The 56,014-nt window shown below is 61.3% G+C and carries 55 protein-coding genes and 7 pseudogenes; 32 read left to right on the top strand and 30 right to left on the bottom strand.

The genetic code is table 11. The features are described from left to right. Nucleotides 1–191: 191 nt before the first annotated feature. The 13 genes and pseudogenes from ACZ1HK_RS08125 to ACZ1HK_RS08185 all read left to right on the top strand — a co-directional run bounded on the left by ACZ1HK_RS08125 (nt 192) and on the right by ACZ1HK_RS08185 (nt 13,010). Nucleotides 192–1,010, top strand: a complete 819-nt coding sequence (locus ACZ1HK_RS08125; RefSeq protein WP_472628279.1) for an alpha/beta fold hydrolase — start codon at nt 192–194, stop codon at nt 1,008–1,010. A gap of 161 nt (nt 1,011–1,171) precedes the next feature. Next, nucleotides 1,172–2,038: an ABC transporter permease gene (locus ACZ1HK_RS08130; RefSeq protein WP_472628280.1), complete on the top strand. Its 867-nt coding sequence runs from the start codon at nt 1,172–1,174 to the stop codon at nt 2,036–2,038. A gap of 149 nt (nt 2,039–2,187) precedes the next feature. Further along, on the top strand, nt 2,188–3,027 hold the full coding sequence (locus ACZ1HK_RS08135) for an ABC transporter permease (protein ID WP_472628281.1): 840 nt from the start codon (nt 2,188–2,190) through the stop codon (nt 3,025–3,027). Then, on the top strand, nt 3,024–4,358 hold the full coding sequence (locus ACZ1HK_RS08140; protein WP_472628282.1) for a glutamine synthetase family protein: 1,335 nt from the start codon (nt 3,024–3,026) through the stop codon (nt 4,356–4,358). The genes ACZ1HK_RS08135 and ACZ1HK_RS08140 overlap by 4 nt, the downstream gene beginning before the upstream one ends. Before the next feature lie 112 nt (nt 4,359–4,470). Beyond that, nucleotides 4,471–5,169, top strand: a complete 699-nt coding sequence (locus ACZ1HK_RS08145) for a type 1 glutamine amidotransferase (RefSeq protein WP_472628283.1) — start codon at nt 4,471–4,473, stop codon at nt 5,167–5,169. Then, nucleotides 5,166–6,512, top strand: coding sequence for a glutamine synthetase family protein (locus ACZ1HK_RS08150; RefSeq protein WP_472628284.1), 1,347 nt, complete (start codon nt 5,166–5,168; stop codon nt 6,510–6,512). Before ACZ1HK_RS08145 ends, ACZ1HK_RS08150 begins: the two co-directional genes overlap by 4 nt. A 17-nt stretch (nt 6,513–6,529) precedes the next feature. After that, complete coding sequence (locus ACZ1HK_RS08155) at nt 6,530–7,693, top strand: hypothetical protein (protein WP_472628285.1); 1,164 nt, start codon at nt 6,530–6,532, stop codon at nt 7,691–7,693. 164 nt (nt 7,694–7,857) lie between these two features. Further along, a complete protein-coding gene (locus tag ACZ1HK_RS08160) occupies nt 7,858–7,995 on the top strand; it encodes a hypothetical protein (protein WP_472628286.1) in 138 nt (45 codons plus the stop codon). Further along, nucleotides 7,992–9,286: pseudogene (locus ACZ1HK_RS08165) on the top strand (NAD(P)/FAD-dependent oxidoreductase). The gene ACZ1HK_RS08160 and the pseudogene ACZ1HK_RS08165 overlap by 4 nt, the downstream one beginning before the upstream one ends. A 106-nt stretch (nt 9,287–9,392) precedes the next feature. Beyond that, nucleotides 9,393–10,601, top strand: a complete 1,209-nt coding sequence (locus tag ACZ1HK_RS08170; RefSeq protein ID WP_472628287.1) for a DegT/DnrJ/EryC1/StrS family aminotransferase — start codon at nt 9,393–9,395, stop codon at nt 10,599–10,601. A gap of 93 nt (nt 10,602–10,694) precedes the next feature. Then, complete coding sequence (locus tag ACZ1HK_RS08175; protein ID WP_472628288.1) at nt 10,695–11,219, top strand: aminotransferase class IV; 525 nt, start codon at nt 10,695–10,697, stop codon at nt 11,217–11,219. Next, nucleotides 11,200–11,595: an aminotransferase class IV gene (locus ACZ1HK_RS08180; protein ID WP_472628289.1), complete on the top strand. Its 396-nt coding sequence runs from the start codon at nt 11,200–11,202 to the stop codon at nt 11,593–11,595. Before ACZ1HK_RS08175 ends, ACZ1HK_RS08180 begins: the two co-directional genes overlap by 20 nt. A gap of 47 nt (nt 11,596–11,642) precedes the next feature. Then, nucleotides 11,643–13,010 (top strand): aminotransferase, encoded by a 1,368-nt coding sequence (locus ACZ1HK_RS08185; RefSeq protein ID WP_472628290.1) that lies wholly within the window; start codon nt 11,643–11,645, stop codon nt 13,008–13,010. 493 nt (nt 13,011–13,503) lie between these two features. Here the strand turns inward: ACZ1HK_RS08185 and phaR are convergent, their stop codons facing one another. Then, nucleotides 13,504–14,055: a polyhydroxyalkanoate synthesis repressor PhaR gene (gene phaR, locus ACZ1HK_RS08190; RefSeq protein ID WP_472628291.1), complete on the bottom strand. Its 552-nt coding sequence runs from the start codon at nt 14,053–14,055 to the stop codon at nt 13,504–13,506. Between the two features lie 121 nt (nt 14,056–14,176). Between phaR and ACZ1HK_RS08195 the strand changes: the two genes are divergently transcribed. Then, entirely contained in the window at nt 14,177–14,662 is a 486-nt protein-coding gene (locus ACZ1HK_RS08195; RefSeq protein WP_472628292.1) for a GNAT family N-acetyltransferase, read from the top strand. A gap of 97 nt (nt 14,663–14,759) precedes the next feature. Here the strand turns inward: ACZ1HK_RS08195 and ACZ1HK_RS08200 are convergent, their stop codons facing one another. Next, nucleotides 14,760–15,212, bottom strand: a complete 453-nt coding sequence (locus tag ACZ1HK_RS08200) for a Phasin (protein WP_472628293.1) — start codon at nt 15,210–15,212, stop codon at nt 14,760–14,762. Between the two features lie 128 nt (nt 15,213–15,340). Further along, nucleotides 15,341–17,194 (bottom strand): PHA/PHB synthase family protein, encoded by a 1,854-nt coding sequence (locus tag ACZ1HK_RS08205; RefSeq protein ID WP_472628294.1) that lies wholly within the window; start codon nt 17,192–17,194, stop codon nt 15,341–15,343. An 83-nt stretch (nt 17,195–17,277) separates the two neighbouring features. Here ACZ1HK_RS08205 and phaZ point away from each other — a divergent pair, with 83 nt between their 5' ends. Next, on the top strand, nt 17,278–18,543 hold the full coding sequence (gene phaZ, locus ACZ1HK_RS08210) for a polyhydroxyalkanoate depolymerase (RefSeq protein ID WP_472628295.1): 1,266 nt from the start codon (nt 17,278–17,280) through the stop codon (nt 18,541–18,543). Continuing rightward, complete coding sequence (locus ACZ1HK_RS08215; RefSeq protein WP_472628296.1) at nt 18,540–19,073, top strand: DUF6151 family protein; 534 nt, start codon at nt 18,540–18,542, stop codon at nt 19,071–19,073. The genes phaZ and ACZ1HK_RS08215 overlap by 4 nt, the downstream gene beginning before the upstream one ends. A gap of 100 nt (nt 19,074–19,173) precedes the next feature. Here the strand turns inward: ACZ1HK_RS08215 and ACZ1HK_RS08220 are convergent, their stop codons facing one another. From ACZ1HK_RS08220 to ACZ1HK_RS08290, 15 genes and pseudogenes are all read right to left on the bottom strand, one after another. Beyond that, a complete protein-coding gene (locus ACZ1HK_RS08220; RefSeq protein WP_472628297.1) occupies nt 19,174–20,301 on the bottom strand; it encodes a cobalamin-independent methionine synthase II family protein in 1,128 nt (375 codons plus the stop codon). Nucleotides 20,302–20,356: 55 nt separating this feature from the next. Continuing rightward, entirely contained in the window at nt 20,357–20,986 is a 630-nt protein-coding gene (locus ACZ1HK_RS08225; RefSeq protein WP_472628298.1) for a pyridoxamine 5'-phosphate oxidase family protein, read from the bottom strand. Then, nucleotides 20,986–21,968 (bottom strand): annotated as a pseudogene (locus ACZ1HK_RS08230) (nuclear transport factor 2 family protein). Before ACZ1HK_RS08230 ends, ACZ1HK_RS08225 begins: the two are co-directional and overlap by 1 nt. Nucleotides 21,969–21,974: 6 nt before the next feature. Then, nucleotides 21,975–22,988 (bottom strand): LacI family DNA-binding transcriptional regulator, encoded by a 1,014-nt coding sequence (locus tag ACZ1HK_RS08235; protein ID WP_472628299.1) that lies wholly within the window; start codon nt 22,986–22,988, stop codon nt 21,975–21,977. Continuing rightward, the gene (locus ACZ1HK_RS08240) at nt 22,988–23,743 is read right to left on the bottom strand and encodes an SDR family NAD(P)-dependent oxidoreductase (RefSeq protein WP_472628300.1); all 756 of its coding nucleotides are present in this window, start codon (nt 23,741–23,743) and stop codon (nt 22,988–22,990) included. Before ACZ1HK_RS08240 ends, ACZ1HK_RS08235 begins: the two co-directional genes overlap by 1 nt. Nucleotides 23,744–23,832: 89 nt before the next feature. After that, nucleotides 23,833–24,780 (bottom strand): ester cyclase, encoded by a 948-nt coding sequence (locus ACZ1HK_RS08245; RefSeq protein WP_472628301.1) that lies wholly within the window; start codon nt 24,778–24,780, stop codon nt 23,833–23,835. A gap of 125 nt (nt 24,781–24,905) precedes the next feature. Further along, entirely contained in the window at nt 24,906–26,231 is a 1,326-nt protein-coding gene (gene hisD / locus ACZ1HK_RS08250) for a histidinol dehydrogenase (RefSeq protein WP_472628302.1), read from the bottom strand. 105 nt (nt 26,232–26,336) lie between these two features. Beyond that, nucleotides 26,337–27,359: an ABC transporter ATP-binding protein gene (locus ACZ1HK_RS08255; protein ID WP_472628303.1), complete on the bottom strand. Its 1,023-nt coding sequence runs from the start codon at nt 27,357–27,359 to the stop codon at nt 26,337–26,339. Nucleotide 27,360: 1 nt separating this feature from the next. After that, on the bottom strand, nt 27,361–28,644 hold the full coding sequence (locus tag ACZ1HK_RS08260; RefSeq protein ID WP_472628304.1) for an MGH1-like glycoside hydrolase domain-containing protein: 1,284 nt from the start codon (nt 28,642–28,644) through the stop codon (nt 27,361–27,363). A 5-nt stretch (nt 28,645–28,649) separates the two neighbouring features. Then, complete coding sequence (locus ACZ1HK_RS08265; RefSeq protein WP_472628305.1) at nt 28,650–29,858, bottom strand: carbohydrate ABC transporter permease; 1,209 nt, start codon at nt 29,856–29,858, stop codon at nt 28,650–28,652. A gap of 1 nt (nt 29,859) precedes the next feature. Continuing rightward, complete coding sequence (locus ACZ1HK_RS08270; protein WP_472628306.1) at nt 29,860–30,993, bottom strand: ABC transporter permease subunit; 1,134 nt, start codon at nt 30,991–30,993, stop codon at nt 29,860–29,862. Nucleotides 30,994–31,198: 205 nt separating this feature from the next. Then, nucleotides 31,199–32,501: pseudogene (locus ACZ1HK_RS08275) on the bottom strand (ABC transporter substrate-binding protein). An 82-nt stretch (nt 32,502–32,583) separates the two neighbouring features. Continuing rightward, nucleotides 32,584–33,672, bottom strand: a complete 1,089-nt coding sequence (locus ACZ1HK_RS08280; protein ID WP_472628307.1) for a LacI family DNA-binding transcriptional regulator — start codon at nt 33,670–33,672, stop codon at nt 32,584–32,586. A gap of 105 nt (nt 33,673–33,777) precedes the next feature. Then, nucleotides 33,778–34,749 carry an alpha/beta hydrolase gene (locus ACZ1HK_RS08285; RefSeq protein WP_472628308.1) on the bottom strand — a complete coding sequence of 324 codons (972 nt, stop codon included), beginning with the start codon at nt 34,747–34,749 and terminating at the stop codon, nt 33,778–33,780. Continuing rightward, complete coding sequence (locus ACZ1HK_RS08290) at nt 34,742–35,491, bottom strand: alpha/beta hydrolase (RefSeq protein ID WP_472628309.1); 750 nt, start codon at nt 35,489–35,491, stop codon at nt 34,742–34,744. The genes ACZ1HK_RS08285 and ACZ1HK_RS08290 overlap by 8 nt, the downstream gene beginning before the upstream one ends. Nucleotides 35,492–35,648: 157 nt before the next feature. Here ACZ1HK_RS08290 and ACZ1HK_RS08295 point away from each other — a divergent pair, with 157 nt between their 5' ends. From ACZ1HK_RS08295 to ACZ1HK_RS08310, 4 genes are read left to right on the top strand one after another with little or no spacing between them, the layout of a single operon-like run. Next, a complete protein-coding gene (locus tag ACZ1HK_RS08295) occupies nt 35,649–36,416 on the top strand; it encodes an ArsR/SmtB family transcription factor (RefSeq protein ID WP_472628310.1) in 768 nt (255 codons plus the stop codon). Between the two features lie 3 nt (nt 36,417–36,419). Then, nucleotides 36,420–36,869, top strand: a complete 450-nt coding sequence (locus ACZ1HK_RS08300; RefSeq protein ID WP_472628311.1) for an SRPBCC domain-containing protein — start codon at nt 36,420–36,422, stop codon at nt 36,867–36,869. Continuing rightward, the gene (locus tag ACZ1HK_RS08305; protein ID WP_472628312.1) at nt 36,866–37,069 is read left to right on the top strand and encodes a hypothetical protein; all 204 of its coding nucleotides are present in this window, start codon (nt 36,866–36,868) and stop codon (nt 37,067–37,069) included. Before ACZ1HK_RS08300 ends, ACZ1HK_RS08305 begins: the two co-directional genes overlap by 4 nt. Next, complete coding sequence (locus tag ACZ1HK_RS08310) at nt 37,042–37,263, top strand: MAPEG family protein (RefSeq protein ID WP_472628313.1); 222 nt, start codon at nt 37,042–37,044, stop codon at nt 37,261–37,263. The genes ACZ1HK_RS08305 and ACZ1HK_RS08310 overlap by 28 nt, the downstream gene beginning before the upstream one ends. A 3-nt stretch (nt 37,264–37,266) precedes the next feature. Here ACZ1HK_RS08310 and ACZ1HK_RS08315 read toward each other — a convergent pair whose 3' ends face one another. Then, nucleotides 37,267–37,923 (bottom strand): DNA-3-methyladenine glycosylase I, encoded by a 657-nt coding sequence (locus ACZ1HK_RS08315; protein WP_472628315.1) that lies wholly within the window; start codon nt 37,921–37,923, stop codon nt 37,267–37,269. A 136-nt stretch (nt 37,924–38,059) separates the two neighbouring features. Between ACZ1HK_RS08315 and ACZ1HK_RS08320 the strand changes: the two genes are divergently transcribed. The 3 genes and pseudogenes from ACZ1HK_RS08320 to ACZ1HK_RS08330 all read left to right on the top strand — a co-directional run bounded on the left by ACZ1HK_RS08320 (nt 38,060) and on the right by ACZ1HK_RS08330 (nt 42,175). Beyond that, entirely contained in the window at nt 38,060–39,241 is a 1,182-nt protein-coding gene (locus ACZ1HK_RS08320; RefSeq protein WP_472628316.1) for an MFS transporter, read from the top strand. A 166-nt stretch (nt 39,242–39,407) separates the two neighbouring features. Further along, nucleotides 39,408–41,355, top strand: a pseudogene (gene thrS / locus ACZ1HK_RS08325) (threonine--tRNA ligase). A 184-nt stretch (nt 41,356–41,539) separates the two neighbouring features. Next, nucleotides 41,540–42,175 (top strand): Hint domain-containing protein, encoded by a 636-nt coding sequence (locus ACZ1HK_RS08330; protein WP_472628317.1) that lies wholly within the window; start codon nt 41,540–41,542, stop codon nt 42,173–42,175. On the opposite strand, the gene ACZ1HK_RS08335 is transcribed toward ACZ1HK_RS08330, so the two are convergent. Together ACZ1HK_RS08335 and ACZ1HK_RS08340 are read right to left on the bottom strand one after the other, a co-directional pair. Further along, nucleotides 42,087–42,455, bottom strand: coding sequence for a hypothetical protein (locus tag ACZ1HK_RS08335; RefSeq protein WP_472628318.1), 369 nt, complete (start codon nt 42,453–42,455; stop codon nt 42,087–42,089). The genes ACZ1HK_RS08330 and ACZ1HK_RS08335 overlap by 89 nt on opposite strands. Before the next feature lie 93 nt (nt 42,456–42,548). Then, nucleotides 42,549–42,866 carry an ArsC/Spx/MgsR family protein gene (locus ACZ1HK_RS08340; protein ID WP_472628319.1) on the bottom strand — a complete coding sequence of 106 codons (318 nt, stop codon included), beginning with the start codon at nt 42,864–42,866 and terminating at the stop codon, nt 42,549–42,551. Between the two features lie 215 nt (nt 42,867–43,081). Between ACZ1HK_RS08340 and ACZ1HK_RS08345 the strand changes: the two genes are divergently transcribed. The 5 genes from ACZ1HK_RS08345 (at nt 43,082) to ACZ1HK_RS08365 (ending at nt 46,537) form a co-directional block, all read left to right on the top strand. Continuing rightward, nucleotides 43,082–43,288: a cold-shock protein gene (locus tag ACZ1HK_RS08345; protein WP_368476055.1), complete on the top strand. Its 207-nt coding sequence runs from the start codon at nt 43,082–43,084 to the stop codon at nt 43,286–43,288. Between the two features lie 223 nt (nt 43,289–43,511). Next, nucleotides 43,512–43,805 carry a hypothetical protein gene (locus ACZ1HK_RS08350; protein WP_472628320.1) on the top strand — a complete coding sequence of 98 codons (294 nt, stop codon included), beginning with the start codon at nt 43,512–43,514 and terminating at the stop codon, nt 43,803–43,805. Nucleotides 43,806–44,058: 253 nt separating this feature from the next. Next, nucleotides 44,059–45,045: a glycosyltransferase family 2 protein gene (locus ACZ1HK_RS08355; RefSeq protein ID WP_472628321.1), complete on the top strand. Its 987-nt coding sequence runs from the start codon at nt 44,059–44,061 to the stop codon at nt 45,043–45,045. A gap of 85 nt (nt 45,046–45,130) precedes the next feature. Then, nucleotides 45,131–45,397, top strand: coding sequence for a hypothetical protein (locus ACZ1HK_RS08360; protein WP_472628322.1), 267 nt, complete (start codon nt 45,131–45,133; stop codon nt 45,395–45,397). 795 nt (nt 45,398–46,192) lie between these two features. Beyond that, entirely contained in the window at nt 46,193–46,537 is a 345-nt protein-coding gene (locus tag ACZ1HK_RS08365; RefSeq protein ID WP_472628323.1) for a hypothetical protein, read from the top strand. A gap of 490 nt (nt 46,538–47,027) precedes the next feature. Here ACZ1HK_RS08365 and thyX read toward each other — a convergent pair. Further along, nucleotides 47,028–47,934: pseudogene (gene thyX / locus ACZ1HK_RS08370) on the bottom strand (FAD-dependent thymidylate synthase). Between the two features lie 91 nt (nt 47,935–48,025). Here thyX and ACZ1HK_RS08375 point away from each other — a divergent pair. From ACZ1HK_RS08375 to ACZ1HK_RS08390, 4 genes and pseudogenes are all read left to right on the top strand, one after another. Then, a pseudogene (locus ACZ1HK_RS08375) lies at nt 48,026–48,867 on the top strand (DUF817 domain-containing protein). A gap of 71 nt (nt 48,868–48,938) precedes the next feature. Next, nucleotides 48,939–49,367 (top strand): VOC family protein, encoded by a 429-nt coding sequence (locus ACZ1HK_RS08380; RefSeq protein WP_472628324.1) that lies wholly within the window; start codon nt 48,939–48,941, stop codon nt 49,365–49,367. 80 nt (nt 49,368–49,447) lie between these two features. Continuing rightward, nucleotides 49,448–49,738: pseudogene (locus tag ACZ1HK_RS08385) on the top strand (DUF1194 domain-containing protein); the annotation flags it as partial. Between the two features lie 118 nt (nt 49,739–49,856). Beyond that, on the top strand, nt 49,857–50,072 hold the full coding sequence (locus ACZ1HK_RS08390; protein WP_472628325.1) for a DUF1194 domain-containing protein: 216 nt from the start codon (nt 49,857–49,859) through the stop codon (nt 50,070–50,072). Between the two features lie 231 nt (nt 50,073–50,303). On the opposite strand, the gene ACZ1HK_RS08395 is transcribed toward ACZ1HK_RS08390, so the two are convergent. From ACZ1HK_RS08395 to ACZ1HK_RS08430, 8 genes are all read right to left on the bottom strand, one after another. Further along, on the bottom strand, nt 50,304–50,657 hold the full coding sequence (locus ACZ1HK_RS08395) for an Mth938-like domain-containing protein (protein ID WP_472628326.1): 354 nt from the start codon (nt 50,655–50,657) through the stop codon (nt 50,304–50,306). 5 nt (nt 50,658–50,662) lie between these two features. Beyond that, nucleotides 50,663–51,418, bottom strand: coding sequence for a sulfite exporter TauE/SafE family protein (locus tag ACZ1HK_RS08400; RefSeq protein ID WP_472628327.1), 756 nt, complete (start codon nt 51,416–51,418; stop codon nt 50,663–50,665). Then, nucleotides 51,411–52,391, bottom strand: coding sequence for a protein translocase subunit SecF (gene secF, locus ACZ1HK_RS08405; protein WP_472628328.1), 981 nt, complete (start codon nt 52,389–52,391; stop codon nt 51,411–51,413). The genes ACZ1HK_RS08400 and secF overlap by 8 nt, the downstream gene beginning before the upstream one ends. 1 nt (nt 52,392) lies before the next feature. Then, nucleotides 52,393–54,069 carry a protein translocase subunit SecD gene (gene secD / locus ACZ1HK_RS08410; RefSeq protein WP_472628329.1) on the bottom strand — a complete coding sequence of 559 codons (1,677 nt, stop codon included), beginning with the start codon at nt 54,067–54,069 and terminating at the stop codon, nt 52,393–52,395. A gap of 87 nt (nt 54,070–54,156) precedes the next feature. Continuing rightward, complete coding sequence (gene yajC / locus ACZ1HK_RS08415) at nt 54,157–54,438, bottom strand: preprotein translocase subunit YajC (protein ID WP_368476068.1); 282 nt, start codon at nt 54,436–54,438, stop codon at nt 54,157–54,159. 514 nt (nt 54,439–54,952) lie between these two features. Continuing rightward, nucleotides 54,953–55,372: a hypothetical protein gene (locus tag ACZ1HK_RS08420; protein WP_472628330.1), complete on the bottom strand. Its 420-nt coding sequence runs from the start codon at nt 55,370–55,372 to the stop codon at nt 54,953–54,955. Between the two features lie 4 nt (nt 55,373–55,376). Then, the gene (locus tag ACZ1HK_RS08425) at nt 55,377–55,610 is read right to left on the bottom strand and encodes a DUF2442 domain-containing protein (RefSeq protein WP_472628331.1); all 234 of its coding nucleotides are present in this window, start codon (nt 55,608–55,610) and stop codon (nt 55,377–55,379) included. Next, a complete protein-coding gene (locus ACZ1HK_RS08430; RefSeq protein WP_472628332.1) occupies nt 55,591–55,833 on the bottom strand; it encodes a DUF4160 domain-containing protein in 243 nt (80 codons plus the stop codon). Before ACZ1HK_RS08430 ends, ACZ1HK_RS08425 begins: the two co-directional genes overlap by 20 nt. Between the last annotated feature and the right edge of the window lie 181 nt (nt 55,834–56,014).

A 56,014-nucleotide genomic window follows, 5' to 3' on the forward strand; every position in this document is an offset into this window, starting at 1 on the left:
CTGCTGAAAGCATGGCTCGCGCTTTCGCTTTTGTGGGTTGCAGGAGTTGGACTCTACGCCTTGATCACGACCGACTGGTTCGTGGCAGTGACTGTCCGCCTCGTTTCAACTTTGGGGCTCGGTTCGCCATTGGCGATTTTGATCGTTGGAAGCATCAGCATGGCCCTTTTTGAACGGCTCCGGACGCGCCGATGAAATGGAAGCTTCCTGATCGCTACCGGACCTCTGCAGGCACCGTGGCCGCCACCCGCATCGGCTCCGGCCCTCCACTGGTTCTGGCCCATGGCTGGCCGTGGTCGTCGTACAGTTGGTCGCGCGTGGTCCCGCGTCTCAGCAAGCACTACACCTGCCACCTCTACGACATGCCCGGGTTCGGCCAGTCCGACAAAACCGGCCCCCGCCCGATGTCGCTTGATACCCAAGGCGAGGTTTTTGGCGAGATGCTGGATCATTGGGGCCTGTCCGAGCCTGCCGTGATGGCTCACGATTTCGGCGGTGCCGTCACCCTGCGCGCCCATATCCTTCATGGGCGTCGCTTCTCTGCCTGGGTCCTGATGAATGTCGTCGCCATGCGCCCTTGGGGGTCGGGGTTCTTCGACCATGTGGGCCGCCATGCGGACACGTTCTTGGGCGTCCCGCCCCATATTCATGAAGGTATCGCACGCGCCTATATCGGCGGCGCCCTGATCCGCGACCTGCCTCGGGAAGATATCGAAGCGCTGGTGGCACCGTGGCTCGGCGCCGAGGGACAAGCCGCCTTCTACGCCCAGTTCGCGCTCGCAGATGAGCGGTTCACGGCAGAGGTGGAGCCGGGCTTTGCCATGCTCACGCCGAAGCCCGCCATCCTCTGGGGCGCAGACGACCCGTGGATTCCCTTGGACCGAGGCCGCGCCCTAGCCGATCTGGTGGGCGTGCCGTTGACCGAATTGCCGGGGCTGGGACATCTCCCGCAGTTGGAAGATCCCGACGGCGTAGCACAAGCGCTGCTTTCCGCATTGGCGGCACGATAAAGCCGAATGCCCGCCCCGCGACGCGAGAGGTCGGCGGCAAAGGTCCACGGCTCACGCGACTGCAACTTCCCGGAAATTGCCCGCCGACCCCACTTTAGGGCTATCCCCCGCCCCTCTTTGTTCCATAAATATGTAAATCCGACCTCGGCCCCACGGCACCCATGTTCAGCTTCTGCGAAGACCCCTCCACGCTAGAGACCTTCCAATGGTTCTCCTGCTATCTGACGAACGGCGTGCATATGCTGTTCTACCAGAGCTTCCTGGTGGTCTTCGCGCTCCTCGCCATCGCAGCCCCTCTCGCACTGACCTTTGGCTTTCTCGCGGCCACAGCCTCTCGCGCGCGCACAGCCCCTGTGCGCTGGGTCGGCAAGGGTTACACCGCCATGGTGCGCGGCATTCCCGATATCGTATTCTTCCTGTTCTTCGTGCTCGTGTTGGATCAGGGCATCGAATATATCCGCCACCTCATCACCTGCCCCGACTGGGATGAACCGATCCGGCAGGGCGCGAATTTCCTCGTTTGTGATCAAGCCCGAACACCGCAGGGCAATGCGCCGCAATGGGTGCATGAGATCTACAATTTCGGTCTTGCTGTCTTCACCTACGCCCTCGTCTTCGGTGCCTTCTGCGGCAATGTTCTATTCGGCGCGATGAACGCTGTGCCGCGCCCGCAGTTGGAGACCGCGGCAGCTTACGGCCTGAGCCAGCGCCAGATCTTCTGGCGCATTCTTGTGCCGCAGATGTGGATCTATGCCCTGCCCGGCCTCAGCAATATCTGGATGATCCTGATCAAGGCGACGCCGCTCTTGTTCCTTCTGGGGATCGAGGACGTGGTTTATTGGGCCCGCGAACTCGGCGGCTCCCGCAATTCGCGCTTTGCCTATCCGCACCCGGATTGGCGGTTTTGGTACTTCCTTGCGCTGCTGGTCTTCTATCTGGGCTTTACCAAGGTCTCGGAAATCGTCCTGAAACGCCTGACCAACAGCCTGTCGCGCGGCCAGGCCACCGCTGCGGGGGCCGCCGCATGAGCGTATCTCACGCCTTCCTCGTTTTCCAAATACCTCGGGGGGATGGCGATCTTTTCCATAAGGAAAAGACGCCTTGGGGGCAGAAGCCCCAATTGGGGTGGGCGGGCGGGCCCGCGCATCCCCACACATAATTCCAACGGAGCTGCCGCATGACCTGTGCTGAGGCCCTCTCCGCCTATGCCTTCCGCGCGCTTGGATTTGGCCAGCGCGCGCTTCCGCAGGGCGAGATCACGATTTGTGAACAGGTCGTGCTGATCGGCTCGGGCATGTTGTGGAACATCTACCTCGGCGCCGTGGCACTGTTGTTGGGCTTTTTCTTCGCCGTCGCGCTTGCCGTCGCGAAAGCATCGAAATCACCGCTGACGCGCAAACCGGCAGAATGGTTCATTTTCCTCTTCCGTGGCTCGCCGCTCTTCATCCAGTTCTTCATGGCGTACGAGGCGTTTGTGATGCTGCCCCGCGTCGGCGTCGAGTTCGAGCTGTTCGGCATCGCGATAGAGGCTGAGACGCGCTGGTTCGCCCGGGCCTGGCTTGGCGGGTTGATCGTCTTGTTTCTCAACACATCCGCCTATGCCGCCGAGATTTTCTACGGCGCGCTGCGGTCCGTCCCGCGTGGCGATCTGGAGGCGGCGGATGCCTATGGCCTGTCCGGCTGGAAGAAGTTCCGCCGCATCACCTTTCCCACCACGATGCGACTGGCCTGGCCCGCCTACACGAACGAAGCGATCTTTCTGTTCCAGTCCACGGCTTTAATTTTTTTCAGCAGTTTTCCGGCCTTTCAACAACGCGGAGATGCGCTCTACTACGCCAACTATTTCGCGGAACGCACTTTCAACCCGTTCATTCCGTATCCCATCGTCGGAGGCTATTTCATCCTACTGATACTGTTGGTCATCGGGTTCTTCGGATTGATCAACCGACGGCTGAACCGCCATTTGCCACAAGAAAAACGGCAAAAGTTGCGCATTCGACCGAACCTGATCAGATGAGCGATTTTCTCCTCGAAAACCCAGCCATCAAGTCGATCCGCATGGTGGCCGCGGACCTCAACGGGCAAGCGCGCGGCAAGCGCATTGCGCGCCGGTTCGCGGGCAAGGCGCTGAGTGAAGGCACACGCTTTCCCTATTCGGTGATGAACCTCGACATCTGGGGCGAGGATATCGACGACAGCACCCTGGTGTTTGAGGCCGGCGATCCCGACGGCATCCTCAAGCCCACCGAACGCGGCTTCGTTCCAGTTCCGTGGTTGGAGACGCCCACAGCCCTGCTTCCGATCTGGATGTTCCACGAAGACGGCACGCCGTTCGATGGCGACCCGCGCCATGCATTGGCCCGGGTGATCGACCGCTACACGGCGCGTGGGCTGACCCCTGTTGTGGCGACCGAGCTGGAATTCTACATCATCGACGACCGCGGGAAGGAGCTGCGCGTACCGCCCTCGCCCCGCTCCGGCATTCGCAGGCAACAGGCCGAGATTCTCGCCCTGCGCCAGCTCGACGCCTTCGATGGCTTTCTGACCGCACTCTATGATGCGTGTGAGGCCATGGACATTCCAGCTGACACCATGATTTCCGAGGCTGGGCCGGGCCAATTCGAGATCAACTTCATGCATCAACCCGACGCGATGAAGGCGGCGGATGATGCGTGGCTGTTCAAGATCCTGACCCGCGGCCTCGCGCGCTCCCATGGCTTTGCCGCCAGCTTCATGGCCAAACCCTACCCCGATTACGCGGGCAACGGGTTGCACACGCATTTCAGCGTGCTCGACGCGGATGGGCGCAATGTTTTCGACGACGGCACGCCGGAAGGGTCCGCTACCCTGCATCACGCTGTCGCCGGGTGCCTCGCCGCAATGCCCGGATCTATGCTGATCTTCGGACCGCATGCCTCCAGCTACGATCGCTACGTGCCTGAGGCGCACGCCCCCACCAAGGTCGCCTGGGCCTATGAGAACCGGACAACCGCGTTGCGCATCCCCTCTGGTCCCGGCGCCGCGCGGCGGATCGAGCATCGCGTCGCAGGCGGCGACATCAACCCCTACCTCTTCCTCGCCGCCGTTTTGGGCGCGGCGCTTGACGGGATCGAACGCGCGGCTGAGCCGCCAGCCGCCATCAAGGGCAGCGCCTACGCGCAGGACCTGCCGCTTTTGCCCACCACATGGGAGGCCGCCATCGACGCTTTCGACAAAAGCGCCGAAATCGCCCGCATCTTCACGCCCGAGCTGCGCGCGAACTTCCTCGCCACCAAAAGGCAGGAACTGCACTACATGGCCGAATTGTCGCCGGAAGAGCAGCAGGAGCTTTATCTCGATACCGTCTGAGCCAGATGCGCACCCCTTCGAAAGGATCAAACGCGCTTTGCTACGCGCGTGCCCCCTTGTCGCCCCAAGCGGCACCTCATACCTTCCGTTCACCTAACAAAGCGAAGCCCAAATGCACCTCGGCATCCTGCAATGCGGCCACGTCCCGGACGAAGTCGCCGCCAAAGACGGCCCCTACGAGACCTTGTTTCACAAGCTTTTCGCCCATCGCGGGTTTACCCAGACGCTCTGGTCCGTGGTCGATATGGAATTTCCCGATGGCCCCGGAGCCGCGGATGCCTGGCTGGTCACGGGTTCGAAACACGGCGCCTATGAGGACCACGCCTTCATCCCACCGCTTGAGGATCTGATCCGCGCCATTCGCGCCTCGGGCCGCCCCATGGTTGGCTCCTGTTTCGGGCATCAGATCATCGCGCAGGCCCTTGGCGGGATCGTGGTGAAATGGCCGGGCGGCTGGTCCGCCGGGCGGACGGAATATCGGTTGGGCGACAGCACGCTGAAGCTGAACGCCTGGCATCAGGATCAGGTGACCGACCTGCCCGAAGGCGCAACCATCCACGCAAGCTCGGACTTTTGTGCCAATGCGATCATGGCAATCGGTCCGCGCATTCTGACCGTACAGCCGCACCCCGAATTCGAGGACAGCGTGGTCGAGACGCTGATCGAAACCCGCGGCCAGGCCCTTCCCCCTGCGGTTACGGGCGCGGCGCAGGCCAAGCTGGGGCAGGCCAACGACAACCGCTTTGTCGCAGATTGGCTTGCGGACGTTCTGGAAGGGGCGGATGCCACCGCCACACGGCTGAAATCATGATCGAGAACCTGCCAGAGGTCGCGCAGACCTATCTTGAAGGCCGGGTGCTGGACGAGGTCGAATGCATCGTTGCGGACCTCGCGGGCGTGGCCCGTGGCAAAGCCATGCCCGGCGCGAAATTCGCGCGGCAAACCCAGTTCTACCTGCCCAATTCGATCTTCTTCCAGACCATTACCGGCGATTGGGCCGATGACGTGGCCGATGGCTTCACCGAACCGGACATGGTCCTGACGCCTGATTGGGACACGGCCATTCCTGCGCCGTGGACTGCGGACTGGACGCTGCAGGTGATCCACAACATCGACGATCAGCAGGGCCAGCCTGTGCCTTTTGCGCCGCGCAATGTCCTGAAACGGGTCTGCGACCTCTACGCCGCGCGGGGCTGGCAGCCGATCGTGGCGCCCGAGATGGAATTCTACCTTGTTGCGCCGAACACCGACCCCGCGCGTGAGATCGAACCGCCCATGGGCCGCTCAGGCCGTCGGGCCGCCGCGCGGCAGGCCTATTCGATGAGCGCCGTGGACGAATACGGGCAGGTGATCGACGATATCTACGATTTTGCGGAAGCCATGGGGCTTGAGATCGACGGTATCCTGCAAGAGGGCGGCGCGGGCCAGATCGAGTTGAACCTGCGCCACGGCGATCCTGTGCGCCTGGCCGACGAGATGTTCTATTTCAAACGCATGATCCGCGAGGCCGCCCTGCGCCACGACTGCTACGCCACCTTCATGGCCAAACCCATCGCGGGTGAGCCGGGAAGTGCCATGCATATCCACCATTCGGTTGTGCATGCGGAAACCGGAGCGAATATCTTCAGCGATGCGCAGGGCGGCGAAACCCCCGCCTTCGCGCACTTCATCGGTGGCATGCAGAAAAACCTGCCCGCCGTGATCGCGCTTCTTGCCCCTTACGTGAACAGCTACCGCCGCTACGTCCCCGACTTTGCAGCGCCCATCAACCTCGAATGGGGCCGCGACAACCGCACGACGGGTATCCGTGTTCCAATCAGTGGGCCAGAGGCGCGGCGCGTCGAAAACCGCCTGCCGGGCATGGATTGCAACCCCTACCTTGGGATCGCCGCCAGCCTTGCCTGCGGCTATATTGGGCTGGTTGAGGGCACCAGGCCATCGGAAGAATTCAAGGGCGACGCCTATGCCAGCGAGTCGGGCGTTCCGCGCGGGCTTGGTGATGCTTTGGGTTTGCTGGAGTCCAACCCCGCCGTGCAGCAGGTCCTCGGAGAGGAATTCTGCCGTGTCTACGCGGCCGTCAAGCAACTCGAATATAGCGAATTCCTGCACGTCATCTCACCCTGGGAGCGGGAGCATCTGCTCCTGAACGTGTAGTGCCGGTCTGGCTGAAAGTGAGCCTGATCACGCTTGGCACTTTGGCCATTCTGGGGGCGCTTGCCGTCTATATTTTCGCCCGCATGATCGGCGGGATCTTCGACGGTTTTGTCGAAGGATTCAGTAACCCGACAGGTGCAGCTCCCGCTGTGGAAGCAGGCCCACAGCAGGTCCAATTTCTTCAGACTGAAGGGTTCGATCCGGCGTCTCCCGGGGCCGCAATCATCCTGCACCCCGCCTTTACCGGCTTGCCCGAGCCGGTTGCCGTGACCGACCCGGCGGTGCTTTCCAGTGCCGCAGACAGTGCCTTTTTCACCGACAACCGGAGCGCCGAGACGGGGATGGTCTTGCTGTCGATCCTCTTCCTCAGCCCGCCCGGCAATGGCACCCGCGCCACCATGGTCAGCCTGTTCCAGGACGGCCACGAGGTTGCGACGCTGACATGCTACACCGGCCAATGTCCGCGCCAAGGCCCACCCACTTCGCCCTACGATCTGGCCGGGCTGGACGCCGCCGCGCAACCGGTTGTCTACGAATTGGAGACCATCACGGGTGCCGCCGCTGCCCGTGCATTCGCGGCCGATTTGCGCACCAGGCCGGGCCACTTTGTGGCCCATGGTTTGGAGGGGCTTCCGGACCCCGCGCAGCGCTTCAACGGCTATGTCTGGCTGGACCTGCCCACGACGTTCGGCCCATGGGACGCGAACACAAGCTATGGAGGGACGGCAGAGCGGGCCGCGTTCGAAGTCGCACTGGCGGATTTTCGAAGCACTTTGCCGTTTGGTGTAGAGTTTGACCGTATCAGCACCGGCGGACAATGGAGCCAGTACCAGATCATTGACCGGGCGACCGATCTTCAAGCCGTCGAGCAAACCGGATTTCTGGCAAGCGACGGCTACCTTCCGCAGTTCAACCCAAGCGCACGGATCTGGGTGGAAACGGAAGATATAGATGCCCTGCGCGAAGCGGTTGAGGCGTATGACTGGCCCGTTCCCGCGAACCCACCCGCAGACGAAATCCTCGCCGCGCGTCTGCCAGAGGTGTTGGCCGAACGCGAGCTTCCGGGCACGCCTGAGGAATACACACATCGCGTGGTTGTCTTTGATGTGCGCGATACGCTCAGCCTGTCCGACTATGCCGAACCCGAAGTGATCTTCGGCTATTACGTGGTCGCGCCATGAGCCTGCCGGGCAGCAGGACTTGGTGGGTGGAGACAGCCCTGATCGCAGCCAGTGGCTTGGCGTTGGGCGTATTGCTTTGGGATGGTCCATTATGGGTGCCTGGGCCCGCAGTAGAGACCGCAACTGACGCTCCATTAGAGATACAGGCCAGAACGCCAACGACCTTGAGCGAATTGATCGAAGCGGGCTGTCTGACCGGCGAGAACCTGCGCGCCATGCGGGAAGGGGAGCAGGTGTTTATCGAATGCCCGCCATCCGCGACCGAACCCACCGGCCCGCCGGAAGATCGTCTGTTCCCATGAACCCACTCTATCGCAACGACACGCCCGGCCGCCATGCGCCATCCTCCTATGCGGCGGGCCTGACGCCAGTGGACCGCGCTCCGTTGACGGGCAAGATCAAGGTGGATGTTGCGGTGATTGGCGCCGGGTTTACCGGGTTATGGGCCGCCAAAACGCTTGCGGACGCGGGGCGTGAGGTCGTGGTTCTGGACGCCCACCGGGTCGGGTTCGGCGCGTCGGGTCGCAATGGCGGGCAAATCCATTCCGGTTTCAACATGATGCAATCCACGTTGGAGGCGAAATACGGGCAAGACCGCGCCCATGCGTTTTGGGATTTGGCGGAGGCAGCCAAGGCGCAACTGCGCAGCTTCTGCGCCGACCATCCGGAGACGGCGCTAAAAGACGGAATTGCCCATGGCGAGTACGACAAGCTGCATCTGGCCGAAGCGCGGATGGAGGCCGACCACATGGCCCGCCATTACGGGCTGGAGGTTGAAGTGCTCGGCAAAGACGCCTTCGCCGAGGTCGTGAAATCCCCGCTCTACCAGGGCGGTACCATTGATCCGTCCGGCGGGCATCTCCAGCCACTGGCCTACGCTTTGGCACTGGGACGCGCGGCAGAGGCGGCTGGCGCTTCGATCTTTGAACGCACCGAGGTGGAAAGTGTCACCGAAGGCGCGCGCGTCCTGCTTCGCACCCCGCGTGGGCAGGTCGAGGCGGGCCATGTGATCGTTGCAGGCAACGGCTATTTGCCGAACATTCTGCCTGCCGTGAACCGCAAGGTCATGCCGATAAACTCTTTCATCGCGGCGACCGAGCCCCTGCCCGACCGCTGGCAGGAGGTCCTCGCCCGCGACATCGCCGTGGCAGACAGCAAGTTCGTGGTGAATTACTACCGGTTCGACCCAGACAAGCGCTTTCTGTTTGGCGGACGCGAAAGCTATTCCATCGGCTTTCCATCGGACATCCAGACCGCGTTGATTGCACGGATGGAGGGGCTGTTTCCCCAACTGGCTGGCGTCAAGATCGACCATGTCTGGGGGGATCGCTGGGGATCACAGCCACGCGCCTGCCTCACGTGGCGCGGGTTGCCCCTAACATTCTTTCGGGCGCAGGCTTTTCCGGGCAAGGCGTGGCGTTGTCGGGAATGGCAGGTCGCGTCATGGCCGAGGCCGTGTTGGGACAGGAAGAGGGTTTGACGAGTTTCGAGGCACTCAATGTGCCGTCCTTTCCCGGCGGCACAGCGCTCCGCGCGCCGATTCTGACCCTGGCCATGACGTGGTTCGCCCTGCGGGACCGTATCGGCCTTTAGAACACTTCGGCGGATTGACGCCATGTCGCGCCCTTTGGGGATTCCCTTGGCCGTTCAAATCATAGTATAAGAGAATCGAAATTATACATTTCAAAAAGGTGAATGTATGTCTCTCGACCATATCCCCGCCCCGAACGTCTATGACGCGGAACCCATTCCGGCCGCCGCCCGTGCGGAAATTGACCGCCTGCTTCTGTCGGGCGACCTGTTCCGATACACCGCGCCGTCCGACGCGCCTGTGGCCCTGCTGGAGCGTGAATTTGCAGCGCTGATGGGCACCAAATACGCGCTGGCGGTCTCGTCCTGCTCGGCGGCCTTGTTCTTGTCGCTAGAGGCGCTTGGCTTGCCCAAAGGGGCAAAGGTCATGATCCCCGCTTTCACGTTTGCGGCTGTCCCGTCGTCCATCGTGCATGCGGGAATGCAGCCTGTGTTGTGTGAAGTCGGTGACAATTACCGCATCGATGTGGCTGACTTCCGCGCGAAACTTCCGGGCGTTGATGCCGTGATCATCAGCCACATGCGCGGCCATACCTCGGACATGGATGCGATTATGGAAGCCTGTGACGCCGCAGGTGTCCCTGTCATCGAAGATGCCGCGCATTCGCTTGGCACAACCTGGCACGGCCGCAAGATCGGCACGATCGGCAAGGTCGGCTGTTTCAGTTTCCAGTCCTACAAGCTGGTGAATGCAGGCGAAGGCGGCATTCTGGTGACAGACGATGCCGACCTGGTCGCGCGCGCCGTCATCATGTCCGGCGCATATGAGCACAATTGGAAGAAGCATGGCGAAGATGCGGATCTGGCCGAGGCCTTTGGGCGCTGGCAAAACAAACTGCCCCTTTACAATCTTCGCATGCAGAACCTGTCGGCTGCGGTTATCCGCCCGCAACTTCCCGAAGTGGCCCGCCGTGTCCGCGATGGACGCGCAAACCACGACTACGTGGCCGGATTGCTGAATGCATCGCCTTGGCTTGCTGTGCCCGATGCTCTGGCGCCCGAGGATCGCGCGCCGGACTCGATCCAGTTCAACCTGGTTGGGTTTGAAAGCGACGCGAAGGCGCGCGCCTTCGCAGAGGCCGCTGCAGCGCGCGGTGTGAAGGTTCAGGTCTTCGGGCTAAGCACGGACAATGCGCGCGCGTTCTGGAATTGGCAGTTCATTCCCGGTGATCTGCCTCAGCTGCCGCAAACCCGCGCCATGCTGATGCGGGCCTGCGACGTCCGCCTGCCCGCGCGGCTGCAAAAGCCTGACCTCGATTTCATCGCGCAGGCGCTTGTGGATGCCGCGGAGGAGATCAAAGGCGCACGCGCCGCGTAGCGCGACGCGCTTGCGGCCTGGAAAGAACGTCTGCCCAGAGTTTTCTAGAAAACTCTGGTTGCGGGCTGACGTGTGTCTTGGCACGCTCGGCTCATGTCCGATCTTTCCAAAGGCGCGGCCCATTGGCAGGGCCGCATTGTTCCTATTGCAGAGGCCGCCCTACCCGTCACCGATTGGGGCGTCACGCATTCCGATATCGCGTATGATGTCGTACCCGTCTGGAAAGGCGGGTTTTTTCGGCTTGATGACTATGTGGCGCGGTTCATGGCTTCGGTCAGCGCGTTGCGGCTCAATACCGGGATGGACGCGGACGGTGTGAAGGCGGCACTGACCGAGATGGTTTCAACCGCCGGCCTGCGCGACAGTTATGTCGCCATGGTCGCGGCGCGGGGCCGCAATCCGGTTCCCGGCTCGCGCGACCCACGCGATTGCGAGAACCACTTCTACGCCTGGTGCGTGCCCTACGTTCATATCGTGAAACCCGAAGCAGCGCTGCAAGGCACCTCTGTCTGGATCGCCAAACGTGTCCGCCGTATTCCCGCCGACAGCGTGGATCCGACGGTCAAGAACTACCATTGGGGCGATTTCACCGGCGGGCTTGTTCGAGGCCAAGGATAACGGGTTCGAGACGGTTCTGCTGCTCGACCATTCCGGCAATGTGACCGAAGGGCCGGGCTTCAATGCGTTCGCTGTCTTCGGCGACAGGCTCGTCACCTCCGACCATGGGGTGCTGCACGGGATCAGCCGGCGCACGGTGTTGGAGATGGCCCAAGAGGCGGGGATGAATGTGGAGACCCGCCCGCTTCCGTTGGAAGAATTTCTTGAGGCCGACGAGGTGTTCCTTTCCTCCTCCGGCGGTGGCGTTATCCCCGTGGCGCGGGTGGACGAACGGCGCTATTCCAACGGCGCGGCGGGACCGGTCGCGCTGGATCTGAGGCGGCGCTATTTTGAGTGGATCGAGCGACCCGCCCACCGCACTGAAATCACATATTGAGGGGCGCGGGCGGCGCGCGTAGCGTGATCCGCAAAGGGAGGCCTGCCATGAACACCCACGCCCCAAATTCCTGGGAAGCCCGCGCCGAAGCGCACTCGCTTTACGGCTTCACTGATCTTCCGTCGATCCGCGAACGCGGCACCGTTGTGATCACCCATGGGGAAGGTCCCTATGTGTTCGACACCAACGGGAAAAAGTACCTCGATAGCAATTCTGGGCTATGGAACATGGTTGCCGGATTTGACCACATGGGACTGATTGAAGCGGCAAAGGCGCAGTATGATCGCTTTCCCGGATACCACGCCTTTTTCGGCCGGATGTCGGACCAGACCGTGGCTCTGTCTGAGCGGCTGATCGACGTCTCGCCGTGGGACAGGGGAAAGGTGTTCTACACCAACTCGGGCTCTGAGGCGAACGACACTATGGTCAAGATGCTGTGGTTCATGGCCAAAGCCGAGGGCACACCGCAAAAGCGCAAGATCCTGACGCGCGGCAATGCCTATCATGGGGTGACGGCGGTGGCGGCCTCGATGACTGCGAAGCCATACAACGAATTGTTCGGCCTGCCGATGGAGGGCTTCGTCCACCTCACCTGTCCGCACTATTGGCGCGAGAGTGAGGACGGCGAAAGCGAGGCGGAATTCACGGCGCGGCTGGCGGCGGAATTGGAGGATGTAATCGCGCGCGAAGGCGCCGACACGATCGCGGGCTTCTTTGCGGAGCCGGTTCTGGGCGCAGGCGGTGTGATCCCGCCGCCGGCCGGGTATTTCCAGGCGATGCAGGCGGTACTGCGGCGGCATGGCATTCCGCTGATCTCCGATGAGGTCATTTGCGGCTTTGGGCGCACGGGTGAGGTTTGGGGCTGCGAGACCTATGATTTCGTGCCGGATGTCATCATCTCGTCCAAGGCGCTGACGGCAGGCTACTTTCCGATGGGCGCAGTGATGCTGGGGCCCGAGATGACGGACCGATTGCAAGCTGCGATTGATCCGGTGGAGGAGTTTCCCCACGGCTTCACGGCCTCCGGCCATCCGGTGGGCTGTGCGGTTGCGCTGAAAGCAATCGACGTGGTGATCGAGGAAGGTCTGCTGGACATGGTGCGCGCGGGAGCGGGCCGGATGGAGGCCGGTCTGCGTGCGGTGGCGGACCACCCGAATATCGGAGAGCTGCGCGGCGTCGGTTATATGTGGGCGCTGGAGGCCGTGCGCGACCGTGACGGCAAGGTGCCGTTTGAGGGGCATCTGAGCGTATCCGAACGGATCGCCAATACGTGCACGGATCACGGGCTGATCTGCCGCCCGTTGGGTCAATCTGTGGTGCTGTGTCCTGCCTTCACGCTGACCGACGGACAGATGGATGAGATGTGTGAAAAGCTGGATGCGGCCCTGAAGCAGGTCTTTGCCGAGGTGGCGTGAAAGGCCGGGTTGCACGCGTGCAACCATGGGTTAAATAATTGTTTTTAGAGTAATTTGTGGATTTTCTTCACCATTTCTTAACGCTTTCGAACGGGACTTTGCGCCGACCCGGCGGGTCAGTGCATGCTGCAGCTTCGGCATGCTCACATTAGGGCACAGACCGGGGCGGATGACCGCAAGACGGGCAGTCAATTCGCAAGCGTCGCCTGGCATCGTTCGCTGGCCGCCACGACGCGGTCCATCTCATAGAAATGTCCGTCACTGGGGGGTGCGTGACGGCCTGCATCTGGGCCGCGGCCTGCGCGAGCCGCACGGCGGCAGCTTGGCGCGCCTGCGGATCAGGCGCGGTTTCGCAAAGGGAGTAATCGGCCATTGCGGCGAGGTATGGGCTTTCATACGCGTCGTCCGGGCCCCCGAAGAGCCCCGAGATGAAGGCACAGCCCGAGACCGACAATGCCACGCAGATCAGGGCAAAAAGGCGAAAGGCGCGCATCTACATCTTGCTGAGTTTTGACTGCAAATCCGCAAGCTGACGTTTGATCTCGTCCAACTCCTCGGACGGGGCTGCGTCATCTTCAGGTGTCTCTGCATGATCGGCATTGGCGCCGGGCGCTATGCCTCCGGTCATGGCCTTGAAGAACGCTTCTTGCTGCGCGCGCATTGCGTCGAAGCCGGGCATGGAGGCCATCGGATTGATTGCGGCCATATTGTCCATCATTTTGGACTGCCCTTGTTGCAGCATCTCGAAGCTCATGGCGAGGAAATCAGGCACAACGGATTGGGCCGCACCTGTATAACTGCGCACCAGATCGGTCAGCACTGCGATGGGCAAAACGCTTTCGCCCCGGCTTTCATGTTCTGCAATGATTTGAAGAAGATACTGGCGCGTCAGATCATCCCCGGACTTCAGATCGACGATCTTCACTTCGCGCCCGGCGCGGATGAAGCCGGCAATATCTTCCAGCGTCACATAGTCGGACGTTTCAGTATTGTAGAGCCTGCGTGAGGCGTAGCGTTTGATCAGCAGGTGGTCATCATCGGCCATGTCTGTTGCCCTCCCCTCGCGCGTACGTTGCGCTGCAGCATCAAGGAAGCCTACGCTGCACTTGCGAGACAATGCAATCGGCGTTTTCGCAAACTTCTTATATAGGAATTAGTGGGGTGACATGTGGGGCTTTGAAACAGATCGGCTTTCCGTGCGCCATTTGAGCGGACGATTTGACCGCACAACGCTTGCTGCGGAGTTTACCGGTCTATTGAGCCCCCTCGTCCTTGGGCCGCTGCCAATGTCCCTGCAGCTTGGCAGTGGGCCAGATGCCGTAATCTCGTGGATCGACGCACGTATGACGGAAAGTGATCTTTGCCTCGTCCGCACGCGCATGGATGGAGCGCTGATCGGTGCGTTGCTGTCGGTGCAACCGGATCAAGATGGCCCCATTCATTTGGGCTACCTGTTTGGCGAAGCTGCCTGGGGCCGAGGATACGGGTCGGAGATGTTGCGCGGCCTTGTGGCTCAATCAAAAGGGCAACACTTACGCGCGGGCGTCGCGCGCGACAATCCGGCCTCGGCGCGTGTGTTGGAAAAGGCAGGATTCCATGTGGACCAGACGGATGCGACCGCACAGACGCTGACCTATCGGCACCCACAATAGGAAAAGGCGGGCCGCGATGTGCGGGCCCGCCTTTCTATCAGCGCAGTTTCGGGGGAGGACCCGATCTGCGCCTATCCTGTCGCCTGAAAGGCCGCGCTTACTTCGCGGTTGCTTTCTTGGCTGCGGTCGTCACTTCGGCGGTTGCCTTCTTGACAGCTGCAGTGGCTTCTTCGGTGGCTTCTTTGCCAGCGGCCATCATCAGCTCAACCGTTTCCATCTGCACTTTTTTCGCGACTTCGGCGAAAGCGGCCATGGTTTCAGCGGCCATCTCTGCCTGAGCCGATGCGAAATCGGTCATGGATTTGGTGTAGTCGGCGGGCTCATCCTTAACGGCGGCCACGTCACCCATCTTTGCGATGGTGTCTTTGGTCCACTTCGAGGAGATCTCGGTGGATTTCTCGGCGGCGTCGAGGGCAACTTTGGCCATCTTCTCGCCGGTTGCGGCCTGCGATTTGAACGCGTCGGTGTAAGCGGACATGTCCATCGGGAACGATGCCATCATTTCGGACATGTATTTGGTGAAGTCGGGGGTTGCGGCTGCTTTTGCCATCTCAAAATTCTCCAGTCGTCATATTACCCGGAACGGGCGATTGCTGCGTGTGCACAATATATGCGTGCTGCAGTGCAGAAAGTCAAGTATTTTTCTGCGCTGCAGCATATAGAAAGAATGCAATGAAATCAGGCTGCTTTGCCTTCTTTCACGTAAATTCCGGGGGCTGGCGCAAGAATCTCCTGGCCATCCGCGCCCGGGTCACGCGCCGTGACCATCGCGCCCGACCGCTTGGCCAGCCACTTCTCCCACAACGGCCACCAGGAGCCCTCGTTGAAGTCAGCCGCCGCCAGCCAATCCTCTGCCGTGCCCGAGACATCGGCATTTGTGAAATGGCCATACTTCTTTTTCGAAGGCGGGTTCACAATTCCTGCGATATGGCCGGATTCCGACAGGATGAAGGTCTTGTCCTTTGATCCCATCTTGGTCACCCCGCGGAAGCTGTCGACCCAGGCGGCGATATGGTCGGTCTTGCAACCGACGGCGCAAAGGGGAACCGTCACATCCTTCAGCGAAAGCGTTTCACCGCACAATTCGAACCCGTCATTCGCCAGGCCGTTGCCTTGGCACAGGCCACGCAGATATTGCATCGTCATCTTGCCGGGCAGGTTCGTGCTGTCGCCGTTCCAGAACAGCAGATCAAAGGCAGGCGGCGCCTCGCCCATCATGTAACTGCGCACGGCGGGGCCGTAGATCAGATCCTTTGAGCGCAGGAAGGACATGGTTCTGGACATGAAATAGCTGCTCAGCACTCCGTCCTGATCGATCTGGCGCTCAATCGCTTCGACAAAGTCATCTTGCAGGAAAGGTGTGAATTCCCCCTGCTCCGAGAAATCGGTGAGCGTCGTGAAGAACGTGGCGGATTTGACCGACTTGTCCTTGCGCTTTTTCATAAGGGCAAGCGTCAGGTTGAGCGTCGTGCCTGCAATGCAATAGCCCACTGCGTTGACTTGCTTTTCGCCCGTGATCTCTTTCACCTGATCGATCGCGGTGAGGAAGCCATCCTCGACATAGTCCTCAAGGCCAACATCCGCGTAAGATGCGTCGGGGTTTTTCCAACTGACGACGAATAGCGTATAGCCCTGCTCGACAATCCATTTGATCAGGCTGTTCTGCGGTTTGAGATCGAGAATATAGAATTTGTTGATCCAGGGCGGAAAGATGATGAGGGGTGTCTTGTGCACCTTGTCCGTCTTCGGCGCGTATTGGATCAGCTCCATCATGCGATTGCGGTAGACAACGCTGCCCTCGGACGTCCCGATATTCCCACCGACTTCAAAAGCCGTGGGGTCGGCGAGCGTGGGCAGGATCTCCCCTTGATGGGTCTCCATATCACGCACGAGGTTTTCTAGCCCGTGCACAAGGCTTTCGCCGTCCGTTTCCACCGCCTTTTCGAGGGCATCGGGGTTGGTGGCAAAGTAGTTGGTGGGTGAGAACAGCTCGATCACCTGGTTGGCGAAGAACTCCACCCGGTACTTGTCCTTCGGCTCCAGCCCCTCAAGATCGGCCACGGCCTGACGGATCGCCTCGGACCCCATCGTGTATTGGTGACGGACGAAGTTGAAATAAGGGTGCGTGCGCCACAGTGGGTTGGCGAAGCGTTTGTCGGACGGCAGATCATCGTCGGGCAGAAGCGGCATCTTTCCCTCGGCCAGCGCGTTCTGCATTTCCATGAAATGCGACATGGCCTGACCCCAATATTGGGCCTGCGTTTCAAGCATTTTTCCGGGGTTTGATAGCATCTCTGCCCAGTAGGCCATGCCGGCCTTCATGTAGAGATCCTGGCCCGGGCCTTGCAGACCGACATCGGCAGGCGAGCGCTGGCCCATCGCCGCGACAAGACGCTTTGACAGCGCCTCGACCTTGGCCAGATTCGCGTTCAGCTTTGCCAGATGCTCGCTGTCGTCTGATGCAACCTCTTGGTCTGCATCGCTTTCGTTCTTTTCCCGTGCCACCTTGAATTCCCGTTTCAAATGCTGCATCTGCATAGTAGCGGGACCAAGGTGAGGGGGTCCACGCGACGAAATGATCCGGGGTAACCCGGTCTCGGCGCTTGGAGTAGCTCATGCGGTACATGCTTACCTACGATCTGATGGAATCGATGCGGGTCACGAACCAGTGGATGGGGGCCTCTGCCCGTGCCATGTGCTCGTATCCGGCCTTTGGACTGGTCGCCAACCCACTGATCCAAATGACTGCCGCCTGGGGAGAAGTGACCGAGCGCAGCTTTGCGCGCATGGTCGCGAAGCCCGATTGGCACATCGACAGCGTGCCCGGCGACGATGGGCGCGATCATGTGGTGACCGTCGAGACCGTAGTTGAGCGACCCTTCGGTGATCTCATACGGTTCGACGTCCAAGGCCGCGCACCCACGGGCCGCAAGGTTTTGCTGGTGGCGCCGATGTCGGGCCACTATGCGACGCTTCTGCGCAAAACGGTTCTGTCGCTTTTGCCTGACGCTGATGTCTACATCACCGACTGGCACAATGCGCGCGATATTCCGGTTAGCGTGGGCAAGTTCGATATTGAGGACTACACGCATTACCTCGTTGATTTTATGCGTGAAATGGGACCCGACACCAACGTCATTGCTGTCTGTCAGCCGGCACCGCTCGCGCTTGCGGCGACCGCCTATCTGGCCGAGGAAGCACCGGACGCACAGCCGCGCACACTGACCCTGATCGGCGGGCCGATTGACCCCGATGCAGCCGCGACAGACGTGACCGATTTCGGTCGTCGCGTGACCATGGGACAATTGGAAAAATTCGTAATCCAGCGGGTCGGCTTCAAACATGAAGGCGCCGGCCGGATGGTGTATCCGGGGTTGCAACAGCTTTCATCGTTCATGGCTATGAATGCGGAAAAGCACGCCAAGGCGTTCTCCGACCAGATCGTGCGTGTTTCCAAGGGCGAGGCGACCGACCACGACAAGCACAACACGTTCTACGACGAATACCTCGCCGTGATGGACATGACGGCGGAGTTCTACCTTTCGACGGTCGAACGCATTTTCAAAAAGCGCGAGATTGCGAAGAACATCTTTGTGGTCGATGGCAAGCAAGTGGATATCGGCAAGATCACCACGGTTGCCGTCAAAACCGTCGAAGGCGGGAAAGACGACATCTCGGCCCCTGGCCAATGTGTGGCAGCACTCGACCTTTTGACCGGGTTGCCGGATGCCAAGAAGGCCTCCTATCTGGAACCCGATGCCGGGCACTACGGGATTTTCGCGGGCAAAAGCTGGCGCAACAATATCCGACCGCTGGTGCTGGAATTCATTGACGCGAATGCAGGTTCCAACGTGGTGCCGATAAGCGAGAAGGCCGGATGATTTCGCTTCGCTGCCAATGCGGCGCCCTTCAGGGCACGTTGGCAGAGAAGACGGTAAAATCTGGCACGCACCTGACCTGCCATTGCCGGGATTGCCGGGCCTTTCAGGTTGCCGTTGGCCGCGAGGATCCCGGTGCGATCGAGGGCGTCCGTGTCCTTCAGATTGGCCCTGCTGGGATGGAAATCACACAAGGTGCCGAGAATTTGGCGGCTATGCGTCTATCGCCGCGCGGACCGTTGCGGTTCTATGCGGCGTGCTGCGGCACGCCCATTGCGACGACCCCTTCGAAACTGAGCATTCCGTTCGCCGGTTTGTTGGCGGACATCGTCGAAGATCAGCGCGCCCTGGGCCGGATCAAGGCACAGGTCAATATCACGCAGCCAGACGGCAAGGTCACGCACAAGCGCATGGGTCGCGTTGTGATGGCGCTGCTTTCGAACTCCGCCGCGGCGATGCTTAAAGGTGAGCGCAAGAAGACCCCTTTTTCGATGCGGCAACGGGCCGTCCGGTGGTTGAACCGGTCGTCATAGACAAGGCGCGAAAGGCCGAGATCTACCGCTCCCTGTAGGCGTGGCCTTCACTTTTCAGCCGCAATTACCGACTTATCCACAGCTTTTGCGCGCATTTCTTTCACAAACGCGCGTTGGCCAGCTTTACACCTTCTGACAGCGCCGCAAGCTTGGCATAGGCAATCTGGGGGTCGACGGCGCCGAAACCGGCAAACGTTCCAAAGCCGCAATCGCTGCCTGCGATCACACGATCTGCGCCGACGATGCCGGTGAACTTTGCAATCCGTTCGGCCACAAGCTCAGGGTGTTCCACGAAGTTGGTAGTCGTATCCACGACGCCCGGCACAAGGATTTTATCGTCGGGAATCTCAGCCGCGCGGTCGCGGAAGACTGTCCATTCATGGGCATGGCGAGGGTTCGATGTCTCAAACAGAAGCTGGCTTGCGTTGACTGACATGAAGGTGCTGAACACGGTGTCCATCGGCACGTCACAGATATGCGGCCCCTCATAATTGCCCCAGCAGATGTGCACCCGAACGCGCGACGGATCGATGCCGGACAGCGCGTGGTTCAGCGCCTCTACATGGCTGGCCGCGATCTTGACGAATTCTTCGTCCGACAGGTCTGCGAAAAGCATGTGCCGAGACAAGGCCAGATCCGGGCAATCGAGTTGCAGCAACAAGCCCGCATCCACAATGGTCCGATACTCTTCGGCCATGGCATCGGCCAAAGCGGCCAGATACGCCTCCCGCGTGGGGTAGAAGTCGTTTTGCAAGAACAACGAGATCACCCCAGGCGACGCGGCATTCATAAAGCCCTCTGCCGCGCCGTGCTTGGCCATCGCCGCCTTGAGGTTGCCGATGTCCTTTTGCAATTCCTCCTGCCCTTTTGAGCGCACCTCGCCCGTGCACATCGGACGCGCATAGGTCGGTGTCCCGCCATCATTGGCGAGGCGTTCAAGGAAGGATGGGAACATCTTGAGATCTGCCGGCGCATTGCGCGGGCTGTCGCCGGAAAAGCCGGTGTAGCGATCCTTCACATAGGTCGCGTAGCTGATCTTGGATGTCTCGCCATCGCTGACGACCTCCACGCCCGCGGCCACCTGCTTGGCGACAGTCTCGTCCACGGCATCTGTCATCGCGGCGTCGAAAGCCGCCGGATCATAGGGCTGTTCCTTTTCACGGGCGAAAATGAAATCCACGACCTTCTGTGTGCGCGGAAGCGACCCTGTATGCGTGCTTTTGATCATGACTATCCCCGTTATTGCTGTGTTGTTTCGGTCTACGCGAGCGGCGCGGAATGCGCTAGCCGTCGCCGCGCCAGGCCGGATCGACCCTATCCAGCCGTGCTTCCAAGGCCTGGATGTGATCGGTCAGCGGCTTGATCTTCGGCGCAATGGCGGCCTCGATCTCGGCCTCGGTCAGGCGGGGCGTGATGTATTTCGGGCAATTCCAATCCATCGCCGTCAGCGCGATTGTGACAAGCCGTTCGGCGGGCGCCGCCCCATCGGTAAAAAGCCGTTCGGCAAGGGCGGGATTATCCTCCGCCTCCTCCACCTTCATATGCCCAATCAGCTTCAGACGCGCGCGGCGCGGATAGTCCATCAACAGGAGGGAGACACGATCGTCGGCCTGTACATTTCCTTTTGAGATGAACTGTTTATTGCCTCTGTAGTCCGCGAAACCGATGCTCTCGGGCCCCAGGACCTTCAAGAATCCGACAGGCCCGCCCCGGTGCTGCACATAGGGCCATCCGGTCTCGGACACGGTTGCCAGGTAGAATGTATCCCGCGTCTCGATAAAGGCGCGGGCATCGGCATCCAAAGGGTCGCGAAGCCGGGTCTCGTATGTTGCCGCGTAGCGCGCGCCCATGCCCACCTTGTCCTGCTCGGCGCGGACATTTGGGGTGAACATGTGCTTTGCGTAGCTGTCCATCAGCCGCCCGCCAACAGGATCTGCTTCCAGACCGAGGTCTCATCAAACAGCGTATATTCCCGGCGCAATTGCGGCTCCGCCCCGCCAAGCTGGCCAAATTCCGCATGGGTGCAGCCAAGCACGTAGACCATCGCGCCGGTGGGTACACCAAACATGCCCCAGCCGTCATGCTTGCCCCAAAGGCTCCACCGCACGGCAGCGCGGGGGGCATATTGTCATCCTCCATGCCGATCTGATGGTCGATGCTGAACTCGGCATTCGGGAAACTCGCGCGCAGGCCCATCCAGAACCGGTCAGCCTCTGCCGTGCCATGGGCGGTGACATGGCCCGGATATTCCAGATGGCAGGCGCGGTCATAAACCTCTGGAATCGCGGCCATATCCGCGCCCATGATACGCGTCAGCGTCTCGGCCAGCTTTGCGCCCCAAGGGTTGTCATTACCCCGCCCCTTATACGGGCCCGCCATGTCATTTTCCGGTGTCAAAGGCCGCACGCAAGCATCGCGCCCGCCTTCGCGTTCGATCAGATCGGCGGCATAGGCTTTCGGCTCCCAGCCCAACTGCTTCACGATGGCCGTCTGGTCGCGGATCAGCCATTCATCGTCGATCGCGTTGTTCTTCGCATGGCAATCGGCAAGGATCCGGTACTGAAGCTTCTTGCCCGTGGCCGCGCCGTAGACGCCATTGCCCCCATGGGTCGCCTGGCTGATGATGCGATGCGAGGACAGCATCCCCGCCTCCGGCGTTCCGGACCAGATCACGTCTTCCCCCAGCAAAACACGGTCCGGGAATTCCGCCAGCGTTGCCATGGTCGCGGCGATAACCCCCTGATTGCCAACAACAATGGAAGCCGGTGAACGCACAACAATGTCTGGGGCGTAATACTGGTGCAAGGTCGCGATTCCGCGATCCTCCCAGATCTCCTTGGTGATCCCGATGATGTAATCGGGGAAGTCGCGGAACTTGTTCGAAAAGCCGATCATGGGCCCTTATCCTTCGGAGGTGCGGGCAGAGCCGCGCACAATCAGCTCTCCCTGGATTTCAGTCACGGTGCCCGGAGGGCGCGCCTGTTCGATTTCATTGAGAAGCGTATCAACCGTTGCCTCAACCATGCGGTTCACAGGTTGGCGCAGCGTCGTCAGATCATAGGCGGGCCAGGCTGCCATTGGAACGTCGTCATAGCCCACGACGCTGACATCGCCCGGCACATCAAGGCCCATCTCAAACCTCAGCATGTCCAAAACGCCAAGCGCCATATGGTCATTGCCTACGAAAATCGCGTCGGGTGGTTCACTTTCCAGCATCATGGCGCGTGCGGCCTCTGCGGCCTTTTCGCGCCTGAACCGCGCATCGTATTCCGAATGAAGGGTCAATCCCGCCGCCTCTAGGGCCTGTACAAACCCGTCCCGACGCTCCTTCCCGGTCGAGGCCCCCAACCAGCCCGAGATATGGGCGATCCGACGATGCCCGCTTGCCACAAGAAAGTCCGCCACATGGGCTGCACCGATCTTGTTGGCCGAGGTCACAGCACTAAGCCCTGAACCTTCGATCCCGCGGTTGAACAGCATCACCGGAATGCCCGCGGCGCGGCAGCGATCCGTCAATTCGCCCGACAGATTGATCGACGCGGTGATGATCCCATCGACCTGGTAATCCATAAGATCGTCAATCACACTTTCCACATCGCTGTCGCTGTTTCCGGCAAGAAAAACAAGGATATGGTAGCCCCGCGCCTGCAAAGCAGCGCTCAGCTTTTCGAGGGCATCGGGATAGAACGGATTGTCGAGATAGGCGACGACCAACCCGATGATCCGCGACCGTCCCGTGATCAGCGATCGGGCCAGTACATTGGGCCGGTAGCCCAGATCATCGGCTGCTTTGCGCACACGGTCGGCCATTTTTTTCGACACGGACGCACCGGGCGTGAACACCCGACTGACCGCCGATTGGCTGACGCCCGCATGTCTGGCCACATCCACGGATGTTATCTTGCGATCCGCCATCAGCCCGCCGTCCACCCGCCATCCACAAGGATCGACGTACCCGTCACCATGGCAGATGCATCGGAGGCCAGGAACAGAACCGCCCCCATCAGATCTTCGACCTCTGCAATGCGCGGCAATTTGATCTTGCTTTCAATCCAGGCGCGCTTTTCGGGGTCGGCAAAGGTCGGCGCGGTCAACTCCGTGCGCACAAAGGTCGGGCAAATGGTGTTCACACGGATGTTGCGCGGGCCCCATTCGATGGCCATGGATTTCGTCATCCCTTCGACCGCGTGCTTGGTTCCGCAATAGACCGCGCGATCCTGCCCGCCGACATGGCCCATCTGGCTTGAGATCTGGATGATCGAACCACCGTTCTCCATCCCGCGCGCCGCGTACTGCGCCATGAAGTAGGCCGCTCGGACATTGATATTGGTGACCGCATCAAAGTCGGCTGGGTCCGTTTCCAGCGCCGCAGAATGCCGCGCCAGCCCGGCGGAATTGCACAGAATGTCGAGTGGGCCAAGGGCCGCAATAGCGGCTTCCATCGCGGGCAGGTCCGTGACATCCAGCGCGATCCCGTCCGCCAGATACCCCGCATCGCGCAGGGCTTGCGCCGCCGCTTCGACCTGTTCGGCATTTCGCGCAGCAAGCGTCACATGGGCGCCGGCCTGCGCCAATGCGGCCGCACATCCAAGGCCAATCCCCCGCGATCCACCCGGTACAAAAGCGTGTTTTCCAGCCAAGGAGAAGGACGGTGTCTGGGGGATGTTCATGCCTTGGATATCCTACTGAAAGTACGAAAAGGTCAATAATGTTCCCAGAAAATGGGGATAAGTCTGTGAGTAAATACAGTTTAACACAATCACTTTGCCAACTCCCGCATGCGTGCCAGCACATCCACACCCAGTTGCGCATAGACATGCAACAGATCCACCAGCACCCAATTCTCCGCGATCTTGCCCTCTTCGATACGCCAGAAATCAAGGCTGCGCATCTCAAGTTTTTGACCCGCCCCAGGAAGGCCAAGCCAAGTCCCGCCTGTCAGGGTGACATCCATGCCAGGCCATCCGGTAAAGCCCACATAGCTGCCCTCGGCAAACAGGTGCCCCTCATCCATCCGGGCGGAGCGGTCCGGCATCCCGCCCAGAAACGGCGCCTGATGATGCGCGCGAAAGCCGTCGATCCCCCGCGCCGTGCCAATGCCGGATGGGCCGTACCAGGACATGTGTTCATGCCAAAATTGCGCCATCGTCGCGCGCGGTGTGCCCGAAGGGTCATTTCCCAGACCGTTCAACATGTCGCTGACAACCTTCAGCGCATCTGCCCCATCGCCCGCCACGCGCAACCCATCCTGGGTTGCAGGCCCCGGCACATGGAATTCGCGCCCCAGCGACGGCGACAAGGGCCAAACGCCCGCCTGCATCATCAACTCAGGCAGATCCCAAAGGGATTGCATTTCGACCACCTGGCCCTCTTCGACGCGGAAGAAGTCATGGAACCGCATCACTGCCATCCGGCGCGTGGGCGGTATTTCGAGGAACGGCGCTGCAAACAGCCCGCACCAATACCCTCCGTGCCCGACCCAAAGCTGGCCCTTGCCGTCGTGCCCAGCCATTTGGATGGTCACACGCCGCTCCAGATCCGGAAACGCCGCGCCAAGATCATCCAGCACCGCTCCATAGCCCGCCAGATCCATCGTCTCGAAAGGATGCGCCAAATGAACCGGGCAAGCCGCACCAGCCACGCCCTCCAGCCGCCCGGTCGCGCGGACACCCCTCAAAAGCTCTTTCGCCTGCCGTTCTGCGCTCATCTTTGTTCCCAAAATATGCCGGGGAGTCCGAAGGACGGGGGCAGCGCCCCCATACGGGACGGCGGGAGGGGCGAGGTAAGCGATCTTTTGCACCGCAAAAGACGCGCACCAGCGTCTCCCCGTCCCTACTCAGCCGCATCCCGATAAGGCGCGCCCTCGCCGTAAGGTACGTTTAACCCGCCGTAACGCCGGACCCGCACATTGCATTGCTCGGCATGGCCCACAAAGCCCTCCAACATGCAAAGGCGTGAGCCGTATTCACCCACCAGCGTCGCCGCCTCATCCGTGACAACCCGTTGATAAGAGTGGGTTTTGATGAATTTTCCAACCCAAAGACCGCCCGTGTAGCGCCCGGCCTTTTTGGTCGGCAGCGTGTGGTTCGTCCCGATCACCTTGTCGCCATTGGCCACGTTGGTGCGTGGCCCGAGGAACAGCGCACCGTAATTGGTCATGTTGTCCAGGAACCAGTTATCGCGATCCGTCATGACCTGAATATGCTCGGACGCGATGTCCTCCGAGACTTCCAGCATTTCCTCATAGCTGTCGCACAGGATGATCTCGCCATATTCCTCCCAAGACACCCGCGCGGTCTCGGCCGTCGGCAGGATGCCGAGGATCCGTTCAATCTCGGCCATCGTGTCCTCGGCCAGTTTGCGCGAATTGGTGATCAGAACAGCGGGCGAGTTATAGCCATGTTCTGCCTGACCCAGTAGATCGGTGGCGCACATCTCCCCGTCCACGGTCTCATCTGCAATCACGCAAGTTTCGGTCGGGCCCGCGAACAAGTCGATGCCCACACGCCCGAACAATTGCCGCTTGGCCTCCGCCACAAAGGCGTTGCCCGGGCCAACCAGCATATCGACCGGCTTGATGGTTTCGGTGCCAATCGCCATCGCACCCACGGCCTGCACGCCACCCAGCACCAGAATTTCGTCCGCGCCACCTTCGTGCATCGCCGCCACAATCGCCGGATGCGGCCTGCCATTTACCGGCGGGGCCGAGGCAACAACGCGCTTCACACCTGCGACCTTCGCGGTCAGCACCGACATGTGCGCAGAGGCCACCATCGGAAACTTGCCGCCAGGTACGTAGCAACCCACTGAATTAACTGGAATATTCTTGTGTCCTAGGATCACGCCTGGGATCGTCTCAACCTCGATATCTGTCATCGACGCGCGCTGCGCCTCCGCAAAGCGGCGGATTTGCGATTGCGCGAAGCGGATGTCGTCCATCTCGCGGGTCGTGACTTGGCTCATGGCGGCTTCGATCTCGGACGCAGTCAGGCGGAACGCCTCAGGCTCATAGCCGTCGAACTTCGCGGACAGGTCCTTGACCGCCGCATCACCCCGCGTCTCGATATCGCCAAGGATGCCCTCGACAATGCCACGCACCTTTGCATCATCTTCGGCACGTTCTTCGGCGGGTTTGCCGCGCTTGAGATATTCGGCCATCTCTTCCCTCCAGATTCCTCGTCCGCGGGAAGGATACAGCGCGACTGCCCTGCTTCAAGTGGAATTTGCATACGTTTGCAAAATGCCGCGCCGCGGCACGCCGGATTAGCGGATCGCGAGGCCTGCGCCATCGAAGAAATGCCGCTTCTCCTCAGGAAAGGTCAGGCCCACGGCGTCGCCGGGTCTGAGCGTGCTTTCCCCGTCCGTGCGCACCGTCAATTTACCCGCAGCTCCGCAATCCACGATCAGGAAGATGTCCGCGCCCAGATATTCGGCCACATCAACCGTCCCGTCCAACGCGCCTTCTCCTTTGGCACCGATCCCGATCGCCTCGGGCCGCACCCCAAGATGCGCGGCATTGCCCGGCGCACCGTCCAGTCGCAGCCCGTCACACGGCAAGTCGATCACGTTCATTTTGGGCGAGCCGATGAACTGCGCCACAAACAGATTGTCGGGATGGTCATAGAGTGTCTTGGGGGAGCCCACTTGCTCGATCCGGCCAGCGCTCAGCACCACAATCCGGTCCGCCAGCGTCATCGCCTCCACCTGATCGTGGGTCACGTAGACCATGCTCGCCTTCAGCTGCTGGTGCAGCTTCGCGATCTCATACCGCATCTCGACCCGCAGGGCGGCATCAAGGTTCGACAAGGGCTCGTCAAACAGGAAAGCTGTTGGGTCGCGCACGATGGACCGCCCGATGGCCACCCGCTGGCGCTGACCGCCCGACAGGTCTTTGGGTCGCCGCTCCAGATACTCCTCCAGGCGCAGCGCCCGCGCCGCCTCAGCCACCTTTTCCTGCTGCTCGGCTTTCGACGCGCCCGCTGTCTTCAGCGAAAAACCCATATTCTCGGCCACCGACATGTGTGGGTAGAGCGCATAGCTCTGGAACACCATCGCCAGACCGCGCTTTGACGGCGGCTCGGCCGTTGCATCGCGCCCGTCAATCATCACCTGACCGCGCGACGTCTCTTCCAGCCCCGCGATCATCCGCAGAAGCGTGGATTTTCCGCACCCAGACGGCCCCACGAAGATGATGAATTCGCCATCTTCAACAACAAGGTCCACGCCTTTGATGACCTGCACCTCGCCGTACCATTTCTCAACGGCCTTAAGTTCAATCGCGCCCATGTCAGTTCTCCTGCGCAGAGGGTGAGGCCCAGGCGAGCCACACCGCAGCGGTCCAAGTGAAAGTCCCGCCGCCAGCTGGCGTGCCATCAACCGGCGAGAAGTATTCGGCAAAACCGCGTTCCGCGATCAGCCGGGCCGTGTCGCGACGGATACGGTCGGCCTGCGCGCCAAGCCCCGCCTCCGCCATGCCTTTCGCGGCCATGTAGTTCATGATTGCCCAGACCGGTCCGCGCCAGTACCGCAGATGGTCAAATGCCGGGCCTGCGGGATCATAGCTGGGGACCCCGTAATTCGACCGCGCGAGGACCTGGTCCAGCGTATGACGCGCCTCTTCACGGTCGAGCCCGGCCCACCAGCACAAAGCACCTGCATTGCTGACTGAGCCCGAGAAATTGCCGGTCCGCAGGTTGCGGCCCTCATAGCTCTGCGTCTCGGGATTCCAGAGGGTTTCTACCCCGGCCTCCAGCGTTGCAATCCAGCCGTCGATTTCCGCGCGCGGCTCAGCCAGCGCATCCGCCGCTTGCGCCAGATCGCGCAGCGACCGCAGGCAGGTGAAGGTCATCGTCGGATCAGCCACGCGAAACGGGCTTTCGGCAGCGATTTTGGCGTCATCCCAATCGCGATCCCGTCCGAATTGCACCAACCAGATATAGCGGTCGTAATCGGCCTGCGTGGGGCGCATCTTGGCATCCACATGGCCCGTGTCGCGGCGCGTATAGGCGCCGACTCCAACCGGATCGATCCCGGCCATCGCCTCATCCCAATCGGGCGCATTGTCGCGCCCCGCTTCCCACGGATGGGTGATGCACACCGCCCCGCTTTCGGCACGCGCCTCCATGATCCATCGGTGAAAGGCCACCATCTTGGGATACAGCGCCCGCAGGCGCGCCTCGCCCAATTCTGGATCGCTCTCGTAAACCTTCCAGGCCAAAGATGCGGCCACCGGTGGCTGGCTGACGCCCGAGGATTTGAGACGTTGCGCCCCCCGGCCCACGGCATTCGACGTGGACCAGACATCGGGGCCGGGGAAATAGCCATCATCGTCCACATGGAAGATGATATGCGGCACCATCCCGTTGTCCCATTGGGCCGAGAACAGGGTTTCCAGCTCGACCCACGCACGGTCCGTGTCGAAGGTGGCAAAGCCAATCGCCGCAAAGGCGCTGTCCCAGTTCCATTGGTAGGGATAGAGCCCCGCGGTCGGCACCGTATACCCGCCCTTGTCGTTCAGGCGCAGGATGCGGCGGGCCTCTTCGTCGAGCGGTCCGGTATTCAAGTCGGTCATATCCTTCATCCTTTGACACTCCCCGCCGTCAGGCCCTTGGTCATGAATTTCTCCAGCCCCAGGAACAGCACCATCACCGGCACGGTTGCGATCACCGCACCTGCCATCAGATGCTGACGCGGAATTTCCGAGGAGTTCAGCGAGGCGATCCCCCGCGTCAGCGTGAAGATCTGCGGATCATCCAGCAGCATGAAGGCCAGCAGGAATTCGTTCCAAGCGATCATGAAAACGTAGAGGCTGACCGACACCATCGCAGGCAGGCTCAGCGGTAGCGTGATCTTCCAGATCACCTGAAGCCGGTTCAGGCCATCCATAAGGCCCGCCTCCTCCACTTCCGCGGGAAGACCGCGGAAATAGCCCTGCAGCATATAAAGGGCGACTGGAATGGTGGTGACCGGATAGATCATCACGATGCCCACGATCGTGTTCCGCAACCCCGTCTGGGAGAAGACGATATAGATCGGCAGCGCCAGAACGATCATCGGCACCATGTAGATCAGCAGGATCGAGCGGCTGAGGCTCTTCTGTCCCTTGAAGCGCAGCCGCGCGACGGCGTAGGCGCCTGGCACACTAAAAAGGAGCGTAACTAAGACCGTGATCACAGAGATGTAGAAGCTCGTCCACATGTACCGGCCAAAATTGAAGTCGCGGAACAGCTCGTCGTAGCTGCGGAACAGGTCCCAGCCCCGGCTCAGGTCGATGGAATAGTCCAGCGGGTTCGCGATCAACTCGCCCTGGGTTTTCATCGACGTCAGCACCATCACGTAGAATGGGATGAACACCGCCGCCGTGAAGAAGATGAAGCCGAACCCTGTCAGAAAGCGGATCACTGCCTCTTCCCATTCATGCCGCGTCATCGCGCCGGACGGCGCGTCACGCAGGATCGTGGCGAGCGACAATCCCATGGCCAGGCCGAAGAACGCAGACATCGACAGATGCGCGCCAAAGCCAAGCGTGTCGCCGACATGAACCGGAGAAAGCGGTGTGTAGCTCAGCGCCAGCGCTAAAGCCGCGCCCCCTGCCGACAGCACCCAGCCTGAGCGCATATGGAACGCAGCCGCGCCCATGCCAGCCCCCAGGATCAGGCAACCAAACAAGCCCGGCCGAAACGCCTCCCCGGTTGAGAAGCTGAGGATCACGGCCACCGTGGTGGCCACAATGAAGGCCCACAGAAGGCCCAGCACCGGGCCTGTCACATATCCCTGACGTACCATCTTACAGGCCCTCCTCTTTCGACATGAATTTGAAGAACGCCCATGAGAAGCACAGCAGGCAGCACAGGATCACCACGGCCACCGCAGCTCCTGCACCGATATTCGACACCGCAAAGGCCTGCTCATACACGTTCACTGTTAGCGTCCGCGTCCCCGCATTCCCGCCCGTCAGCAGGAAGATGTCGTCGAATTTGTTGAACGTCCAAATGAAGCGCAGCAGGAACAGGACCGACAGGATGCCCATCAGCATCGGCAAACTGAGGTAGCGGAACTTCTGGAACGGCGTCGCCCCGTCCACATCCGCAGCCTCATACATGTCGGTATCAATCGACTGCATCCGCGCCAGGATGAAAAGGAACGACAGTGGGAAGTACCGCCAGATCTCGAACACCGTCACCATGATCAGCGCGTTGGGACGAACACCGAAGAAATTGATCGGAGAGTCGACCACCCCCATCTGCACGAGAAGCGCGTTGATCGAGCCAGAGGTCGGGTCAAACAGGATCACCCAGGAAAACGCCACCGCTATCACCGGTGCGACGTAGGGAAACAGGTAGAGGCCCCGCAACACGCCTTGGCCTGCGAAACTCTTATTGAGCAACAGCGCTGCGAAAAGGCCCACGACCAGCGCACCGATGGTGCCCACGATCGTGTAGAACAAGGTCGCAAAAATCACCGACCAGAATTCGCGCGCGTTGAAGATGTCGGTGAAATTCTCCAAGGTGAATTCGCCGCTGGTCAGAACGTTGGTCGCATCACCGGTGATCTCAACCGGTGTGTCGTCCTCAATCGCGTCCTCAAGGCTCGCGTCGAACGTCGCTGGTATCTCAAGCGTTACACGCTCGCCCGCTGGCAATTCATCGAAGCGACAGGTCAGTGCCGCACCATCCACCTCGCAGGCCTCGGGCAATTCGGTCAGCGCCACACCGTCTGGCAGCACGTCTGTCAGCACGACGTTCCCAATCGGATCATCTTGGCTTGGATTTCGGATGCGATAGCGGATCAATTGATCTGGATCGCCCACATTGCGTACATCTTCGCGCGCCACAGGCGCGGCGGGGCGCAGATCGGCAAGCCCCACGGGCTTGAATGAAATCCAGATGATCGCCAACAGCGGCAGCAATACCACCAGCATCACGGCGGTCAGCGTCGGTAGAAGCAGGCCCCAGGCCAGTCGCGCTTCGCGCTTTGCGAGGGGGCCGGTGCCCTTGGGGGAGTGGCTGTGTCAGTCATGGGGCGCGTGCTCCCGATGGATACAAGGGGGTGTCCGGAGGCCAAAGCATGGCCCCCGAGCAGTATGATCGGGCGAGGCCGCAGCCCCGCCCAAACGGTTTGAAGTGTTACTCGATCGCGCCGAGTTCTTCGTTCATCAGCTCAACCGTTTCTTCGGCCGAGCGCACGCCGTCCACATATTCGCGGACCAGGCGGTTGATGATCTGACTGTTGATGATGCGGCTCGATAGGGCCAGCTGGCCTTCAGCCACACCCCAACGCTGCGCCACATCCAGGCCGCCGACGATCTCGTCGATCATCGACTGCTCGTAAAGCTCACCCAACGGCGCGCGGCGATCCACGCCCACATCCAGTGCGGCCCAGGCTTCGACGAACTGCGTCGGGTTCTCTTCCGTACCGCGACGGATCGGGAACTTGCCCTCCGGCGCAATGGCGAGCGTCGCGGTGTAGCCGTCGTTCATCGAGTATTCGACAAACGCCATGGCCGCATCGGTCTCCGCATCTGCGGTGATGCCGAAGTAACGAACGTCACCCCAGGCTGCCCCATCCGGGTTCGACGGGCCGGAGAAGTTGGTCACGATGCCCGTGGCTGCCGCCAGATCACGGCTGGTCGGATCATCGTTGATCGTGGGCGGGGCGCTGTCACGCAGACCGGCCAGTTCATCCAGGATGAAGGGCGACCAGATGATCATCGCCGCATTGCCCGAGAAATAGAGCGTGCGGGACTGATCCCAGTAAAGCTCACCCTCGAGGCTGAAGCCTCAACGATGCCGCGATAGAATTCCAGCACCTCAACGGTTGCTGCTTCATCGAAGCCCGAGAAGCCATTCTGCGTCTACCGGCGATGCACCGTTCGCGAGGAAGACGTGCTCCAGCACCTGAGACATGAAGTTTTCATCGACCTTCGTGGGTGCGACGAAACCGTACATCTCTGGCGGGTTGTGCAGCGCTTCCACGGCGGCCATGCACGTTGGCGTAGCTGTTGGGCGGCTCAAGGCCCGCTTCCGCGAACAGGTCCGCACGGTAGACCAGCATCTGGGTCCAGCCATCGACCGGCACCGCGGCATAGCCGCCATCGACCGCCGCCATTTCCAGCGCGCCCGAGGCAAAAGTGCCCGCGCCGAGATTCTCGATCACGTCCGAGGCCGCGTCGCTGTCCAGGATGCCCGCCTCATACCACGGCAGCGCATATTGCAGCGTGTGGTAGATCACGTCGGGCAGATCGCCCGCCGCGAAGGCCGCAGTCGCGCGCGTGCCCAGATCACTTTCCGTGACTGGGATTACTTCCACTTCTATGCCGGTCTCTTCCGTGAAGGCCGCGGCCATCGCTTCCTGGCGCTCCAGACGCTCAGGCTGTTCTTCGGTGGTCCAGAACCGGATCGAGTCCTGCGCTGCCGCGACGCTGGCCATCGCCAGCCCCGAGACCGCTGCCAGAAGCGCGATGCGTCCTGTGGTTTTGAGATTGGTCATGCCTTTCCTCCCTTTGGTTTTATCAGGCGTTCAGCTTCGCCCGGGTCGTTTGATCCGGGTCGAAATCAGGTAAAAGATCAGATTGCCGCGCAATCAGATGCGCTGGTGCAAGTTCTCTCAGATGGGTCAGGTCGATGCCGCGAATGCGCGCAATCAACAGCCGTGCAAGGCGTTGGCCGGCGGCTTTGTTGTCGACCGAGAAGGTGGTCAGTGGCGGGTTGGCAACGGCGGAATCCGGGATGCCGTCATAGGCGATAACGGCAAGGTCACGGCCGACTTGCCGTCCCATGCCGTCCGCCGCGCGGTAAAGACCCAGTGCTGCCAGATCAAGCGCGCAGACCACCGCCGTCGGTGGCGCATCAGCGGACAGAATGCGACGACCAGCCGCCTCACCGGCGGGAATATCCAGTACCCCTTCCGCCATCGTCGCAGGGTCGGCTTCCAATCCGGCCTCGGCCATGCCCGCCAGGAAGCCGTCATGGCGCAGATGCGCATAGGTGTAATCGCGCGATCCGTTGATGAACCCGATGCGCTTGTGTCCAAAGCCCGCCAGCCGCAACACGGCCAGCCGCATCGCATCCTCACCTGAGATGTCGTACCAAGCGCATCCTTCCGGATCGCCGGTGCGCCCATACAGGATAAACGGCACCTCACGGGCCTTGCACAATGCCACACGCGGGTCGTCGTACATCGCACGCGGCAGGATGAAGCCATCTGCCTTCCGCTCGTCGATCAGCCGCCCCATGGAGGTCACTTCATCCTCGACCCCCGTCGCGGTTGAGACGGTCAGCGTCCAGCTTTCTTCCGAGGCCGCGCGACTGATCCCATCGAGGAAATCGGTCAGGAACGGGCGGTGCAGATCGGCGTTACCGGTATTCAAAACCAACCCAAGCGAACGAACGCGCCCGGTGCGGATCGCCTGCGCCTGCGCCAGCGGGCGATAGCCCATCCGCTCGGCCGTGCGGGTCACACGCGCTCGGGTGGATTCAGCGATATCCGGGTAGCCGTTCAGAGCGCGGCTGACGGTTCCTTTTGCCAATCCCAACGCCTCGGCCAGATCATTGATCGTGACCCGTTGCGTCGTTCCATTTGATGCGCCGTTCGGTTGCATCGAATTCCTCCCAGAATCTCAAAATCGGGACCGAAACCGGTTTCGGCAACGAAAAATCGCAATCGAAACCGGTTTTGGACGCTGCAGCGCAGCAATCGGAAGCGGTTAGTTGAGGGTCTCTCGCAGCCAGTTTGTGATATCTTCGACGGCGCGGTCGGTCATTGCAGGACTTAAGATTTCACCTGCAATTACATGGTGAAATGGGTCTCCGCCCTCCTCCGGAACGGCGACTGGAATGACCGTGGACTCCCCGCCCCACCCCTCGGCAAAGTCGCGCGCCGCGTGCGCAGAAATCACCTGATCGGTATCGGCGAACATGAACAATGCGGGGATCGAAACGCCGGAATAATCCCGCGCGCGCGTCTCTCGCAGCAGCGTGCCCATCGAAACCGTGGCCACCGTCGGGTACTGAGTCGTCCAGTACGTTCCGTGCCCCTCGTTGATCGGCTCAAAGCTGCGCTCGGGCCCCGCAATCCACGGCACCCAGACCCGCGCGCCGAACATCTCCAAAAGCGGCCCCGCCGGATTCGCCACCTCGATATTGGGTGAGATCATCACAACGGCCTCAACCGCCTCGGCATGCTCCGGCTCCGCCAGAACGTAGGCCGCCAGCGTTGCGCCCGTGGAAGTGCCCATGACCACAACCTCGTCACCCACCGCGCGTGCGATCTGAAGGAACAGTTCCGCATCCGCGACCCAATCGCCTGCCCGCGCCTCGCCCAGTGCGGCACCGCTGCGCCCATGGCCGGTTAATCGTGCAAAGACCAGGTTAGCGCCAAATTGCTCGGCTACGCGGTCAGGGACGGGGCGGATTTCCTCGGACGTCGCCGAGAAGCCGTGCAGGTAAAGCAAAACCGTTTCTGTCCGCGCGCCTTCCTCTCCGGCCCAGACAATCCGCGCCTCAGTCCCAGGCGTGATGTCATCTGCATTTTCGCGCGCCGCCAGATAACCCACCGGGTCGCTGAATTGTGCGGGCGCTTCCCGCTGGATCTGCTCTCCCGGCATGAAGATCACTACGGCCAGCACCACGCCAACCAGGATCAGGATCCGCCCCAACCACTTCCCCATTTTACGCATGGATCAAAACCTCTTCGACCGAGCGCGTGATCGTATCGAGGCACTCGGGGGTTGAGAACCGATGATCCGCATCCTTGATCAGCTCGAGGTGAATGTCGTCCCCCTCCACATGGTCCAGCAGTCGCAAGGCAACCTCCGTGGGCACGTCCATGTCAGCGGTGCCTTGCAGCATCCGCACTGGCACATCGACGCGCAGCTGGTCGCGCAGGACGAAGTGATTGCGCCCATCTTCTATAAGTTTGCGCGTGATCACCATCGCATCCCCGTATTCCGAAGGCAGCGCAATCTCGCCCTCCTCCATCACGGTCTTGCGCTCTTCCTCCGTCCAGACGTCCCAATACCCATCCTCGGTAAAGTCCGGCGCTGCCGCGATCGTCACGATCCCCGCCAGTTTCTCGGGCATGCGTTGCGCCAGCAAAAGCGCCTGCCAGCCCCCCATGGATGAGCCCACCACAACCACCTTGCCCTCGGTCAGTCCCTCAAGCGCCGCGACCGTGTCCTCGTGCCATTCGCCAATGCAGCCTTCGGTGAAGTCGCCCGAGCTTTCGCCATGCCCGGAATAATCGAATCGTAGGAATTCACGGCCTGATCTGCGCGCCCAGGCCTCCAGATGCACCGCCTTCGTGCCGGTCATATCCGAGCGTAAACCGCCCAAAAACACCACCGCCGGCATGCGCCCTGAAAATTTGTGATAGGCCAGCGTGCGCCCCTGAGGCGTCTCCAGAAACTGCGTATCACCCATTTACCTGCCCCTTATTTCACTGGCCTTTCGTTGCTCGGCACCCTGCCCCGCCGCGTCCGCCATCGCAACACGATCCCCGCGTCATGGGCGGAGGCTCGCGCAAATTCTATACGTGACCATCTTGTCACGTAACTAAATAGTCACATATAATCACCCCATGGATGCAATCTTCAAAGCCCTGGGCGACCCCGCCCGCCGTGCGATCCTCGACAGCCTTCGGGCGCACGACGGTCAGACCCTTACCGATCTCGAAGAGCAGTTCGAGATGACGCGCTTCGGCGTGATGAAACACCTCAACGTGCTGGAAGACGCCTCCCTCATCGTCACGACCAAGAAGGGCCGGTTCAAATACCACTACCTCAACGCCCTGCCCCTGCAGGAAGCGATTGATCGCTGGATCGAGCCACTACTGGCCAAGCCCGCCGCCCGCGCCGTGATTGACCTCAAAACCAAGCTGGAGACTGCTCCGATGTTAGATGCCACTGAGACCCCCGACTTCGTCCACCAAACCCTCATCCAATGCTCCGCCGCCGCCCTTTGGGATGCCCTCATCAACGGTGAGGCCACCCCGCACTACTATTTCGACACGGTGCTGGAGGGAGAGGCCAAGCCCGGCGAGACGCTTACCTACCGCGCCCCTGACGGGTCCGAGATGCTCACCTGCGATGTCATCGCCTCCGACCCGCCCAAACGGCTCGAGATGACGTTCACCCCGCATTTCATGGGACCAGACGTGCCAACCACACGCCATGTCTATGTCGTCGATGAGATGCCCGGCGCCTGCCGCCTGACGATCGAGCACTACGACCTCCCGCCCGAACTGGAAGGCATCCGCAACGGCTGGGTCCTGATCGCCTCGCGCCTGAAAACGTGGTTGGAGACCGGCACCGCAATGCCGGTCACACCCGAAATGATGGGGCGCTGATCCATGTCCGCAAAACCCGATTTCATGATGCAGACCTTTATCGAGTGCAGCCACGACGCGCTCTGGGACGCGCTCCGCGAACCAGAGGTGATCTCGGAATACCATTTCCTGTCACCCAAGATCACGCTTACCGATGGCGTCTATACCTACGAGACCCCAGATGGCGGCACCATGATGCTGGCCCGCACGTTGGTCGAAGACCCGAAATCGCGCATTGAACACACGTTCGAGCCGCATTGGGCCCCCGACATCCCGCCGTCTCGCTCTGTTTTCCTGCTGACGCCCGAGGCGCAACACATGAAACTCGTGATCGAACATTACGACCTGCACTTCCCGGTGGTCCCCGGCGAAGGTGTCGCCGACGGTTGGGAGCGGTGGGCCGCAGGCCTGAAAACCTTCCTCGAGACCGGCGAGGCGCCCGCGATTCAATCAGCAGGGAGAACTTGCCGATGACCCCAGAACTCTTCTGGCTGACCATGACGGCCCTTCTCGCCGCCTCCATGTGGATCCCCTACATCATCGGCGTGAACACAACGCCCGTAGCCATGCCCTCGGAAAATCGTCCGCCGGACCCATCTGGCACAGTCCCTGGGTCCACCGCGCCTGGCGCGCGCACCTCAACCTGTTGGAGCAGTTCCTGCCCTTCGCCGTGATCGTCCTGATCGCCCATCTCGCGGGCGTCTCCACTCCGGTGACTGCCACCGCCGCCATGGCCTTCTTCGCCATCCGCGTGGTCCATGCAGTCTGGATGATCTCGGGCCTGCCTGTCTTGCCGGTCCGCCCGATCCTCTTCACCCTCGGTTGGATCGCCATCTGCGTCATCGGCGGCGCCGTGCTTTTCGCCTAAGCATCAATCGACTGCGCCAGTACCCGGCTGATTTCCTTCGGGCTCCGCCCCGACTGATCCGCCCAGTGCATTGAACGCGCCTTGAACCGCCTGCATCCCCTTCTGCGATGTGGGCGGTTTGTCGATCACCCCCTCCGCAATCAACCGCCCCACCACGTCTTTCCCAAGCACGTAGCCATCCAGCCCCATCTTGCGCAGCATATACTGCGCCGAGGTGCCGCTCATGTGGCTGCCGCCCTTGCCCAGCCACAGCAAAAGTCCCGCAAAATCCGCGCGCGGCCAGCCCGCGACCTTTGCGCCAAAGCCGCCCTCAACACTCTGGATCAACTGCGCATTCACCTGCACCGCGCGGATCTTCTTGCCATTGCGAACGATCCGCGTGTCCTGCGTCAGCTCCTCAAACCAATCCTCCGGCATGAACGCACAGCGCGCCACGTCGAAGCCATCAAACGCCGCCTCGAATCCCGGCCATTTCTTGTCGATAACATCCCAGTTGAACCCGGCCTGAAAGACTGCCCGCGTCATCTCGGCCAGCCAGCGATCATCCGCGATGGCCGCGATGTCTTCCGTCGCGGCCGCCGGCGCGATCCCGCCCAGCACCGCGTCCACCCCGCCCTTCCGCTGAGCCGCAATCTCCAAAATCTCGTCAAACGTGCGCATATCGCCCCCTCTGTGCCGGTTCCGCGGCACAGCTTGGACGTTCGCAACGCCCAACACTAGCCCCGATGCCAATCCATACCGGCTCGAAACCAATCCACCCGATTGACGCCCCTGCCCGCGTCTCTAGGGTGCACAAATGTCCGATCCCGCCCCCCGCCTTCTCATCCCCACGCTTTCGGCTGTGAACTTCATCGTCGGGATGGGCGCGTTCCTGACCGTTGGCATTATCGAGCCTATCGCCGACGATTTCGGCGTCACCGACGCGCAATCCGGCGCGCAATCCGGCGCGCTGCTGACCACCTACGCCATCCTTTACGCGATCCTCTCACCGCTTTTGGTATCCCTCACCGGAAAAATCGGCAGGCGCCGCGTGCTGGCGATGGGCCTTGCCATCTTCGGCCTGTCTGCGCTGATATCTGCGATCGCACCCACACTTTTCACGCTGCACGTCTCACGCGGCATCGCCGCCATGGGGGCTGGCGTCATCACACCCGTCACCGCCGCCGTCGCCGCCATGCTCACTGCGCCCGAACGGCGCGCGCGCACGCTGGCCGCCGTCTTTGCGGGCCTGACCTTCGCGCAGGCCGTCGGCATCCCCGTCGGCGGTTGGGTCGCCTATACCTTCGGCTGGCGCTACGCCTTTGCGATCGTGGCCATCCTCAGCGTCCCGGCCCTGTTCATCCTTTGGCGCATCGTGCCCGCGGGCCTGTCCTTTGCACCCGTCTCGCTGAGGGACCTTGGCAAAACCCTGACAGACGCGCCATTGATGGCGGCTGTTCTCTTTACCGCGACCTTCCTCGGCTCGATCTTCGTCCTCTACACCTATTTCGCGCCACTTCTGGCCGCCGATATGGGCTATGCCCGCGACGGCATTACCGTCGCCCTTTTCATCTTTGGCCTCGGTGCCATTGCCGGGAACTACGTGGGCGGCGCTCTGTCGGACCGCATCGGCGCGTCCCGCACGCTCCTGATCCTCACGGTCCTGCAGATTGTGACCCTGCCGCTCTATTCCTACCTCCCCCTGCCCACACCGATCCTGATGGCCTACACCTTTCTATGGTCGGTGATCGGCTGGTCCTTTGGCGCGGCCCAGCAGGTCCGCCTTGTGTCGCTGGATCCCGCCCGCGCGCCTGTCCTGCTCAGCCTCAACGCCGCCTGCATCTACGTGGGCGCCGCCGCCGGTTCCGCCATCGGCGGGGCCGTGATCGAGGCGCGCTCAGAATCCGCCCTCGGCCTCGCCGCCGCCCTCGTCATGCTCGCCGCGCTGGCCCACCTCATCGCCTCCGACCGCGCCACCTTCCCCCGCGCCCGCCCCTGACGTGCTACCTGCCCATCTTTGTTCCCTGAAAATGCCCCCCGGAGGGCTCCGCACCCTCCACCCACGCCGCCCGTTGACAAACCGTGCGCCCAAAGCCAAAAGCGCCGAACACACATACCCGCAACCGGGCGTTCCGTAGGCGCCAAACCGACGAGGAGCCAATTTGATGGCCCAAATCTCCCTGACCTTCCCCGATGGCAATTCGCGCGACTACGACGCCGGGATCACCCCCGCCGACGTCGCCGCCGAGCATCTCCAATTCGCTTGCGAAAAAGGCCATCTCCGCCACCGTCAACGGCGAACATCACGACCTGCAATGGCCCATCGAGGGTGACGCCTCCATCGCTATCCACACGCTCAAGGATGACGATCAGGCGCTGGAGCTGATCCGCCACGACTGCGCCCACATCATGGCCCGCGCCGTGCAGGAGATCTGGCCTGACGTCAAAGTCACCATCGGCCCCGTCCGCGACCAGGGCTGGTTCTACGATTTCGACCGGGAGGAGCCGTTTACCCCCGAAGACCTCGGCCAAATCGAGGCGAAAATGAAAGAGATCATCAACGCCCGCGATGCCGTCCGCACCGAGGTTTGGGACCGCGAAAAGGTCCGCGCCCACTATGAAGCCACCGATGAACCCTACAAGGTTGAACTCCTCGACCGCATCCCGGGCGACGAACCCATCCGCATGTACTGGCACGGCGAATGGATGGACCTCTGCCGTGGCCCACACCTGCAACATACCGGCCAGGTCCCCGCTGACGCGTTTAAGCTGATGTCCGTGGCCGCCGCCTATTGGCTGGGCGACAACACGCGCCCCATGCTTCAGCGCATCTATGGCGTCGCCTTCAAGAACCGCGACGACCTCAAGAAGCACCTGAACTTCCTGGAAGAAGCCGCCAAGCGCGACCACCGCCGCCTGGGTCGCGAAATGGACCTCTTCCACATGCAGGAAGAAGCCCCGGTCAGGTCTTCTGGCACCCGAATGGCTGGACCGTCTACACCGAGCTGCAGGACTACATGCGCCGCAAACAGCGAGCAGGTGGATATGTTGAGGTCAACACTCCCCAGCTTGTGAACCGCAGGCTCTGGGAAGAATCCGGCCACTGGGAGAAGTACCAAGAACACATGTTCATCGTCGAAGTCGACGAAGATCACGCCCGCGAAAAGGCCGTGAACGCGATGAAGCCGATGAACTGCCCGTGCCACGTGCAGATCTTCAATCAGGGCCTGAAATCCTACCGTGACCTGCCCCTGCGCATGGCCGAATTCGGCTCCTGCGCGCGCTACGAACCCTCCGGCGCGCTCCACGGCATCATGCGCGTGCGCGGCTTTACCCAGGACGACGGCCATATCTTCTGCCGCGAGGATCAGATCGAGGAAGAGACCGCGATCTACATCGACTATCTGACCTCCGTCTATCGCGACCTCGGCTTCCCCGAGTTCCGGGTGAAGTTCTCCGACCGCCCCGAAACCCGCGCGGGCTCCGATGAGGTTTGGGACAAGGCCGAAGAGGCGCTTCTCAAAGCCACCCGCGCGGCAGGGATCGAGCCGGAAATGAACCCCGGCGAAGGCGCGTTCTACGGGCCAAAGCTGGAATTCGTTCTGACCGACGCCATCGGGCGCGATTGGCAATGCGGCACCCATCAGGTGGATTTCGTCCTGCCCGAACGGCTGGACGCCACCTACATCGCGGAAGATGGCGCCAAGCATCGCCCCGTGATGCTGCACCGCGCCTGCCTGGGCAGTTTCGAACGCTTCATCGGCATCCTGATCGAGGAGCATTCCGGCAAACTGCCCTTCTGGCTTGCGCCGCGGCAGGTCGTCGTCGCCTCCATCGTGTCCGAGGCCGATGATTTCGTTCACGAAGTTGTCGCCGCGCTCAAAGCGGCGGGGGTCCGGGCCGAGGCAGACATCCGCAACGAGAAGATCAACTTCAAGGTCCGCGAGCATTCCGTCGGCAAGGTTCCCGCAATCCTCGCCATCGGGCGCCAGGAGGTCGAAAACCGCACCGTCACCCTGCGCCGTCTGGGGGAGAAACAGACCAGCGTTGTGCCCGCTTGACGAGGTCGTTCAATCCCTCGCGGCAGAGGCCATCGCGCCAGACCTGCGTTGACCCATCGCCATCCGGGCCACCCCGCCCGGATGGCCCCATTCTTTTCATATTCCGGTCAGCATTCCGCCAAGGCGTGAGGTTACCTTGACGTCAACAAGCTGAGTCAGTCGGCGGTCTTTTGCAGGTATCGAGTATGTATCAAACTGGCACGATAGAGCCGGGTCAGCCCGGCCATCAGGGTCGTATGTGGGCCCCTGAAACCGAAGCCCCCGCGCAAGCGGCCGCTCCGCCCTTTGGAATTTGCGGGTTCACGCCGCTCCAAACCTCAACCGGCACAATCAAGGCGCAAGACCTCAGCCTCGGTGATCAGATCATGAGTGAGCATGGAGGTCAGGTCACACTGCGCGACTTCACCTCGACCCACTTTTCGCGCACCGACCTTCTGCTGAATCGCAAGCACGCGCCCATCCGGTTCGACCATGGCTCATTGTCCGACGACAGCCAGTCGGAGGCTTTGCTTGTCGCACCCGATTTGCCGGTTCATGTCGACCCAACAGGCGAACACACGGTGCGTGCGGAGCATTTGGCCAATGGCGGCAACGTGCGCGCGGTCATCCCGGATGATGGTGTCACCTATATCAGCTTGCGCTTCAGCCAGCCTGCCACCTTGAAAATTCTGCGGCCTGCGCCTGTGCTTTGGCACGACGGCTTATTCAACGGCGTCCGCCCAGACAGCGCTGAACTTTCGGCAGGAAGAACGACGCGTCTTTCGCCCGATGCGCTAGCGGCCCCTAGAAATGGGCGTGCTCTTCGTCGGGCCGCCCTGCCGCAAGGGCCAGCACACCGCCAATGCCGCAAAAGGCAATCGGGAACATGGTGAAGACGCCAAAGCCGAAGGCATAAAGCATGCCCACTGCGGCCAGCAGCATCAGAACACCACCCCATAGCGCCCGCGATTTGGCCATCGCACCCCCTGCAATCGCAAGGATCGGCGAAAGGAAGGCCATGGTCCGGTAAAGCTGCGGGTTGTCGACTTGGCTGGCGAGGTCCGGGATTTCCCCGAACCAATCAATGAACACCGTGTAGCCGTAGACGAAAAAGCCCACGATCATGGCGAGGACACCACCGATCAGGCCAAGGACAAGGGCTGCATTGCGCATTGATCACTCCGTAAATTGCCGTCCTTCAGCAGATGGGGGCGGTCTTGGCTGCACCCAAGCCCCCAAACGGGGAAATCCGGTTGCCCGTTCCCCTCAGATGGCCAGGGTCGCCTGCACGTCCTTGCCCCACCCTAGATACAGCGTGCCATCCTCCGCCTCGATCACGGGACGTTTCATCAACGCCGGATGCGCCGCCAGAAGCGCCTCCGGCGGTTTGGCTCGTTCCGCCTCATCCAGCCCCCGCCAGGTGGTCGAGCGGGTGTTGACCAACGCCTCCCCGAAGGCCTCCAGAAACCGCGCGATCTGTGCAGGCGCCAAAGGGTCCGCGCGCACATCCACCAGCTCTGCACCGTCCAGCGCCTTCACCGCCTTGCGGCACGTATCGCAGGCTTTCAGCCCGTAAATGCGCATATTTTCATCCTCCGCTCGTGTCATAGGCAATCTCATGCCGCATGGGGGATACATGTACATCCGCCCCTTGTTTTCATCCGGAAAACCGCCAACATTTTTACTGTGGGGAAGGTTAACGACGTCCTTTCAGCTTCGGAAGGGGTCTTTACCTGTCCGCACCACACCGCCGCACCGCTTGTGGGCGGGACTTAAAGCTATAGAAAGACACGGGAAAAATGCCTACCGGCACTGTTAAATGGTTCAACACCACCAAGGGCTTCGGCTTCATCGCACCTGACGACGGCGGCAAGGATGTGTTCGTGCACATCTCGGCCGTGGAACGTGCAGGCATGACTGATCTGCCCGACAACACCAAACTCAGCTTCGAATTGCGCGAGGGCCGCGATGGCCGCTCCTCGGCGGTGGAGCTGCAAAAGATCTGATCCACGCACCCGCGTGATGCACCAATTCCCCGCGCCCTGCCCGGCGCGGGCAGCTATCCTTCTTATGCGCATTAACTGCACCTTTACCCTGACCTGCTATCCCTGAACCGGTCAGCAATGGGAGGTGACGGATCGTGCATTTGCGCGCCAGCCCCCTCCCGGCCAGCGTGCACCCCGGACTTGTCGCCTCTCTTTGCCTTTCAACGGAAAGGAGGCGCGCCCGATGTCCGAATTCCTCGACCTGCTCGCGCTCTACTATCTCTGCGACGCCACAGCCCTGCTCCGGCCTATGTCGGGCGGCGAAGTACAGGACTGCATGGCCACCTACGACGCCGTGAAAGCCTGGTTCGCTCCGTTTGACCTGGCCGCCGAAGGCACCCTGGAACGCCACGCCCAGATGCTCGACGGCTATCGCGGCTTCCTCGCCTGGCAGGAGGCCAACGCAGACCTCGTCTCGCACCTGCGGGCTGAGGCGATGGCCCAGGCCCAGGGCCTCGCCGCAAACGCCATCCGCTAAAGCACTTTGCGCTTTTATCTGAGGTACTCTTATCGCGTTTCGCGGTCGCGTCATCGGTGCGAGGCAGCGGGTTGCGATTCAAATCAAACGCAACCTGCTCCAAGGCCCAAGTGCCAAAAGGCCACACCCCGAAGCCTCCCGATCCTCGCCCCGGATTCCCAAAATGACCCCGGCCATATTAGACTGCCCTCACTAACCAATAAGACGACCCCACCCAAAAAACCGGGGCGTCACTTGAGGCAAAGGCAGTCATATGAAAACCGCAGCCATGTCGTGCATGCGCAATGAAGCCATGTTCGTACTCGAATGGGTCGCCTATCACCGCGTGATCGGCTTTGATGAAATCCTCGTATGCACCAATGCGTGCAACGACGGCACCGATGAATTGCTCGATCGCCTCTCGGCCCTCGGCGCAGTCCACCACGTCCGCAACGATGATCACGGCGATACACCCCCGCAACCCGCCGGTGTGTCCAAGGTGCTCGCCCATGACGCGGTGCAGGATTGCCGCTGGCTCCTCCACGTCGACGCGGACGAATTCCTCAATATCCATGACGGCAACGGCAAACTGGACGACTGGCTCCCCCGCTTGGGCGACTTCGATGCCGTCGCCATCCGCTGGCGCATTTTCGGCGACAGCGGCCTGGACAGCTGGCCGGAACAGGGCCTCCAGTTGGAGGAACTCACCATGGCCAACGACATCGCCCGCGAACATACCGCGATGCAGAAAACCATGTTCGACCCCACGGCCTTTGCCGCAGGCATCGACCATATGCCCAAACAGCCCCTGCGCGACGTGCGGCTCTGCAACGCCGAAGGCGGCCGCCGTGACCCGGAGGCGATGTATCACCCCACCCTCTCTGACCACCGCCATGTGGCCAACCGAAACGCCAACAAAAAACGCCACTTCCCGTGGCGCGGTGCCTCGATCAACCATTACGCCGTGCGCACGCCCGACCTGTTCGTGATGAAGAACTACCGCGGCGACGCCATGCAGTCGCGTCACAACAAGCGCTACATGCTCAACTCCCGCTGGCACCGCGCGATCAACGTCAATGATGTCGAGGAAACCTCGATCCAGCACCACATCCCCGCCGTCAAAGCCCTGATGTCGAAATGGCGCACGGAAGACCGTCAGATCGCCGAGATTGAGGCCGAAGCCTATGAATGGTTTGAGACCACGAAGGCCAATTGGCTGACGGAGGAGCGGCTGGAGGCGCTGACCAACAAGGCCGCCTGACCCACGCGCGCCTCGCCCAAATGTGAGGCGCCCGCGCTTGCCAGCCCGCCGCCCCCGGCCTTTACTGGGGGCGAAAGGGGCCGGTATGGGTGAATTCCTCGCACTTTTGCTGAGCTACTACACCTGCGAAGCCGCCGCCCAGGCGCAACAACCGCTCAGCGGCGACCGTTTGGCCTGCGTCGACCTCTACGAAGAGGTCAAATCCTTCTTCGCTCCCCTCGATGAGGCCCCCTACGGCACCCCCGAATGGGCCGCCCAGCGGATCGAGGCCTATGTGGCGTTCAGCGCGTGGGAGGCCGAGAATGCGGAGCTGGTGTCTGAGCTACGCGCGCAGGCCGAAGCGGCCCAGTAGAGCGGGACGTGTCCCGCCATCACCGGAAAGAACGGCCCGCCGGGCAGCGGCCGACCTGGAGACCGCGTTGAATCGGTTGGTCGGAGAGATCAGTCCAAACACGGCGAGATAGCGATGGTCAGAGCGACATCGCCCAAAGCGGCCTCCTGGGGGAGGTCGGCCGCTGCCCGGCAGAGCCGGGCGGTATGCTTGCGTGCAGCCGTAAGCCCACCCGCTCAGACCGGGAAATGGCTCGAAGGTACGTGATACGTATCACATATGATCCGCAGCTCTCGCACACAAGGCACACCGAACGCCTTGCGCGACCGCGAACGGGTTAGACGGTTCGTGAATTTCGAACGCGTGGCCCTGCGCAAACTTGACGATGCGTGCAGGCGGCCCACGTGCTCGACGACTCGTCCGCGTGCCGCCGGGAAACCGGTTAGAGGCCCTCAAAGGCGACCGCGCGGAGGCAACATTCGATCCGCATCAACGACCAATATCGCATCTCGCTTTTGTCTGGAAAGAGGATGGAGCCCATGACGTCGAAATCGTCGACTATCACTGATCCGCGCGCCTCTGGCGCGAGCTCGACAGATACCCTCGACCCCCATTCTACCCAGGCGAGGTCCTGTACCGAGGACTTCCTCAAACCAATGGGCCTGTCCGCCAACGCGCTCGCCAGAACAACTCGGTGTACCCGGCAACCTCATCTCCATCGATTCGTCGCCGGAAACTGCGGGCTGATCAGCGGGCCGTACACTCGCGTTACGGCTCTGGCCGATGCCTTCGAGACAATACGCTCGGAATTCTGCGATGCAACCTGCAAATGCTCGTGCGGATGCTCCGATCACGGCGAGGGAAGCGATGAAATTACCACAAATCAAGCGCTGCGTAATTGAGGCGGTCGTTGATCCTCGCCTGATAGCATCCCTTGCGTTCGACGGGCAGAAGACTGGAGGTGCTTGTGTTGGTTTCATCTTCATTTCTCGCTCATCGTACACAGCTTTCATGATCGATCTCATAGCAGCCCAGTGCGAGCTATCTGACGAGAAGCCTTCAGCGCCCCTGACCACCATCAAGTCGGACTTTACCAGATTGACAGTTTCTTCAGTTCTTGCAGCCAAAACATCTGGTCTTGACCGCATGAGCTACAATTGACGTAAAACCTTTCTCCAGAGTTTCTCCGCCAGAAACGGCGTTGTGATTTAGATCATCAATATTTTGGTCAAAGTAGAAGGTGTGCCAACGTAATACCACGGCATCCTGATCTGGCAAATAGCCACGAGTAGAGCTGCAGAATTGGCCGCAAACACGCATCAGAGTGCTCCGAACGCAATACCGAGAATGAGGGCTACCTCTTCAGGACGCCCTGATCACTCTCAAGATTGCTGGCGAAACCCGCAAATACGGCGAGTCTCACGATGCCGGTCGATATGCGCTCATGAAAACCGTCGCTGTGATCCCGGACAAGTGCCCGTTAAATCGTCTTATTTGTGACGCTAATCTGCGCTCGGATCAATTCGAGCACCAACTCAGTGGGACATTGCCCAGATTAGTCTCCTAACTGCTTCCCTAACAAACCCTTAACGCCAATCCGTTTCCCCAACAAAACCAACCCCTTAACCCCTCTGCTCACGCGTGAGCAACCTCAGCCAAACACCGCCTCAAACTCTCGCCATTCACCCATGCTCATGCCGCTCGTCTCCTGCGTCACGGCCTCACCCGCCAGCCGCCGCTTCAACACCTCAACGCCCTTGCCAGACAGCTGCACTCCGCCCATCCGGTAATCCTCGAACGCGCCGTAGGCCGCCGGCACCCAATCCTTCACCATTTCGCAAATAGCATCCGCATAGACCCGGATTTCATACTGCGCATGGGCATCCGCCCGCAGCCGCAGGAAGTGGAACAGGTTGTGCAGATCCACCTTCCAATACCATTGCGTGTAGATATTCGCGGGCAGGTTCATCCGCGCCAATTCGCGGGCCAACCCCTTCTGGCCGTCCTGAGACAGCATCTCCTCGTAATGGTCATACGCCCGCCCCGCGTCGTCCTTTAGCATCCGCAGAACGCGCTCGGCCTCTTCACCCTCCAACGTCTCCCCACGGCCCTGATTGTTCACCACCGACTGCGCCGCCAAAGCGTCCGGTTCGGGGATATAGAACTCCCGATCCAAAATCGAATACCGCGCCGAATATTCGTTCACATTCGCCGTCCGGTGACGGATCCACTGCCGCGCCACAAAGACCGGCAGCTTCACGTGCAGCTTGATCTCGCACATCTCGAACGGCGTCGAATGCCAGTGCCGCATTAGGTACCGGATCAACCCGCTGTCATCGCGCGCCTTTTTCGTCCCTGCCCCGTAGGACACCCTGGCGGCCTGCACGATCGCCGCGTCGTCGCCCATGTAATCCACGACCCGCACGAAATCCGTGGTCCAGCACGGGCTTCGCCTCATAAAGGTGCTGCTCCATCCCCGGCGCCACGGCGCGCAGCGTGGGTTGCGGGTTGGAACGGGCAGACTGGATATCCTCCAGTTGTTCAGGCGTCAGCGGCATGGCATGGGTCCTTCGTGGGAATCGGTGGATCGGCGGCGTGAGGCCACATATTGCCCCACGCCTCGTACAAACCGCAAGAAGTTGAGGGATCATGACAGGCTTGAGCGTGGCCAATCTGGAACGGCGACAGGCACAATCGCCCTCCGCCCTCGGCCTGACGGCCCTGATCCTCGCAAAGATCGCCTATGCCGCGCTGTTCGGGATCCTTATCCTGAGCGCCATCATCCTGACCCGCCTGATCTGGCAAGACGACTGGCCCCTCGCCCGCTACGACGCGCTGGTGATCTTCGCCGTCGTCACGCAGATCGTCTTCATCTGGCGGGGTTTGGAGACGTGGGAAGAGGCCAAAGTCATCCTCATTTTCCACATCACCGGCACCCTGATGGAGATCTTCAAACTGGCCCAAGGCTCCTGGGATTACCCCGATCAGGGCCTCCTGGAAATCGGCGGCGTCCCCTCTTTTCCGGGTTCATGTACGCCTCCGTCGGCAGCTTCATCGCGCGCTCCATCCGCATCTTTCACATCCAATTCGCGCCCTACCCGCCGTTCTGGATGACCTTCCTCCTCGCGCTGGCGATCTACGTGAATTTCTACACCCACCACTACACGTACGACATCCGATGGGCGCTTTTCGTCGCCACGATCCTGCTCTTCTGGCGCACCCGCATCTGGTTCTACCCGGCCCAAAATCCCCTCGCGATCCGCCTGCCCGTCGGCGCATTCCTCTCGGCCTTCCTGCTCTGGATCGCTGAGAATATCGGCACTTTCACCCGCACCTGGACCTATGAGACCCAGGGCGACACCGGCATCGTGGATATCGGCAAATTCGGTTCCTGGTACTTGCTATTGTTTGTGGCCTTCGTGACCGTCACTCTTGTGGTCCGCGACGCCATGCATCCCAAACCGATCCAGCCCAGCCCACTCGAAATTTAACACCCCCGGGCTGTTCAAACCGCGCGCCCGCGTTAAGCTACCCTTCAACGCCAACGGGGAGCACGCAGCCAATGGGCATTCACTACCTTCACACGATGGTCCGGGTGAAAGACCTCGACGCCTCCATCGCCTTCTACAAACTGCTGGGTCTGGAAGAGACGCGCCGCTACGACAGCGAGGGCGGACGCTTCACCCTCGTCTTCATGACGCCCCCGGGCCAAGAAGACGCCCATGTGGAGCTGACGTACAACTGGGACGGCGATGAGGGCCTGCCGTCAGACAGCCGCCATTTCGGCCACCTGGCCTACCGCGTCGATAATATCTACGAGATGTGCCAGCACCTGATGGACAATGGCGTTACCATCAACCGCCCGCCCCGCGATGGGCACATGGCCTTCGTGCGGTCGCCCGACAACATCTCGATCGAACTCTTGCAGGCCGGCGACAGCCTGGAACCGGCCGAGCCTTGGGCTTCGATGGAGAATACGGGGCATTGGTAAGGGCCGCCGCCTTCCTCGCGGCGTTGGCTGCTACACCCGCTGCCGCGCAGGACCAGTGCAGGCTGGCCCTGCAGCTTGGCATGGATGTCTCCGCCTCCGTTGATCAGGCAGAATACCGGATCCAGGTTGAGGGTCTGGCCTCAGCCCTCCTCGACCCCATCGTGACCGAAGCTTTCCTGAATGGCCCCGGCCCCGTGGCGCTGTCGATCTTCGAATGGTCCGGCCGCTTCCAGCAGGACATCATCGTCGATTGGGTGATGATCGAGAATGAGGCCGATCTGCTCGCCGTCGCCGAACGGGTAAACCAGGCGATCCGCGGCAATCAGGATTTCCCAACGGCGCTTGGCTACGCGCTTGGCTTCGCCTCCACCCGGTTCCGCGAAGCCCCCGCCTGCCTGTTCCAGACCCTCGATATCTCGGGCGACGGGCAGAACAACGACGGCTTCCCCCTCCGCCGCGTTCGAGCATTTCGATTTCGACGGGGTCACGGTGAACGGGCTGGCCATCGGCGGCGCCAGTCGAGAGATCGAGGAATACTACCTGGAACAGGTCATCCACGGCCCCGGCGCCTTTGTGGAATATGCGCTGAACCATGATGATTTCGCTGAAACCATGCGCCGCAAGCTGGAACGAGAATTGCGCGCCATGATCCTGGGCGACGTACTGACGCGCGGTCGCACGCTGCCCCCGATCACAACGTTCTGAGCGGCCCGCCCTTTTTGACGCGCCCCTGTCTTCCACTGGTTCCAAATACCTAAACCTGCGCCGCTCTTACCCACGAACGCCGGGCCCTCAGATGAAGCACCGGGCAGGGCGTCGTCGGGGGTGGGGTTGCCGCTGGTCCGCAGAATGCGGCGATCCGTCCAGTGGACGGATCGAAGAGGCAACGGGCGGAGCCCAGGGCAAGTGGCCGACGTCGCCCTGCCCGACCGGTCGTCAGACTGGCACCATCGCAGCCCCCACGCGCCGCCCTTCGGCCAGCAGCACGTTGTAGGTCCGGCACGCAGCGGGCGAGGCCATGACCTCCAGCCCGATCCCCGCGGCCTCCAACGCCTGACGGAACGCCGCCGGGGGATGCGCAATTTCGGCCCCTGTGCCGATCAGCAGAAAATCCACCTCCGCCGCCTTGGCCGTGACGGCCTGCACATCGTCAAACCCGGCCCAAGCCGAAATGCCCCCGGGCGTCAGCAGAACCGCGCCCTGAACAACCTCCCCGCCAACGCGGAAAAAGCCCGGCCCATAGCCATCCACAGGGCGGCTGTCATCAAAGCTGACTTCGTTCATGCGCATTGCACTTATCCTTCCCAGATCGGCAGGCCCATAACGCCCGCAACCCCAATCAAGATATAGGCCGCCGTTTTGTAGAGGCCCGCGGCCCGCGGCTGAAACAGGGCGGTTCCGATAAGCGTCCCCACCGCATAAGTCGGCAAAAGAACCGCCCCGATCCAGAACGTCGTCCCGTCAATCACGCCCTGAACAAACATCATCGGCATCAGGAACAGCGCATTCAACGTTAGAAAACAGGCCAGATTGGCACGGGTCACTTCAACCGTTTGATCGCTGCCAAGGTTGAACAGGATCACCGGCGGCCCGTTCAGGCCCGTTGATCCGCCGGTTATCCCGCTCAAAGCCCCGACGCCTGCCCGCAACGGGGTGCCCCCGCGCAACGGCACCTTCCAACCGGCCAGCAGCGCGGCCAGGGTGATCAGCGTCAGAACGCAAACCGCCGTTCGGATCGTAACCTCCGGCAACCATCGCAACAACGCGATCCCAAGCGGCATGGTCACAATCGACGCGCCCACCATCAGCAAGGTCTGGCGCTTGTCAGTTTTGGGCCACGCCTTGGGGACCATTGTGAAAAGCGAGGCAAGGGCCGAAAGCGAGAAGGCGGCAATGGCCTGCGCCGGACTCAGGAAGATAACCGCCAGCGGCATGAACACCAAAGCCGATCCGAAGCCCGCAAAGCCGTAAACCGTTCCCGCCAAAAAGGCCGCAGCGGCCACCCAGACGAGGCCCGGCACAGCCAGGGCCTCGACCAGCGCCTCAGGCATCGACGTTCGCGAATTGCGTGCCAGATGCGCCGCCCCCGTCAGACGGCTTGGACCAATCACGTTTCACGCCCAACATCAAAACCACGTTCTTGGCCACGTAGATCGACGAATACGTACCGACGATCACACCCCAGAGGATGGCGAACACAAAGCCCCGGATCACGTCGCCCCCCAGAACCAGCAGCGCAATCAGCGCCAGCGCCGTGGTGCCGGAGGTCATCAAGGTCCGGCTCAGCGTTTCATTCGCGGACAGGTTCATCACGTCCCGCAAAGCGCGTTGCTTGTACTTGATCAGGTTCTCCCGAAGGCGGTCGAAGATCACCACCGTATCGTTGATCGAATAGCCCACAATGGTCAGCAGCGCCGCAATCGTGGCCAGATCAAAGCGGATCTGGAATAGGCTGAAAATGCCGATGGTCAAGATCACGTCATGGATCAGGGCCGCGACTGCACCGACCGAGAACTGCCATTCGAAGCGCAGCCAGATGTAGATGAGGATCGCGCCAAGCGAGGCCAGAACCGCGATAATCGCCGTCTGGATCAACTCACCCGAGACCTTCGGGCCAACGGATTCCACAGACGGAAAGGTCATCTCGCTGTCCACATTGGCCAGCAATGCCGTCTCGATCGCCTCAATGGTCTCAGGGGTGACAGCCTCCACGCCCTCCTGCGCCTGAATGCGCACGGTGACCACGTATTGATCCTCATCGAAATTCGGGTCGAACACGCGGGAGATCACGACATCGCCCAGGTCCAACCCATCGAGGGCGGAGCGGTACTCGGCCACGTCCACCTCAACCGTCGCATCCGTGCGGATCGTGGTGCCGCCCAGAAAGTCGATGCCGAAGTTCAGTCCCACCATCAGCCAGATCGCAATCGACGCGATCATCGCCACGATGGAGGCACCAAACGTGACCTTCGCATATTTGAAGAAATCGAAGTTGGTTTCCTGCGGAACAAGTCTCAGGCGCATATCAGACCTCGATTGTCTTGGGACGGCGGCGCTCAAACCAGAAGATGATCAGAAGCCGTGTGACATAGATGGCCGTGAAGACCGACGTAACGATCCCGATCCCCAGCGTGACGGAGAAGCCGCGCACGGGGCCAGAGCCCAGGACAAACAGGATCGTCGCAATAATGAACGTGGTGATGTTGGCGTCGATGATGGCGGAAAGCGCCCGCTCATAGCCCAACTCGATGGCCCTTGCGGGGCCGCGCGCCGTCTTCAGTTCCTCGCGGATCCTCTCGAAGACCAGCACATTTGCGTCCACCGCCATACCGATGGTCAGCACGATCCCTGCAATACCGGGCAATGTCAGCGTCGCCCCGATCAGCGAAAGCACGCCAAAGATCATGCCCACATTCAGAACCAACGCGATGGAGGCGAAGATGCCGAATGTCCCGTAGCTCAGGATCATGAAGACCAGCACCGCAGCGAACGCCACCAACGCCGCGATCTGCCCCGCCTCGATGCTGTCGGCCCCCAGTTCCGGCCCAATCGTCCGTTCCTCAAGGAACGTCATCTCCGCCGGAAGCGCGCCTGCGCGCAACAGGATCGCCAGCTCGGTCGAAGATTCCACCGTGAAGTTCCCGCTGATCTGGCCCGCGCCGCCCGTGATCGCCTGCCGGATCACCGGCGCACTGATCACCTCTTCATCGAGCACAATCGCAAACGGCGCACCCACATTGGCCGCCGTATACTCCCCGAACGCACGCGCGCCTGTGGGGTTGAACCGGAACGTCACCACCGGCAGCCCGCTCTGCTGGTCAAAGGATGGCTGGCTGTCCACCAGATCGTCCCCCGTCACCACCGGCGTCTGCTCCAGAATGTAGAACGTGCCCTGATCGTCCGGGTCGATGGACGGCAGCACGATCTGGCGGCTTTCCACCTGTTCATCGGCGGACCCAGCGCGCCCCACGACCGGGTGGAAGGTCAACCGCGCCGTGGTCCCGATCAGGTCCTTCAACTCCTGGGCCGAGCCGATGCCCGGCACCTGGATCAGGATGCGATCCTGCCCCTGCCGCTGGATCGTTGGCTCCCGCGTGCCGGCCTCGTCGACGCGGCGGCGCACAATCTCGATCGATTGCTGCATCGTGCGGTCGTTCGTCGCCTGCTGCTCCGCCTCGCTCAGCCGCACCGTTAGGATGTCCCCCGACCCACTCACATCCAGCGTGCTCTCGCCAATCCCGCCGGTCAGGCTAACCACCGGTTGGCCCAATTCGCGCACGGCGGCTACGGCGGCAGACAGCCCTTCGGGCTGGCTGATCCGCACCTGCAACAACCCCGGATCGGCATCGATGCGGCGGATCGTGCCCACCGTATCACGCACCTCCCGCAGCGCATCACGCACCTCGGGCCACAGCGCATCCATCCGCGCGACATAGACATCCTCAACCTGCACCTCGGCCAGCAGATGCGCACCGCCCCGCAGGTCGAGGCCGAGGTTCACCAATGTCGCCGGAAGCGCATCAGGCCACAAAGCCTGCTCCGCCAAAAGCTCTTCCGTTTCAATGCCTTCCCGCTCCATCTCGGCCACGGCATCATTATGCCGCTCCACCCGCTCATAGAAGAAATTCGGAAAAGCGAATGTCAGTCCCGCCAGCAGCACGAGCAGGATGAACAGCCGGTTCCAGAGCGGGATCTGAAGCATATGTGGTCCTCGGAGGGAGGGGCGCAAACCGCCCGCTTAATCGTTCTCACCACCAGCGCGCCCCAATTTGCGCGCCGATAGCAGGGATCAGTCGTTCGCAGGCTCGGTCTTGGAGCGGACCTGCGCAATCGTCGGCCGCAACACACGGATGCGCACATCCTTGGCAATCTCGACCTCAACCTCGGTGTCGTCCTTCACCTTGGTGATCTTGCCGATGAGCCCGCCTTGTGTGACCACCTCATCGCCCCGACGCAGCGCCTCAACCATCGCCTGATGCTCTTTCACCTTCTTTTGCTGAGGGCGGATCAGGAAGAAATACATGATCACGAGGATCAGGATCAGCGGGATCACCTGGCCGAAGGCTTCCATGGGCGGGGTCCTTTGTTTGTTGGTCTTGGCGGGCCTGCGCACGCCTCATGTCAAAATTTGCGGCACCCTAGTGGCGCGGGGGTGGAGTGCAACGGGTGCAAAGGGGCAAATGGGCGCGGAGGCGGTGGGGTGCAAGGCGTAGGGCGGGACTTGTCCCGCGTCACCCCAGAAGACCGGGCCTTGGCCCGGGGCACTTAGGGTGGGTGAAACCCGCCAATCCAAGCCATGAAGCCCCGTCATCGACGGGCCGGGGACTGTCGATCCGCGGTCAGTTGCGGCCACTTCATGCCAGCGAAGACGCTTTTCTGCCTATTTGGGGTACCCAGCCCTACCAAATCGCCCATTGCCTGACAGGCTCTTTTGCCCTGCAAAAGATGCCGAGAAGGGGCCGCCGGACGGCCCGTCGATGGCAGGTCGGGCAAGCCCGCTGTTAACCCGCTTTGGCGGGCCTTAAGTGTTGAGGTCTGCGAGAAAGTCCTCTGTCAATGGAACCAGAAAATGATCCAGTCCATATTCACGTAACCGCACGCTCATCTCGGGAAACGTCCAGAATCGTGTTTTCAATACTCACCATCTCGGCCAAAGAAACCTCGAAATAGAGATCGTTGAAGAATCGAAAGCGTCCGTTTTCATCACGATCTACAAAATACCCTCTAGCGGAACGCGGATAATTGGCGTCCGAGAAACTCGAGAAGCTCTCAAGAAGCCCGGTGGGATATTTCATCGAAATTTGCCTGGAATATCCCGGCCTGTGCTTTTGCCCCTCGGGCAAAAGTCTATCCAACGCGACTACAGTAATACGCCGGGTCCGCGCCTTTAGATAGAGCGTCAGACGCAAATCGTCCGCCTCGAACCGCAAAAGCTTGTTCACTTGCAAACCAAAGAACATTGAAAGCTCGCGCTCTTCCATGAAACGCATGCGTTGGCTGGACATTAGTTTAAGCCGCTTCTGCCCCCCGTTTCCCTTCCAGCAACCCCACCACGCTCACATCCTCATCCAGCACCGCCCAGTGCAGCCCAAACGCGCTGATCTCCACTGCCTCTCGCGCCGCCGCGTCCGCCTCCAACAGCCGCGGAAACCAGACCAGCGGCACACCAAGCGTCCGCCCATCGTCCAGCCCAACCCACATCGTGTCCTCGTCGAACCGAACCTCAGTCGCGGATATGGTCATGCCATGCCCTTTCGATCTCCGCCGCGTTCTCTGCGACCACTTGCGCCAACCGCCTAAGCGTCCGCGCATCAAACCCTGAACTCCGGGCGACCGCGACCGGCCTGACCCAGAACTTCGCTTCGCCGCCGCCCTTCATCACGTGCACATGAACTGGCTCACGTGGATCACCTTCGTTTGAGTAGAAGAAGAACCGGAACCCATCGTGGCGGAAAACCGTCGGCATTTGCGAAGGATACCCGGACCCGTGCCACCTGTCATCACAGCAATGCCGTGGGGCCTCCCATCCGTCATCATCGCCCCCGATTACCGCCCGTAAGGTGGGTGCAACCCACCACCCTTCCGCACAGAACCCACCCCAAATCCGTCAATCCGTGCGAAAATCGTGTAATTATAAATGCACTACA

Source organism: Gymnodinialimonas sp. JB5-7 (genome assembly GCF_055693405.1).

Coding starts and splice junctions, on each gene's coding strand:
- ACZ1HK_RS08135 (WP_472628281.1), top strand. CDS start 2,188: ATGACCTGTGCTGAGGCCCTCTCCGCCTATGCCTTCCGCGCGCTTGGA.
- ACZ1HK_RS08335 (WP_472628318.1), bottom strand. CDS start 42,455: ATGCGCAATGCAGCCCTTGTCCTTGGCCTGATCGGTGGTGTCCTCGCC.
- ACZ1HK_RS08225 (WP_472628298.1), bottom strand. CDS start 20,986: ATGGACAGCTACGCAAAGCACATGTTCACCCCAAATGTCCGCGCCGAG.
- ACZ1HK_RS08340 (WP_472628319.1), bottom strand. CDS start 42,866: ATGCGCATTTACGGGCTGAAAGCCTGCGATACGTGCCGCAAGGCGGTG.
- ACZ1HK_RS08270 (WP_472628306.1), bottom strand. CDS start 30,993: ATGCTGGTGGTATTGCTGCCGCTGTTGGCGATCATCTGGATTTCATTC.
- ACZ1HK_RS08150 (WP_472628284.1), top strand. CDS start 5,166: ATGATCGAGAACCTGCCAGAGGTCGCGCAGACCTATCTTGAAGGCCGG.
- ACZ1HK_RS08235 (WP_472628299.1), bottom strand. CDS start 22,988: ATGGCGGATCGCAAGATAACATCCGTGGATGTGGCCAGACATGCGGGC.
- ACZ1HK_RS08130 (WP_472628280.1), top strand. CDS start 1,172: ATGTTCAGCTTCTGCGAAGACCCCTCCACGCTAGAGACCTTCCAATGG.
- phaR (WP_472628291.1), bottom strand. CDS start 14,055: ATGGCCGATGATGACCACCTGCTGATCAAACGCTACGCCTCACGCAGG.
- ACZ1HK_RS08125 (WP_472628279.1), top strand. CDS start 192: ATGAAATGGAAGCTTCCTGATCGCTACCGGACCTCTGCAGGCACCGTG.
- ACZ1HK_RS08255 (WP_472628303.1), bottom strand. CDS start 27,359: ATGGGCGCGATTGAACTTAAGGCCGTTGAGAAATGGTACGGCGAGGTG.
- ACZ1HK_RS08185 (WP_472628290.1), top strand. CDS start 11,643: ATGAACACCCACGCCCCAAATTCCTGGGAAGCCCGCGCCGAAGCGCAC.
- ACZ1HK_RS08355 (WP_472628321.1), top strand. CDS start 44,059: ATGAAAACCGCAGCCATGTCGTGCATGCGCAATGAAGCCATGTTCGTA.
- ACZ1HK_RS08420 (WP_472628330.1), bottom strand. CDS start 55,372: ATGTCCAGCCAACGCATGCGTTTCATGGAAGAGCGCGAGCTTTCAATG.
- ACZ1HK_RS08265 (WP_472628305.1), bottom strand. CDS start 29,858: ATGGTACGTCAGGGATATGTGACAGGCCCGGTGCTGGGCCTTCTGTGG.
- ACZ1HK_RS08345 (WP_368476055.1), top strand. CDS start 43,082: ATGCCTACCGGCACTGTTAAATGGTTCAACACCACCAAGGGCTTCGGC.
- ACZ1HK_RS08175 (WP_472628288.1), top strand. CDS start 10,695: ATGTCCGATCTTTCCAAAGGCGCGGCCCATTGGCAGGGCCGCATTGTT.
- secF (WP_472628328.1), bottom strand. CDS start 52,391: ATGCGCCTGAGACTTGTTCCGCAGGAAACCAACTTCGATTTCTTCAAA.
- ACZ1HK_RS08315 (WP_472628315.1), bottom strand. CDS start 37,923: ATGCGCACGTTTGACGAGATTTTGGAGATTGCGGCTCAGCGGAAGGGC.
- ACZ1HK_RS08280 (WP_472628307.1), bottom strand. CDS start 33,672: ATGCAACCGAACGGCGCATCAAATGGAACGACGCAACGGGTCACGATC.
- ACZ1HK_RS08395 (WP_472628326.1), bottom strand. CDS start 50,657: ATGCGCATGAACGAAGTCAGCTTTGATGACAGCCGCCCTGTGGATGGC.
- ACZ1HK_RS08360 (WP_472628322.1), top strand. CDS start 45,131: ATGGGTGAATTCCTCGCACTTTTGCTGAGCTACTACACCTGCGAAGCC.
- ACZ1HK_RS08330 (WP_472628317.1), top strand. CDS start 41,540: ATGTGGGCCCCTGAAACCGAAGCCCCCGCGCAAGCGGCCGCTCCGCCC.
- ACZ1HK_RS08365 (WP_472628323.1), top strand. CDS start 46,193: ATGCAACCTGCAAATGCTCGTGCGGATGCTCCGATCACGGCGAGGGAA.
- yajC (WP_368476068.1), bottom strand. CDS start 54,438: ATGGAAGCCTTCGGCCAGGTGATCCCGCTGATCCTGATCCTCGTGATC.
- ACZ1HK_RS08260 (WP_472628304.1), bottom strand. CDS start 28,644: ATGACCGACTTGAATACCGGACCGCTCGACGAAGAGGCCCGCCGCATC.
- ACZ1HK_RS08400 (WP_472628327.1), bottom strand. CDS start 51,418: ATGCCTGAGGCGCTGGTCGAGGCCCTGGCTGTGCCGGGCCTCGTCTGG.
- ACZ1HK_RS08140 (WP_472628282.1), top strand. CDS start 3,024: ATGAGCGATTTTCTCCTCGAAAACCCAGCCATCAAGTCGATCCGCATG.
- ACZ1HK_RS08195 (WP_472628292.1), top strand. CDS start 14,177: ATGTGGGGCTTTGAAACAGATCGGCTTTCCGTGCGCCATTTGAGCGGA.
- ACZ1HK_RS08245 (WP_472628301.1), bottom strand. CDS start 24,780: ATGAGCGCAGAACGGCAGGCGAAAGAGCTTTTGAGGGGTGTCCGCGCG.
- ACZ1HK_RS08205 (WP_472628294.1), bottom strand. CDS start 17,194: ATGCAGCATTTGAAACGGGAATTCAAGGTGGCACGGGAAAAGAACGAA.
- ACZ1HK_RS08170 (WP_472628287.1), top strand. CDS start 9,393: ATGTCTCTCGACCATATCCCCGCCCCGAACGTCTATGACGCGGAACCC.
- ACZ1HK_RS08350 (WP_472628320.1), top strand. CDS start 43,512: ATGTCCGAATTCCTCGACCTGCTCGCGCTCTACTATCTCTGCGACGCC.
- ACZ1HK_RS08220 (WP_472628297.1), bottom strand. CDS start 20,301: ATGATCAAAAGCACGCATACAGGGTCGCTTCCGCGCACACAGAAGGTC.
- ACZ1HK_RS08430 (WP_472628332.1), bottom strand. CDS start 55,833: ATGCCGACGGTTTTCCGCCACGATGGGTTCCGGTTCTTCTTCTACTCA.
- ACZ1HK_RS08240 (WP_472628300.1), bottom strand. CDS start 23,743: ATGAACATCCCCCAGACACCGTCCTTCTCCTTGGCTGGAAAACACGCT.
- ACZ1HK_RS08380 (WP_472628324.1), top strand. CDS start 48,939: ATGGGCATTCACTACCTTCACACGATGGTCCGGGTGAAAGACCTCGAC.
- phaZ (WP_472628295.1), top strand. CDS start 17,278: ATGCGGTACATGCTTACCTACGATCTGATGGAATCGATGCGGGTCACG.
- ACZ1HK_RS08295 (WP_472628310.1), top strand. CDS start 35,649: ATGGATGCAATCTTCAAAGCCCTGGGCGACCCCGCCCGCCGTGCGATC.
- ACZ1HK_RS08320 (WP_472628316.1), top strand. CDS start 38,060: ATGTCCGATCCCGCCCCCCGCCTTCTCATCCCCACGCTTTCGGCTGTG.
- ACZ1HK_RS08200 (WP_472628293.1), bottom strand. CDS start 15,212: ATGGCAAAAGCAGCCGCAACCCCCGACTTCACCAAATACATGTCCGAA.
- ACZ1HK_RS08285 (WP_472628308.1), bottom strand. CDS start 34,749: ATGCGTAAAATGGGGAAGTGGTTGGGGCGGATCCTGATCCTGGTTGGC.
- ACZ1HK_RS08145 (WP_472628283.1), top strand. CDS start 4,471: ATGCACCTCGGCATCCTGCAATGCGGCCACGTCCCGGACGAAGTCGCC.
- ACZ1HK_RS08425 (WP_472628331.1), bottom strand. CDS start 55,610: ATGACCATATCCGCGACTGAGGTTCGGTTCGACGAGGACACGATGTGG.
- secD (WP_472628329.1), bottom strand. CDS start 54,069: ATGCTTCAGATCCCGCTCTGGAACCGGCTGTTCATCCTGCTCGTGCTG.
- hisD (WP_472628302.1), bottom strand. CDS start 26,231: ATGGCCGAATATCTCAAGCGCGGCAAACCCGCCGAAGAACGTGCCGAA.
- ACZ1HK_RS08305 (WP_472628312.1), top strand. CDS start 36,866: ATGACCCCAGAACTCTTCTGGCTGACCATGACGGCCCTTCTCGCCGCC.
- ACZ1HK_RS08215 (WP_472628296.1), top strand. CDS start 18,540: ATGATTTCGCTTCGCTGCCAATGCGGCGCCCTTCAGGGCACGTTGGCA.
- ACZ1HK_RS08290 (WP_472628309.1), bottom strand. CDS start 35,491: ATGGGTGATACGCAGTTTCTGGAGACGCCTCAGGGGCGCACGCTGGCC.
- ACZ1HK_RS08300 (WP_472628311.1), top strand. CDS start 36,420: ATGTCCGCAAAACCCGATTTCATGATGCAGACCTTTATCGAGTGCAGC.